Source organism: Acinetobacter sp. YH12131, assembly GCF_013418635.1.
Taxonomy (GTDB): Bacteria; Pseudomonadota; Gammaproteobacteria; order Pseudomonadales; family Moraxellaceae; genus Acinetobacter; species Acinetobacter towneri.
Map to the genome: position 1 here is coordinate 1 of NZ_VPBQ01000015.1, position 57,052 is coordinate 57,052.

Genomic DNA, 57,052 nt, shown 5'->3' on the forward strand with positions numbered 1-57,052 from the left:
TTTTCAACCAAATATAAAAAAATGAAAACAGAATATGGAGCACACATTCCAACCTTGGTTGAATTGTTTGAAGAAGAATATGAGATTGATTAATTTAATTATTCAACCTCATAATGCAAATACCCAAATAATCTAGCTTAGTCACAGCGAATTTGATATTCATTTTTATAGTTGGTGTAAGTTTCATTTAATTCAGCATGTAATTTTTCTCGTTATATTGCCGATCTTCAGGTTTAGAATTTTTAAGTACAATTGGCATATATTCATGTTTGTAAATCTGCGTATATTCTTCACAAATAATATGTTTGCGCTCATCTGCAGAATAGTTATCTAAATCGCGAAGCAAGATTTCATTCATTTTGGTATTGATGAGATCGAGTTCATCAAACATGCTTGGGGCTTGATCTGACGGTTGGGATGGGGAACAGCCGAAAGTGATAAAGCTACATATCAGAACGTAAACCCACTGCTTCACATTGACCCCAATGATAAAAAATCAAATTTATATTATAGCCTTAAAAGCGTAAAATTTAAGTGAATAGTCAGTTTTATTGGCAGTGAAATCAATTGAATGACAGTGTGTCGATTTTGTGTATTTAGACAATATGGCTGACTTGGGAAATGCAGTTTTATGTGTTAGTTTTGATGAAAATGAATGTTTTTCTGCGCTGAATTTCTGCAGATGAGTATCTAAAAAATCACGAAAAATTGAGGCATGAAATGGCTAAACATTATGACTATTTGGTAATTGGGGCAGGAAGTGGTGGTATTGCTTCGGCCAATCGCGCGGCGCAATATGGTAAAAAATGTGCATTAATTGAAGTTGCAGATTTGGGCGGGACTTGTGTCAATGTGGGGTGTGTGCCTAAAAAAGTGATGTGGTATTCTGCGCAAATCGCCGATGCTATTCAAAAATACGGCCCAGATTATGGTTTTAATACTGAATTAAAATCGCATGATTGGAATACGTTAATTCAAAATCGTCAAGCTTATATTCAGCGTATCCATGCATCGTATCAATCAGGTTTAGATAAAAACAATGTTGATGTGATTCAGGGCTTTGCTCGTTTTGTAAATGAAAAAACAGTTGAAGTAAATCAGCAGCAATACACTGCAGATCACATTTTAATAGCCACAGGAACTGAGCCAACACGTCCAGATATTGAAGGGGCAGAGCTAGGAATTGATTCAAACGGTTTCTTTGAATTGCAACAATTACCAAAACGCACGGCAATTGTCGGTTCGGGTTATATTGCCGTAGAGTTAGCAGGTGTTTTAAATGGGTTGGGTTCAGAAGTTGGATTGTTTATTCGTAAACAATTGCCGCTGCGTAGTTTAGATCAATTTTTAGGTGAAACATTACTTGAATGTATGCGTGATGAACATATCCAAGTGCATACGCAAGCCATTCCAAAGAAAGTCACTCGCCAAGCGGATCAGTCTTTGTTATTACATCTTGAAGATGGTTCACAGCATGAGGTCGATTGTCTGATTTGGGCAGTTGGACGTAAACCAAATACACAAGCATTGAACTTGGCTGCTGCAAATGTGCAGATTGATGAAAAAGGATATATCGCAGTAGATCAATTCCAAAATACCAGCCAAGCAGGTATTTATGCGGTGGGCGATATTATTGGAAAAATTGAGCTGACACCCGTTGCTGTTGCCGCAGGACGTAAATTGTCTGAACGTTTATTCAATCACAAACCAAATGAATATTTAGATTATCAAAATGTTGCCACGGTGGTCTTTAGTCATCCGCCTATTGGTACGGTGGGTTTAAGTGAAGCGCAAGCCATTGAACAGTTTGGGCAAGATCAGGTCAAAGTCTATCAATCTTCTTTTACCTCAATGTACACGGCTGTAACTCAGCATCGTCAAGTGTCTAAAATGAAATTGGTCTGCGTTGGTGATGAACAGAAAGTCGTGGGCGTGCATGGTATTGGCTATGGCATGGATGAAATTTTGCAAGGTTTTGCAGTCGCGGTCAAAATGGGCGCGACCAAGCAAGATTTTGACAATACTGTCGCAATTCATCCAACTGCTGCAGAAGAATTTGTGACTATGCGCTAATGGAGTAGCGTAGTCGTACACAAAGAGTATGGGTTAAAAAAATCCATACTCTTTTTTATTTTTGAAATTTGTAGATAAAAAATCAGAAGATAAACGTCAGAAAGATAAAGTTTGTTATCGTTATTTAGTTAGCCTAATAAGAAACCCACCGAAGTGGGCTTGTGCGATCAAACACCATCCATTGTGTCTGGGGTAGATTATCTCACGAAAATGATTAAGGTTTGATTAAGAAATTTTTGTTTTATTAAGTTTATCTTTACAAATTTGTAGCCGATGCTGCAAAGACTTTAAATCTATGTTATAGTGTAACTTATACAATAAAAATATCTCTATTCTCTCGTAGTTATTCATCATCATGCTGTGCTGCATTTATTTTATGCACTGCAAATTAAGTGTGATGAATGTTGTTGTATTAAAAAACTATGCTCAAAATTTTAATTTGAGCTTGATGTGTAAGTTATAAATGAATTGGTGTAAATATTGAAAAAAATGCAAACAATGCTTGCGAAAGCAGTGAATGGTCGTGAAATTATGGTGTCTTTGGTGGCATCAAAGAAAAAGCAAAATACCCGTGATGGTTTTAAATGGGTCGAAGTCGGAAAACATGTGTTGTTGGAATGTGGTCAGGAAATTGAACTGAATTTAGATGGTCGCAGTTTTTATACCGATACGCATGAAATGTTCCGTTTACCACATCGGGTTAATTAAGTTTTAGTCTGATGAATATTCAACTCAACTGGATTGCATAAAATATGTAATTTAGAAAAATTTTAAAAGTTTTATCCAGAAAAATCCCGTTCATTGGCGAACGGGATTTTTTTATTTTGTATTTTCACTGTGGCAAAGCACAGCCAGTATTGAATTAAACCTTAACAATCAAAACAGGAACAGGGGACTGAGTCAGTACGTTTTGGGCAACGCTACCAAGCATCATCTTTTTCACGCCAGTACGGCCATGCGAACCCATAATAATCAGGTCAGCACCAATTTCATTGGCAATTTGCACAATCCCTTCTGAAGCTGCAACACCGCGGATAATTTTGGTATCTACCGAAATACCTTCACGGCTAAAGGATTGCTGAATTTCAGCCAAACGATTTTGTGCATTTTGTTCAGCCTGCATGAAATAATCGGTAATTGCTGGTGCAACTTTGTAGAAGTCCACGCCTACAAAAGGATCAACTGCAATTACACTCATAATAGTAACAGGGCAATTTAGATCTTTTGCCAATGAAAGTGCTTGTTCGGCTGCAGCATAAGACATAGGTGACTCATCTACTGGAACAAGTAAGTGTTTATAAGTTGTCATGGCAAATCCTTATTAAAAATTTATGATGAAAATATGGCTTAAAATAGTGATTAAGCTTTAACTACAAGCACAGGTAATTCTGTATGACGTAATACGTCTGTGGCAAAGCTACCCAATAATAATTTTTGGAAACCTTTACGACCATGTGAACCCATCACAATCACATCGGCATTTAAGTCTTTCGCAGTTTTGATTACACCTTCAGCAGATACCAAACCCTCAACCACGCGAGTTTCTGCATTTACACCCACTGCTTTCGCAATTTCATCTGCTTCTTTTAATGCCTTTTGTGCATTGGCTGTCGCTTGCACAAAGTATTCTTTCATAATGGCAGATGAATAATTATAGTAAAAGTCAGAATCAGTAAATGGGTCTTCCGCAACAAGGCTAATTAAGGTGAGTTTACTGTTAAATACTTTGGCAATTTCAGCTGCATGTTTGACCGCTGAAAAAGAAATTTGTGAACCATCTACAGGGACTAAAATATTTTGGTACGACATGCGGGTAACTCCAGAAATTATGATTATTCGCCTTACACTTTATTGATAGCATATAGTCTATATAGGTTCAATTTAAAATCTGAAAAAAGATTGATAATTCATTTAATTACCCGCCAAATTTGCTGAAAGAAAAGATAAGCTGAAGATGATGAATTTACTCAACTCAACGGCAAAGCTATACGATAAAATAAGATGCTAAATTTGCAAAAATAAATAGACCTTCATAATTTAATTTTAAATTACTTGGGTTTGAATTGGGTGTATGAATCTTGAGGGAAATGTGGTTTGAAAATAATTTGGATGTTGCTGTGTTTTATGTTGTTAAGTGCTTGTCAAACCACGCAGCAGAACAGTCGAATCATTGCTGGTGCATTTAATCTCACCACAGGCTTGCAGCAAAAAATCATGGATCGCTATGCACCCAAAAACATACAAGTGCAACATGATATTGTGTATGCCACGCAGCCCAATTTGAGTTTTGACTTGTATCAAGACAGTCTATTGCAAGATTTAGCTGCACGCCCGACAATTGTCTGGATTCATGGTGGTGGCTGGATTGCAGGTTCAAAAGCCCACGCACGTGGCTATTTTAAATTATTAGCCGCGCAGGGCTTTAATGTAATTGCCGTACAATATCAATTTGCCCCGCATGCAACTTATCCTACTCAGTTGCAACAAATTGATCAGGTTTTAAATTACATCACGCAACATGCAGAAAAATATCAGCTTAATCCACAACAATTATATTTAGCAGGCGATTCTGCAGGGGCGAATTTAGCTAGCCATTATGCCGCATTATTGAGTAATCCTGCATTTGCACAGCAGTCTAATTTACAGCCGACTATTCAGCACAAACAACTTAAAGGGCTGATTTTGCACTGCGGGATTTATGATCTAAAAGCGTTTGTTGAAACTGCGCCAGATGAAATGAATATCGTAGAGTGGGGTGTTTATAATTTGGTGCAGGCTTACACGGGAGATCGGAAACAGGACAGTGAATTTCTGAAGAATATTTCGCCTATTCAACATTTAACGGCAAACTATCCTGCGGTATTTATCAGTGGTGGTAACAAAGACTTTTTAACAGAAACTCAATCTATGCCGATGCTGCATGCATTACAGCAACAGCAGATTCCTGTGACGACAGCATTTTATCCAGATACAAAAGCATGGTTAATTCACGAATATCAATTTTTTATGCACCAAAAAGAAAGCCAACAAACTTTTGCTAAAACAGTGGAATTTATCCGAAGCACAGCGGCCCTTAATGTATCACGCATACAATAAATCAATACGATGCTTCTGAAAAAGTGTTTTAATCGCTTAGTTATTTAGCTTTTGCTTTGTTTAAACTTTGAAACTGCCAAAACCACACAACCAAAAATCAGTCCCCAGAATGCAGAACCAATACCAAAAAACTGCACCCCAGAAGCACTAAATAAAAAGGTCAATAAAGCGGCTTCACGTTCTGAAACGTGCTGAAAGGCGAGGGCAATGTTGTGTCCAATAGTACCGAGCAGTGCAATTCCTGCCAAAGCTGTAATAAAAACAGCAGGGAATGACATCAGTAAACTGGTAAGCGTTGCCGCAAATATCCCCATCAAGATATAAAACAAACCGCAGCTAATCCCCGCAATATAGCGTTTACTTGCATCGGGATGCGATTGATCATCTAAGCTAATCGCAGCACTGATGGATGCGATATTGACACTAAAACATCCAAATGGTGCAAAAATAGCTTGTGCTGTGCCTGTCCAACCAATTAAGTGACGTACATTTGGGTTAAAACCATAGCTTTTGATCATGGCAACACCGGGCAAATATTGCGACGCCATATTAATGACAAACAAAGGCAGGGCTAAACCTAAAATAGCAGACCAACTTAATTCAGGTTGCATCCAAACTGGTTGTGCAATACTCCATTGCACACTCGGCATTTGAAATTGTAAGAAGATTGGGCATAGTGCGACCCCAATCAATACAGTTAAAACAATGCTATAACGTGGGCTAAATCGTTTTGCCAATACATAAGCCGCCAATAAAGACAAAATAAATGCCCATGCTTCTTGCAGACTGGTAAATAGGGCAATTCCAAATTTAAGCAGCACACCTGCCAACATGGCGCTGGTTAAACTCTGTGGAATATAAGTCAGTACCTTTTCAAAAATACCTAAAAAGCCAAGCACTGCTGTGAGTACGCCACAAAATAAAAATGCGCCAATTGCTTCGTGTAAGCTATAACCGCTGCCCGTGGCGATAATCAGTGCCAAGCCTGCGGTAGACCATGAGGTCGCCACAGGATATTTAAATTTCCAAGATAAAATCAGCCCGCTTAGACCAATACCTAAACCCAACGCGCAAAACCAAGAGCTGATTTGCTCAGCACTTGCGCCTAAAATTTGTGCTGCCTGAATGACTAAAACCGCGGAAACACTAATACCGACCAAGAAGGTAATAAAACCTGCAAATACTGCAGGCACAGAGAAGTCATTTAAAAGTTTTCGCATGCTTTCTTAGACATATTTTCTATAATTTATGAACAGATCATATACATTTGAACAAATAGTCAAAAGTGTTTTTTATACTTTTTTTATAGCGTTGAGCTTGCCAGTCTAAAGCCAAAACCGCAGAACAAAATACCAATGCTTGCAACGCAAATGGCTGCAATTTTATAGCGTTGATTGAAATAACTGGCTAATTTGACTCCTGAAAAAATCAAGATAGATAAATAACCCATGCTAATGATTTGTAGGACGATGGCTAAAACAGCAAAGCTCAGCATCGGGTAGGTGTAATCAGGATTGACGAATTGCACAAAAAAAGACAAATAAAACAAAATTGCTTTTGGGTTAATAACGCTAATCATTAAAGCAGTTCGGTAGGGATGAACCCGTTCAGTTGTATTGCTCGTTGCTGTTGTAGAAAGATTGGCGTGCGAAGTTCTGGTTTGTGGAAACCATGTTTTATAGGCTGCAATCAGTAGTTTAATACCTAAATAGCCTAAGTAGAGCGCACCAACTACTTTTAATAAGGTGAATAGCCATGGAAAAGCATGCAGTAATGAGGCTGCCCCTAAAATGGTGCACACAATTAAAATCAGATCACCCGTAAATACACCGAAAGCAGCTGCATAGCCTGTGCGTATCCCAAAGCGTGAAGCCACTGACATGACATAGAGTGAGTTTGGGCCAGGCAAGAGCACAATTAAGGTTGTGCCAATTATAAAAGTGCTGAGGTCACTAATACCAAACACGCAAACTCACCTAAATAAAAACCGATGTTGCAGTATAACAACATCGGTTTTGTGGCTTAGTAAAAATTTTGGAATTTTACTGGGATAGGTTAAAGCTTAAGCTTTAATCTCTGCATCTAAGCCGAAAGACTGGCGTAATAGGGTGGCAAGTTGCTCACGCGCTTTAATAAAGCCATCAATGCCGCCTTGTAACAATTGGAACGCCATCAAATCTGCCTCAAGTTGCGCTTTGAATTGTTCCTTTTCAATTGCTGCCAGTGGTTCAGCTTGAACTTGAATGCCATTGGTCGATAACGCTGCAGCGACTTCTCGTTCATCAGCTTCAAGTTCTGCCAATAAATTTGGTGCAACGGTCAATAAATCACAACCAGCTAAAGCCAAAACCTGATCTATACTACGGAAACTCGCGCCCATAATTTCAGTTTGTACTTGATGCTGTTTATAGAATTGATAAATTTTCTTCACCGAAAGTACACCCGGATCTTTTTCAATAGGGTAGTACATGACATTTTCAGCTTTTTTATACCAATCTAAAATACGACCCACAAATGGTGAAATCAACGTCACTTTGGCATCTGCACAAGCATGTGCCTGATGTAAACCAAACAATAAGGTTAAATTGGTGTGAATGCCTTCGGCTTCCAACACTTTCGCCGCTTGAATGCCTTCCCATGTCGATGCAATCTTAATCAAAATGCGGTCTGAATGAACACCATAAGCTTGGTACAGTGCTAAAAGTTCTTTGGCTTTGGCAATGGTCGCATCAGTGTCATAAGACAAAGAAGCATCCACCTCAGTCGAAACACGACCTTCAATCAGCTTTAAAATTTCTACACCAAATTTGACCGTTAAAATATCAATGCTGCGCTCAACCAATAGATCATTTGTATAACCTTCAGCTTTGGCTTGCTCAAATGCAGCTTCAATCAACGCTTTATTTTCAGGTTGATTTGCAGCCGCCGTAATGAGTGATGGGTTGGTGGTCGCATCCAAAGGACGAAACTTTTCAATCGCAGCCAAGTCACTACTATCTGCAACAATGGTGGTTAAGTTTTTTAGTTGATTTAAGGCTGTCTGTGTCATTCGAGATCTAGTTCTTAGGTTATTGCTTATACATTCAGTTATATCACAAACAGCTTTTAACCCAAGTACCAAGTAAGAGGGTTTGTGGATTATTTACCAGTTTTTCTCAGATTTCGGACGTGATTAATCAAAAAATGAGCAGCAGCGCCCAATTGATGTTCTCGGCTCCAGACCAAATCGACAAAATATTCAAATTTTGGGGTGAAATCTAGCAGCTGTAAAATTTTTAATTCGTGTTGTAGTTCAGGATGTTCATTCAGCATTTCCAAGGGCAAGACACCCCAGCCTAAACCCTGCTTAATCATACTGCAGGCAGAATGATGATTATCGGTACGCCAATAGTGCTTAGAAAATAACAACTCGGGTTTAATCTGCCGATCACGGCTCGCCACTACAATTTGCCGATTTTGTAAAATCTGTTCAAAACTGACTTGATCAGATTCAGCCAGCGGTGAATGTCGGGCAGCGACAGGCACTAAAATTTCACGTTTTAATTCCACAAATTGTTCACTGCTTTGTAATTGTTCGCGTTCAAACATAAAGGCCAAGTCCGCTGCTTGAGTCATGAGTAAATGCAGTGCATCTTCTTGTGGCGCAGAGAAAATATTGATCTGCAATTCAGGAAATTGCTGTTCTAGTAACACAATATAATCTGTCCAGCGAGTGTGTAGTAATTCAGACACCACCACAATATTTAAGTGTGCTTCCAGCCCAGAACTGAGCGCAAAAGCATGTTGTTTCCATTGCTTCATTTCTATGAGCAGTTGTTTGCTTTTTTCGTAAAGACTCTGCGCTAGTGGGGTAGGCAAAGGTTCACGCCCAATCCGTTCAAACAGTTTTAGGTCTAAATCAATTTCTAAATTGGCTATCGACATACTGACTGCAGAAGGTACTTTATTTAATTTACGTGCAGCTGCGGAAAAAGAGCCCATTTCCATGACAGTAATAAAAATAATCAGCTGATCTTGGTTGATATTCATTATTGGTACTTGATTTATCTTTCAATATTATTGATAGATTCTAACTCGAACATTCAAAACTATGAACATAAAATACTCCTCAGTATTTAACGTCATTGAGTGGGATCATGTTAATTTCCAAGAGAAGATTGCTACATGCGCTGAGCTATGAAGTAGTTTTATTAATTATTATTGCTTTGGCACTTAGTTTTGTATTTGAAATGCCCATGCAAGTGACAGGTGGTCTAGGCATTGCGATGGCGGTGACATCGGTGCTGTGGAATATGTTGTTTAATCACTATTTTGAAAAGTTTGAAGCGCAACACCAGCTACACAGAACTTTTAAAATACGCGTTTTACACGCAATTGGTTTTGAAGGTGGCTTAATGCTCGCCACTATTCCCATGGTGGCGTATGCACTAGAAATATCCATGCTGCAGGCAATTTTGATTGATTTATTGATGACGCTCAGTATTTTGCTCTATACCTTTATTTTTCAATATTGTTATGACCATATCGAAGCGAAATTGGGTTATGCTCCGCAACATTCAGTCAGATAAAACGCTAGTGGCTAATTAAAAGTGAGCTGCTATAAATTAAGCGCTATAAAAAAGCCACCTGAGCGAATCAAGTGGCTTTTATTGCTATCTAAATTGGAACTAGGCAGAATTATTTTTCAATAATGGCTGTTACACCTTGACCGCCTGCTGCACAGATTGACACCAATACGCGACCTGAACCTTTTTGATTCAGAAGTTTCGCCGCAGTGGCAATAATACGTCCGCCTGTTGCTGCAAATGGGTGACCTGCTGCCAAAGATGAACCTTTAACGTTTAATTTGCTACGATCAATTGATCCTAAAGGTGCATCTAAACCTAAACGCTCTTTACAGAAGTTTGGATCTTCCCATGCTTTTAAGGTCGACAAGACTTGAGATGCAAACGCTTCGTGAATTTCGTAATAATCGAAGTCTTGTAATGTTAAACCAGCACGTTCAAGCATACGTGGAACAGCGTACGCAGGTGCCATCAACAAACCTTCTTTTTTGCCTACAAAATCAACTGCTGCAGTTTCTTGGAAAGTCAAATATGCCAAGACTTCGTGACCATTGGCTTTTGCCCATTCTTCAGAGGCAAGTAATACGCAAGATGCACCATCGGTTAGTGGAGTCGAGTTACCCGCCGTCATAGTGCGCGCGTCGCCTTTACCAAAAGCAGGTTTTAACTTCGCTAGTTTTTCTACAGTAGAATCTGCACGTAAGTTATTGTCACGTTCTAAACCTAAGAATGGCGTGATGAGATCATCAAAGAAACCTTCGTCATAGGCAGCTGCCATTTTTTGGTGAGATGAAGCTGCTAACTCATCCTGCGCTTCACGAGAGATGCCCCATTCCAACGTAGTAATGGCTTGGTGGTCGCCCATTGATAAACCTGTGCGTGGTTCACCGTTACGTGGCGCATCCATTAAATCTTTAATGTTGATTTTGGTTAATGCTTTTAAGCGGTCTTTACCTGTTTTTGCAATGTTCAATTCAAGCAATGCTTTACGCAAACCATCGCCAAATGCGATTGGCGCGTCAGAAGTCGTATCTACACCGCCTGCAACACCAACCTCGATTTGACCCAGTGCAATTTTATTCGCAACTAAAAAAGCAGCCTGCAAGCCAGTACCACATGCTTGTTGTATATCGTAAGCAGGTGTTTCAGGAGCAAGGGCAGTATTGAGTACGCACTCACGAGTCATGTTAAAGTCACGGCTGTGTTTGAGCACTGCACCTGCAACAACTTCACCCAAACGCTGACCTTGTAAGTTGAATCGTTCAACAAGACCATTTAATGCTGCTGTAAACATATCTGTATTAGATGCAGTAAAGTAAGCGCCATTAGAACGTGCGAATGGAATACGGTTACCACCGATAATAGCAACGCGGCGAACAGTGTTTTGGCTCATAATTTTATCCTGTTGAACAGAGGTATTGGTATTAGATGGTGCTTTTGTTTGCGTTGAAGCAGTTGTTTTAGCACGGCTAGTCGTGCGGGTACGTGTAGTTTTTGTCGTACTCGTGTTGGAACGGGTTGCAGTGTTGCTACTTTTGCTTGTACGTTTAGCAGTTGATGTATTTGACACAGAATCCGTTGCAGAATTTTCCACTGCTGGATTTTCTTGAGTTGTTTTGCTCATAAGGCTTTTCCAAGCATGTTAAGGGTCTACTTGATGCGTACATTAGCACAATAGTATGACAGCTGAATTGACTACAATGACATTGCAGAATGCATTCAGGTCAAGACATCTGATAATTAACTCAAGTATGATTTAGCACAAACGGGTAACGCTATTGAAATGTGGGCATTTGGCATCATATTGATGTTAAAAGATATCGTGTAATCCATCAAAAAATGAATTTATGAGAGATAATAATCATGACTGATCAATACCAAACATTTGCAAAATCTCCTATTGGTAAATTTGTCATTAAAAATTTGGGTTTACCATCCCCAACTTTTTTAGATCGTTTTGAGTCTGCAACACCAGTGGTAAAAGGTGCAGTACTTTTAGGTGCAGCCCCTGCAAGTGATTTGTCTGCATCAATTGCACAAGTTTTAGCTAATGTACATGCCAACAGTTATGCAGGTAACAATGCAGAATTGCAACAAGCTGCGGCAAAAGTGGGCTTAAATTTAGGTGCATTCAATCCAGGCGATAAAGAATCTAAATTTAAAGTGGTGGTGTTTGATGCTTCAGGTATTGAAAACTCTGAACAATTAAAAGCGATTTATGAGTTCTTTAACCCAATCGCACGTCAAATTCAGGCTTCTGGTCGCGTGGTGGTGATTGGTACTACACCAGAAACTGCAGGCAGTGTGAAAAAAGCCATTGCACAACGCGCTTTGGAAGGTTTTGTAAAATCGGTAGGCAAAGAATTTAAAAAAGGCATTGCGGCTAACTTAATTTATGTCGATCAAGGTGCTGCAGCAAACTTAGAATCTACGTTACGTTTTGCCATTTCACCACGTTCAGCTTATGTGTCAGGTCAGGTGATCCGTGTCTCGAATGCTGCAACTGTAGAGGTAGATTGGGCAAAACCATTGGCAGGTAAAACTGCTGTAGTGACAGGTGCAAGCCGTGGTATTGGTGAAGCGATTGCGCATGTGTTGGCACGTGATGGTGCACACGTTATTTGCCTAGACGTTCCACAACAACAAGCAGATTTAGACCGTGTTGCTGCTGAAATTGGTGGTTCAACGCTAGCAATTGACATTACTGCTGCAGATGCAGGCGAGCAAATTAAAACAGCTGCCGCTGCGCAAGGTGGTTTGGATATTATTGTGCATAATGCGGGGATTACCCGTGACAAAACTTTGGCAAATATGAAACCAGAGCTTTGGGATTTAGTCATTAACATCAACTTGTCTGCAATTGAGCGTGTGAACGATTACTTATTGGCAAATGATGGTTTAAATGCCAATGGTCGTATCGTTTGCGTATCTTCAATTTCAGGTATTGCAGGCAACTTGGGTCAAACCAACTATGCAGCATCTAAAGCTGGCGTGATTGGTGTCGTGAAATTTACCGCACCTGTTTTAAACAACGGTATCACCATTAATGCGGTTGCACCAGGCTTTATTGAAACGCAAATGACTGCTGCAATTCCTTTTGCCATTCGTGAAGCAGGTCGTCGTATGAACTCTATGAGTCAGGGTGGTTTACCTGTAGACGTTGCAGAAACCATTGCTTACTTTGCTTCATCGGCATCGACAGGTATTAATGGTAACGTGGTACGTGTTTGTGGTCAAAGCTTGTTAGGGGCTTAACCCATTAAAGTCCTCTCCCTTAGGGAGAGGATTTAGGAGAGGGAGATAAGGGGATAGATTATTAACCCTTCTCTCTAGCTTTCTCCCAGCGGGAGAAAGAACTCCATTAAATAAATTAGAAAAACTTCTCAAAGGTTCAGTATGAATACTCGCCATTTTAGTCAACTTCCAAAACCCTATTTAGCCTATCCAAAAGTGATTCAGGGCTTAATTTTTAAAAAGCCAAAAGGTGAAAAAGTTCTGCCGCAAGTTGAATATGTGGTGGATTCATTCAAGGTCGATCAAAAGCACTTAAAAGCCTATAATGCAGTGACAGGTTTTAAAAATAACGGCTATATTCCTGCAATTTATTTGGCTGTATTGTCACAAAGTCTGCAAATGCACATGATGACCCAAGAAGCATTTCCATTTGCAATTTTGGGCTTGGTGCATATTCGCAACCAAGTCAAACAAAGCCGTAAAGTTGGATTGAATGAACAACTGACCTTGTCGTGTAAATTTGGTGAATTGCAACCACATGATAAAGGCGTACAGTTTGATTTTATTACCACCGTTAAAGTAGGCAATGAGGTGGTGATGGAAGGTTTGACCACGTATTTAGCACGTCAAAAAACCACCACTAAAGCTGCTGCAAAGCCTGCAGAAAGCAAAGCGCTAAACTATGCCGTTCAAGCTGAATGGGATATTTCTGAAAATACGGGTCGCCGTTATGCCTTAACGTCTGGCGATTTTAACTTAATTCATATCCACGCGATTACTGCAAAAGCATTTGGCTTTAAACAAGCGATTGCGCACGGCATGTGGAGCAAAGCCAAAGCCTTATCGAGTTTGACTTTGCCAGATGCCTATGAAGCCGATGTGTGGTTTAAGTTACCTATGTATTTGCCATCTAAAGTTGAGTTTTTAACTGCAACGGACGCTAAAAATACAGATTTTTTAATTCGTAACAGTAAAAACCAAAAACCGCATGTGACAGGTGTTGTCACCGCGCTTTAATTCAGTGATCGAAAGCCCAGATTATTTAAATTTGGGCTTTTTATTTGCGCTAAACTTTTATTAACAAGAAAAACGAGATAAACAGGACGATGCAACATTTAAAGGATTATATTTTTGCTGAAACTGAAAATTATCGTGGATGGGTTGCGCCTGAATTTCATGATTTAGCGATGCAATTTAGCCGTTTGCAAAATGCACGTAGCCAACAGGGCGGGGCTGCTTTAGCGGTGTACTTTCAAGGTCAGAAAGTCGTCGATATTTACACAGGCAAAAAGTCGCCAGATGAAGACTGGCAAGCCGATACGTTATCGGTATGTTATTCCACAGGCAAAGGTGTATTAGCGACACTGGCACATATTTTGGTCAGTCAAGGACTGGTCGATTACGATACTCCCATTTATATATACTGGCCTGAATTCGCCCAAAATGGCAAAGCATTGATGACCTTAAGGCATGTGCTGAGTCATCAAAGTGGTTTATATGACATCCGTAATATCATTGCCGATGCGACTGAAATGGCAGATTGGTCGCACATGCTGGATGTGTTGGCTCAAGCCAAGCCACGTTTTGATGTAGCAAGTGAGGCAGCGTATCAACCTTTAACTTTTGGCTGGCTGGTCGGTGGGATTTTAGAAAAAGCTACAGGTCAAACATTGGCTGAATTGATGCAGCAATACTTGGTTGAATCTTTGGCTTTGGATGGAGCGTATTTTGGTGTGCCTGCATCTGAGCTTTCCCGTGTCGCACGACCATTTAAAACTGCTGTGACATCAGTGCAAACAGATTCATCACCCACAAATAAACAGACAGCTAAAGTTCAAAACCAAGCTAAATCGAGCAAACATCCTGTATCAATATTCGATAAAGTCATTGCATGGAGTGGTCAAAACCCACAAGACTTTCAGGATGGCATGATTCCCAAAGGCATGAAAAATTTTAGTTTTTTTAGTGATACTGGTTTGCAAGCTGTGATTCCTGCTGCCAATGGTGTATTTACTGCCCAAAGTTTGGCACGTATTTATGCCATGTTGGCGCAGGGTGGATCATGGCAGGGTCAGCAATTGGTTCAGCCTGAAGTTTTTCAGCAATTAAGCCAAGTGCAATATGTGCAGCGTGATCGAGTTATGCCTATCCCGATGCATTGGCGATTAGGCTATCACCGTGTATTAAGTTTGGGTAAGCGCTCTCACGGTTTTGGACACATGGGTTTTAATGGTTCAGGCGCGTGGTGTGATCCTGACCGTCAACTCAGTTTTGCCTATACCCATAATTTTGCTGCAGGTTCTTTAATTGGTGATTATCGACTTTGGGGACTGAGTCAGGAAGCCATTCGCTGTGCAGATCGGCAATTGCAAGGGCGTAAAGGCTGGTTTTAGGCGTGATTGTACGTTCACTCTTTGCCAAAAAAACAGTATGCTTAGACCTGTAAAAAGGAGCATTCATGTATCAGGTACTTGCGCGTAAATATCGTCCTCGTAATTTTAATGAATTGGTGGGACAAAACCATGTATCACGGGCATTGACCAGTGCTTTGGAACGTGGGCGTTTGCACCATGCTTATCTTTTTACGGGAACACGTGGTGTAGGTAAAACTACCATTGCGCGTATTTTGGCCAAATGCCTGAACTGTGAAACAGGCGTGACATCTACCCCATGTGAAGTGTGTCCGACCTGTACTGCGGTCAATGAAGGTCGTTTTATTGATTTAATCGAAATTGATGCGGCGTCACGTACTAAGGTTGAAGACACACGTGAGTTGCTTGATAACGTACCTTATGCACCGACTCAGGGACGTTTTAAGGTTTATCTGATTGACGAAGTGCACATGCTGTCTACGCATTCGTTCAATGCTTTGCTAAAAACTTTGGAAGAACCGCCTGAGCATGTGAAGTTTCTGTTTGCGACCACAGACCCACAAAAACTCCCTATTACTGTGATTTCGCGCTGTTTGCAATTTACTTTGCGTCCATTGCAGGTCGATGAAATTACCAGTCATTTAACGGATATTTTAGCCAAAGAACAGATTGTTGCAGAGCAAGATGCAATTTGGCAGATTGCTGAATCTGCGCAAGGTTCTTTGCGTGATGCGATGTCTTTGACAGACCAAGCCATTGCTTATGGTCAGGGTGAAATTCATCATCAAGATGTCAAAGACATGCTGGGCTTGATTGATCGCACCATTATCTATGATTTGATTTTAGCGATTCATCAAAACCAACAGCAGCGTGTGAGTCAGTTGTTATTACAATTTAGACAGCAAGCTTTAGATGTGTCTTTGGTGTTGGATCAGTTAATTTCGACACTGCATGAATTGGCAATCATGCAATATCTGCCAGATTTAAACCTAAAATACAGTGCTGAAATTAATCAAAAAATTCAGCAGCTTGCGGGTCTGATCTCTGCACAAGATTTACAGTTGTATTATCAAATTGCTTGTAAAGGACGCGCCGATTTACAAATTGCCGTAACCCAAGAACAAGGCTTTGAAATGTGTGTACTGCGTTTACTGGCATTTCGACCTTTGCAAGCCAATGAAGTGTTGGTTGCTGCGCCACAAAATACTGCACAAACAGCGGCTTCCCAGCCAGTTGCTCAAATGGAGCAAACTCCACAAGCTGTGGCAACTCAAAATACAGCACAAGCGGAACAGCATGTAACTGAATTAGATGCGGTTGCAACACCTGATCTTGATGGATTTGACTATGAGGATGACGATTATTCAGATCACACCACGACACAAACCAGTGTTGCAGAACCTTCTTCAGATGATTTTTTAGATGAGGATGAGCCTGAAGCTTTAACACATCAAGATCAACAGTCGATTCAAGCGCAACAACCGACTCCGCAAGCGCTACACTCAACAGCTGCGATTTCACCAGAATCTATGTCAGAACCTGCAGTGAATGAAGAAACTGCAATACAGGCTGAGGATAAGCAATCTGAATCTATCGTGTTTGATCCAAATGCAGATGCACAATTGTTTGGTTTAGATGAAGATGCCTCATCGGTAAGCACTACATCTGATGTGCAAAGTCATGATGATTTTTTACTGGAAAGTTTTGATGCCGTTGCACCGTTAGGTGATCTTGCTGCATCAGCCGAAACATCGCTAGTTTCATCTACACTACAATCGAATAATGCTTCACCGTCAATTACACAAAATGTAAGTAATGCAGAAACCGCTTTATTTGATTTAGCAGCGACTGAAGTCGAACCGAATGTTGCCAGTGCGACAGCACAACCGCAGCAAACCATAGCATCTAATGCCGATGATCAATTAATGCCGCAGGATATTCTGCGTTTACAGCCGCAAGTTTTAGAAGGTGAGTGGACTTTAGACAAGTGGGAATATTGGTTTAGACACAGCGAGTTGTCACCTGCCGTGCAAGAATTGGCGCAGCATGGCGTAATGACGGGGCAGATTAATGCTGAATCGGTTTTTCATATTCCTGAGCAATATCAGCAGTTATTGACTCAACTGCAACATGCTTTAGAAAGTGCTTTAAAAGAACAGTGGAGTAAAACTCTGTTTAAAGTGCAATATGAAAATGTGGATGACACGACACCGTACATTTTGCAGCAACAGCGCAAACAACGCGCTTATCAACGGGCTGAAAATTTATTGCATCAAGAACCGATTGTGAAAGATATTTTGCAAAACTTTGATGGCGAATTACATAACATTCAGTTGAAATAACCTGTTGTTAGCTTTTGTTTGCAGAATTTTAAGGCTGGGTCAAACCAGCCTTATTTTTTGCTAAGCGCAAGCTGAATCTGTGCTTTTATATGGCTGTAATGCTTCGCGGATGGAGTCAGGAATCGGGCAGTTTTGGCGTGTAATTCGATCTACAAATACATGCACCACTTGTCCTTGTGCAGCGGCAAGATTTTGATTGTTTTTAAAAATTGCCAAATCATAAATTAAGGATGAGTTTCCAATTTTTTGAATAGCAACACCTACTTCAATCATTTCAGGATAGGACAATTCCTGCAAAAAATGACAGGTGGAATTGACCACTAAACCAATACAGGGTGATCGTTTGGGTTCAAAGCCTGCTTTTTGCATCAGTAGGGCATTGGCTGCGCTGTCAAAATAGCTGTAATAAGTGACATTATTGACATGTCCATACATATCGTTGTCTGCCCAGCGAGTTTGGATGGGAAAGAAAAAAGCGTATTGCTCACGGGTTTTGGTGTCAGGTTTCACAAGTTTACCTATATTTTTATCGACGTGGTGTCATGCTTTAATGGGTGGAAATCATCCCAAATAAATGTAGAAAGTTAAATACAGAACGTTAAGCGTAAATGTTAGGCATAAATGGCTTGGTAAATCTGTAACGCATCCTGCATTTGCATTGCTCTCGGGTTGTTTTGCAATAAACGGCTTTGCAGCATCGCATCTTCTGCCAGTTGTGGTAGCATGTTTTCTGCTATGCCTAGGGCATTGAGTTTTAACACCAAGCCACTTTGATCTAAATGATTTTGTAAATGATCAATAAACAAATCACATAATCCATCTGTGCAGCCTTTACTGCGTGGGTCTAACCAACACATCAGTTCTGCATAATACTGTTTGGCTGCAGGCGCATTAAATTTTAAAACTTCGGTTAGTACCAATGCATTGCTATGCCCATGTGAAATATGGAAATGTCCGCCTAAAGGATAGGCAAGCGCATGTACCGCAGCCACAGGAGCATTGGCAAAGGCTTGTCCTGCCAGCATTGAACCAAACAGCATGTTTTGCCGTGCTTGCATATTGCTGCCATCTTCAAGCACTAATTTTAAGTTTTGATCAAGTAAACGCAGCGCATGTTTTGCCAGAAAATCTGAATACGCATTTTTTTTGATTTTAGAAGTATAGGCTTCAATGGCATGTACCATCGCATCTATACCTGTGGCTGCGGTAATCTGTGCAGGTAGATGACGGGTAAAATTGGCATCTAAAATGGCAACATCGGCATATAAAATAGGAGAAACAATGCCTGTTTTACTGGTTGCACCTGTGGTGACAATGGAAATAGGTGTGACTTCTGAACCTGTGCCTGCTGTAGTGGAAACTAGAATGAGCGGTAAACGTGGTGCTTTCGCATTGCCAACACCGTACAAGTCCGACAGTTGTTGAGTTTGTTCGGAATGACTCAGCACGGCAATAATTTTGGCGACATCCATCGCACTACCCCCACCAAAACCTAATACAACATCAATATTTTGCTGTTTGGCAAAATCAACTGCTTCTAACACAATCTGTTCTGCGGGGTCGGCTTGCACATTCGAGTAAATGGCATAGTCCAGTTGCAGTTGCTTTAAAATTTCTAAAATAGGTTGATGTAATTGTTGTTGTAAAATGCCAGCATCGGTGACCAATAACAAACGCTTATAATTTTTTTCGGTTAAAACCGTTTTTAGTTCAGAAATTGAACCCAATCCAGAAATAATGTTGCCAACTGTTTGAAATTGAAAATGCTGCATCGTCTTTATTCCTAATTTTTATACTTAATTCAACATTATTGTAGGGTCACGATATAGGATTCATATCATAAATAACTTAACATAAGACTCTTAAAAATAAAGTAGCTTTGAGGTTGTTTATGTCATCCAAAACGCCATATAAGGTGTTATGTGTTTGTTTGGGAAATATTTGCCGCTCTCCAACGGCAGAAATTGTACTTCGACATTTTTGTGATGAACAACAACTCAATGTGTTGGTAGATTCTGCTGGAACCAGTAATTATCATCCAGGCAAAGCCCCAGATTTACGCAGCCAAAAACATGCGTTCAAACGTGGTTATGACTTATCTACATTGCGCGCGCGTCAGTTACGTATACAAGACTTTGTCGAGTTTGATTTGATTTTGGCGATGGATTTTGAAAACTTAAGCAATATTCAATCTTTAATGCGCCGTGCTGAAGCTGAACTGGGCAGTTTGCGCGCTGAAATAGCCTTAATGAGCGAACACGATCCGCATTATACGCAGCAAGAATTACCCGATCCATATTATGGCGAAGCCGATGGTTTTGAGCGGGTGCTCGATCAATGCGAGTCGAGTAGTCGCGCATGGGTGAAAGTTTTACAACAACAATTTGAATTGAAGGTTTAAGTCATGCACATTCACTACAACATGCAACTCAAACCTTTCAATACGCTCAATTTAGATGCAACTGCGTCGCATTATGTCAAAATTGAAAATATTCAAGATGTACAGGATGCTTTGGCATTTGCCCAGAAAGAACAATTAAATGTGCTGATTTTATCGGGTGGTAGCAATATGTTATTGCCTGAACATATTCATGCCTTGGTCATGCACATGGATATTCAGGGCATCGAAAAATGCGCTGAAGATGATGCAAGTGTCACCCTAAAAGTTGGGGCAGGACAAGTCTGGCATGAGTTTGTGTTGTGGAGTACGGAACAAAAGTTATATGGTCTGCAAAATCTGGCTTTAATTCCAGGTTTGGTCGGCGCTTCACCTGTGCAAAATATTGGTGCTTATGGCGTTGAAGTCGGTGAGTTTATTGAATCTGTGCAGGTCTATGATCGTGAATGCCAACAATTCAGCTCAATTGTTGCTGCAGATTGTCAGTTTGCCTATCGACACAGTATTTTTAAAGATCATCCCAACCGTTACATCATTACCCATGTGACTTTTAAACTGTTAAAACAGGCTGCGTTAAAATTAAATTATGGCGACTTAAAAGCTGCTGTAGGCGATGAGCAAACTGCTGAAAATCTGCAGCAACAAGTCATTCAAATTCGCCAAAGTAAGCTGCCTAATCCTGCAGAATATCCAAATGTAGGTAGTTTCTTTAAAAATCCTGTGATTTCGATTCAGCAATTTGACCAAATTGCAGCACAATTTCCAAATTTACCCCATTACCCACAGCCGAATGCGCAAGTTAAAATTGCAGCAGGCTGGTTGATTGATCAAGCTGGCTGGAAGGGAAAACAACTGGGTGTGGTGGGTATGTTTCATAAACAAGCGTTGGTTTTAGTCAATTATGCCGATGCCACTTTGGCAGATGTGCAACACACCTATCGTGCTGTGCAGCAAGATGTTTTGAGTCGTTTTGGTATTTCACTCGAACCTGAACCTGTGTTATTTGATGAAACAGGTTTGATTCGTGCACATCAACCGGTAGGTTAAGTGAAGATGAAACAGAATCATTGGATGCTCAGATTGGTACAAATTGCTGCCGTGCTATTTGTATTGTTTGCAGCGTTCATGATTTTTATCTATTCACCTTTTTATTCTACTTTGGTGGTCAAAACGCTGAACACTTTGGTACCTGTAGAAGTGAATCAAGTGGCAGCAAAAAGTCAGCAAATGGCGGCTTTTAGTGATCAAGATAGCTTGGAACCCGGTTCAGATTTATGGATTGCCCGACAAGCTTATTTGAAGCTGATGGAGCAAGAGATTCAATCTGAAAATTCGAAAAATTTAACTTTAATTCAGGCTCGTTATAAAGCCTTACAAGCGCTTATTTTAGAAGAACAAACGCAAAAAAAATTAGCATCTGAGCAAGAGTTGCCGCAAGTCCCATTGTTGGTGTCTAATGCAGCTTCTGAAGCAGTTGTAGAAGACCCATCCGAAAATGTAAAAGCCTTGCTCAATTTGGATAGTCATGAAAATCAGGTACTCATGGAACAATACTTGGAGTTTTTAAGCACTCATAAAATTGCCGAAACCGAAAGTGAGCCTGTAGATGAAGAAATCTTTAAAGATATTGCTTTAATTCAGCAACAAAATATTCCAAAAATACCTGCAAACTCTAAACCTTATGCGATTGTGGTTTTAGGTGGTGGCTTAACTTTAGATGATAATGGCAAAGATATTGTGGTCAATGACTACACACGTTTACGTTTAGAAACGACCCTAGCGGTGGTAAAACAATATCAATTGCCGATTGTACTGAGTGGTGTAGAAGCACCTTATATGCAGCGTTGGTTAAAAAAATATGATGTCGAAGCAAAATTATTAGAAGATCGCAGCATGAATACTTGTGAAAATTCACGTTTTAGTTCTTTATTATTACAAAAAAAAGGGGGGGCGCCGACAGTGATTTTGATTACAGACCGTTATCACATGCCACGCACCCGCCGTTTATTTGCTTTGAATGGAATTGAAACGATTCCAGTCGAGGCTCCCATGCCGACTCAACTGACTGCATGGCGTCCAAGTGAACAAAACTATGATCATAGCCGCCGTGCCAATTATGAAATGCTTGCCACCATTCGGGATGTCTTGATTGGTTCTAGCGCATGTCGCGAGGTGCCATAATGCCTGATATTCCATTTTTAAACCCAAGCGTGTTGAAGCAATTAGATTTGCCAGTGCCGAGTCGGGAAACCACACCACAAATTCTACAACCTTTAAATTTGAATCGTGGTTTTGAACCGAGTGTTGAGTTACAAGCCTATCGACAGCTTTATGGTTTTCATTTGTTGGACTGTGAACATTGGCAAGGCTATGTGCAAATGCCGTTGTTTAAATTGCATGTGCAAATTTTTCAACCCGATTTAAGCAAAACCAAATTTGATCAGGTGCAGGGCACGGTATTTCTACTGCATGGCTATTTGGAACATAGCGGGATTTATCAACCTATCGTCAAAGAATTATTAGAGCAGGGCTTTAGTGTTTTGACTTATGATTTGCCCGGACATGGATTGAGTGATGGTTATCCTGCCAACATCAAAAATTTTGATCATTATCAGCAAGTATTACATGCGGTTTATCAATATGTAAAAAATGCCGATCAATTGCCAAAACCGTGGTTGGGCATTGGGCAAAGTACAGGTGGTGCAATTTGGATGCATCACTTGTTGGAATTTGCTCAGCGCCGTGAAAATCCATTTGTAGAGCGTGTGTTGTTGTTATCGCCTTTGATTCGTCCTGCAAAATCGGCATGGTGGCATAACTCTGTTGGTTTGGGCATTATCCGTCGGATTAAGCGTGAAGTGCCGCGACATTTCCGACGCAATAATCATAATCCTGAATTTTTACGCTTTGTGCGTTTAAAAGACCCGCTGCAACCTAGAATGATGGGCATGGATTGGATTTTAGCCATGTCTAAATGGATGTTGGAGATGGAAGAACGTCCAGCTTGCCGTATTCCTGTTTGGTTGGCACAAGGGGCGCAAGATCAAACCGTAGATTGGCGCTACAACATTGAGTTTATTCGGCGTAAATTCCGCCTGCAAACCTTACTCATGTTAGAAGAAGGCTCGCATCAATTAATCAATGAACGTGCGGATATTCGTGCGGCTTTAACAGGGCTGATTCCTGCATTTTTACATGCACATAGCTCTAAGACTTATTATTAATTTATCAACCATCTTTTAAATACGGCTCTACATTTGCTTTGATGCTGTTCTCGGCATCAAAGCATATTTATGCTGCGCTGCTCATTAAAATGTGAAGCGATTTCTAAAATAAAATAGTACTTCACATTTATTTTTTATTTCATGCTCGAGTTTCATGTTTCAGTGCTATGCTCATGTTTATAAAATAAGCTAAATTTGAAAAACTCCTTAATTCTAGGGATAGTGTTTACATCAAAACGATTGATATATTTACAAACATAATCAAGGGGATGAATGATGGCAGAAATGGAAGCGATATTACCCGTACCGGTTTTAATTGTTGAAGATGAGCCTATTATTCAGTCACGTCTTAGAAAAATTTTGCATGATATTGGCTATCAAGATGACATGCTATTTTTCGTGAGTCATCTTAAAGCTGCAATGACGTGTATAGAAGATCATCCGATTGCTTTAGCTTTAGTCGATTTAGGCTTGCCCGATGGCAATGGTAAAGAACTAATCGAACAATTACATTTTAGAGATCCAAGCGCATTAATTTTGGTGATTTCTGCATGGAGCACCCAAGACAGCTTATTTTCTGCAATTCAAGCAGGTGCAACAGGCTATGTGCTTAAAGAACGTGATGATGCTGAAATTATTATCGCAATACGCAGCATTTTAAGAGGTGGTGCACCGATAGACCCATTTATCGCCCGTGAAATTTTATCGCAAATTTCACATCAAAAAGTACCCGTGCTGACCGAAGATTTATCAGATCGCGCCGATGCTCAAGCATTCAACTCACATTATGAACAGCTCACCAATCGTGAATTAGAAATTTTAAATCTGGTGGCGCAGGGCTTAAGTAACCGTGAAATTGCTGAGCAATTATTTGTGTCGCGTTATACCGTTGAAAGTCATATTAAACATATCTATCGGAAGTTGTCGGTCACTAAACGCACTAAGGCTGTCAGTACCGCTAGAACTTTAGGTCTTTTATGATTCAAAGGCTTTGGCAGTGTGGTTTGGGCGTGTTGTTATTGTTCTGTGCGTGGCAAAGCTATGCGCAGCAAGTGGTGTACCCAATTAATCAGTACTGCAATGTGCATGTACTTTCAATCAGCTCTGCCAAAACAGCATCACATAATAAAAAACCTAAAACGGGTTGGGAAAATGTTCAACTGCCCGACGTTTGGGATGATCGCTGGAAAAATTATAATGGTGGGGCGTGGTACAAAATAGAGTGGGAGTGGTTTTGTGAGCGTGATCATCGTTTAAATCAACCCATCGTTTTTGCACTGAATTTTTTAAATAGTGCAGGGGCAGTTTATCTGAATCAAGATTTACTTTGGGCAAGTCAACATTTAGAAGAGCCTTTGTCAAAAAACTGGAATATGCCACGTTACTGGATTTTACCTATTTCAGGCTTAAAACAAGGTAAAAATCAAATATTGGTCTATGTAAATGGATATGCATTTCAAAATGCGGGTATAGGAAAAATAAGTTTTAATAATGTGCATAACAATATTGAACAGCACCAGCAAAGTATATGGAATAAACGTACTTTATTTGAAATTAATGCGATTTTATCTGCCACTTTAGGCATTTTATGTTTGGTTATTTGGCTGTTTTTACGCCGTGATCAGAGTTTTGGTTGGTTCGCGTTGAGTTGCATGTTCTGGTTATTATTTATTTCTCATTTTTTAACCACAGAAACCTTTCCATACCCAAGTGTATTGGTGGCATCTCAAGCCAATTTAAGCTTTTTTATCCTCTATGTTTTAGCTTTTAGTCTGTATTTAATTAGGTTTGTCAATCAACGCTTGCCAATATTGGAAGAAAGTATTTTTATTCTGAGTTTAGCGGTAATCGTTTGTGTGTTTTTAACACCCTTAGATTATGTCAAACTGGTATTTGGGATTGTCTTTTTAAGTTATGCCAGCTTACTAGTCGTGGTTTATTTTTATTTGGCGTATTTAGCGTATAAATCCCCAAAAACAGAAGTATATCTGCTGCTATTTTGTTTAACCTTGATTGGCTTTTTTGCGGGTGTAGATGTATTTCGTTTAAGTAATGCGGCAACGGCAAGTTTATATCAGCCATTATCACCGTATACCTCGCCAGTAATTACTTTATTTATTGCGATTATTTTAGGCATACGCCTAAAAAGAAATATTCAAAAAATTGAGAAATTTAATCAAGATTTAGAGCTTAAAGTTTTTGAAGTCAGTGATGATTTAAAACGCAGTATGTCAGAAAAGCATTATTTAGAATTGGAAAATGTGCGTTTGCAAGAGCGGATTCATCTATCGCATGATTTGCATGATGGTTTGGGTGCATCTTTGGTACGTTCCATGATTATGGTCGACCAAAGCGAACAGAACATGAGTAATCAGCAGTTCTTATCTATGCTGAAATTACTGCGTGATGATTTACGTCAAATTATTGATAGTGGTTCTTCCATTGGTTCTAAAGTGCCTGAAAATCCTAAAATTTGGGTTGCGCCAGTACGTCATCGTTTTAGTCAATTGATGGATGAAATGGATATTCATTCCAAGTGGGATTTTCCAAATGAATGGGTGATTGAGCCGAATTCGTTACAGTGCTTAACTTTGATGCGGGTATTAGAAGAAAGTTTAACCAATGTGATTAAACACAGCCAAGCCAAGCATGTATCCGTCAGTATGCAATTTGTACCGCCTAAGCAATTGGTACTTAAAATTCAGGATGATGGTGTAGGTTTTGAAGCCAATAGCGTGCTTGAACATGGCATGAGTATTGGGATGCGCAGTATGAAAATGCGTTTAGAACGGGTTGGAGGGCAATTAAAATTAAATTCGACACCTGGCTATACGTTAATTCAGGCAGTTTTAACTTTAGATCCCGCTTATCTAAATTCCCCAAGATGAATTGATCATCTTGAGGGGGCTGAAACGAATATTTTAAGCGTCTTCAGCAGGTAACAACATTAAAATGGATTCATTGAGCAGTTGTACCAAATCTTCCAAAATATTTGCGTCGTAAAGGTTTTCATCGAGCAGCACGCGTTCACCATTGGCAATTTTTTGCAGCGTAGGGATAGATGCTTCTGCGACACAAATCGCTTCACCATTCGCCCAAAATAAAACTTCATCTAGCTGATTTGCATAAAGTAGGCGAGAGGCGGGTTCCAACATGATTTGATAACCCTGATCTAGCGCATCTTCTAAATCGCCTACACCTATTTCATCTACTTCAGGAATATTTTCAGGATATTTCGGTTCAGACATTAAGCTTAAAATCGCATCATCCAACACCGATGAGTTTTGTAAACGCGCCCACAATTCTGCTTTCAGATAATCCAATTCTGTCGCAGTCATTTCGCCAATTTGGGTATTTTTTTTACGAACAAGGTCTTGTAGTGGCGTGCGTAACATTTCATCGGCAGAGAATTTATCGCTCACTCGATCCATCATTTCACTAATATTCGGCATGCGGAAACCGAACGAGAACGTCAGACAATCATCTTCCGCCACGCCATAATGTGCCAAACCCGGTGGCACATAGAGTAAATCGCCAGGTGCAAGAACTTCATCAAAATTGACCTGCATTTCAGGCAATAATTTTAACGGTTGTCCTGCGACAAATTCAGTTTCAGCATCACACATTTGCCCAAGTTGCCAACGACGATGTCCATAGCCTTGTAGCAAAAACACATCGTAGAAATCAAAATGCTGACCTACAGAGCCGCCTTTAGGGGCATAAGACACCATTATGTCATCACGTCGCCATTGCGGAATAAAAGGAAATTTTTTCCAAAGTTCAGCGAGATCAAAAGAGTAATGATCAACGGCTTGTACCAATAGCGTCCACAACTTTGGCATTTTTTGAAAATCAGCCTTAATGAGCGGTGATGATTTCACAGTCCATTGATTTGGATCGCGATCTTTTTGTTTGATTAAACGGGCAGTCACATCTTCTTCAAGTGCCAGTTCCATTACATCACTAGGTTCAAGTAGGTTGGCAATTTCTGGGAGTGCATTGCGTACCAAAAGTGGTTTTTTTTGCCAATATTCACTTAGGAATTGTTCTGCGGTAATTCCGCCCAAAACATCTAAAGGTTGCGACATAAAATAGCCTAAGCAAGTTTTATCAATAATCTCAATATTGTCTGATTTGTCGCTGCAAAGGGCAAGGTGATTTATAGTCTTTATAAATATTCACGGCTGTTAAATTACACAGTTTTAAACTTAAGGAACCTGAATATTCAGCATTCTTAACATGCGGCATAACTGAATCATCGGCAGACCCATCAAGGTAGTTTGGTCATTGCCTTGCATGGCTTCAAACAGACTAATACCTAAACCTTCGCACATAAAACTACCTGCACAGTGTAGCGGTTGTTCCTTTGCAACATATCGTGCAATTTCATTGTCAGTTAAGCTGCGGAATTTAACTGTGTAGTGTTCTACAACCGTTTGTTCAAAGCCTGTAGATTGCTGCTGCACACTCAGCGCAGTGCTGAAATAAACCGTTTGACCTGAATTGGCTTGTAATTGTTGTATAGCTTTTTCTGAAGTGAGCGGTTTACCTATAAAAATATCAGGCTGCTGTTCACGCCATGCCACTTGATCTGAACCAATCACAATTGCATCAGGATATTGCTGCGCAATACAGTGTGCTTTTTCAAAAGCCAAGCGTCGCGCCAAATTATCTGCATGCAATTCACCCTGTGCAGATTCATCAATATCAGGTGAAATTGACTTATACGCCAAATGCAGACGATTCATCAATTGCTGACGAGTTTGACTGCCAGACGCTAAAATAATTTCAGGATGTTGCATCAGATCATCACACCGCATAATCCATCAAAATATCTAAAGGCACATAAGACAATACTGACTGATGACAGGCTTGAATTTTAATTGGTGGTGCTTGACCTGCCTGATAGGCTTCAACCCAACGGGTGACGCAAATACACCAGAAATCACCCGGTTGTAAGCCGTTAAAACCAACTTCTGGTACTGGCGTGATTAAATCATTGCCAATTTTTTGCGAGAAATTTAAAAAATCAGAGGTCATTTGTGCACAAACGGTGTGCTGACCTAAATCGGTTGGGGCGGTATGACAAAAACCGTTACGAAAATATCCAGTAATAGGATCAAAGCAACAACTGGCGAGAGATTCGCCCAAAACATTTAAACGATTGATATTTGGATCAGGATGAATAGACATAAGTGCGAGAAAGATGGTGGCTTTTCTCTATCATAATCAAAACTTTTGCTTTAAACAGCAATTCTACAAAAGTTGCTAACCTTTTTCTGCATAATCATTTAAAATCGTGGCGTTTTGATATCAATAAAGTGAGCTATACATGAACTTTCAGCGTATGACTGACCTCGATTTAGCAGGTAAGCGTGTCCTTATTCGTGAAGATTTAAACGTACCTGTTAAAAATGGTGTGATCACCAGCGATGCACGTTTACGTGCGGCATTGCCAACGATTCAAGCTGCTGTTGCCAAAGGTGCAGCAGTGATGGTGTATTCTCACTTAGGTCGTCCTGTTGAAGGTGAGCCAAAAGCTGAACAATCTTTAGCACCTGTAGCTGCGTATTTAACCCAAGCATTAGGTCAAGATGTTCAACTGATCACTGACTATTTAGATGGTGTAGACGTTGCTCCTGGTCAAGTCGTTTTATTGGAAAACTGCCGTTTTAACCACGGTGAAAAGAAAAACAACCCAGAACTTGCCGCTAAATATGCAGCATTGTGTGATGTATTTGTGATGGATGCATTTGGTACCGCGCACCGTGCAGAAGCCTCTACTGAAGGCGTTGCACGTTTAGCACCAGTGGCAGCAGCAGGCCCATTATTGGCTGCGGAATTAGATGCTTTGGGTCGTGCCTTAAAAACACCTGAAAAACCAATGGTGGCGATTGTTGCAGGTTCTAAAGTATCGACTAAGTTAGATGTATTGACTTCATTGTCTGATATTTGCGATCAATTAATTGTAGGCGGTGGTATTGCCAATACTTTCCTTGCTGCAGCAGGCTATAACGTGGGCAAATCATTATGTGAAAATGATTTGATTGACACTGCCAAAGCAATTGCCGCAAAAGTTTCTGTACCACTGCCAACCGATGTTGTAGTTGCAGATGCCGCTGAAATTAATTTTGAAGATTTCTTGGGTTCATTGGCAGCAGCGAAAGCAACTGTGAAAAAAGTTGAAGATGTTGCAGACAACGATATGATTTTAGACGTAGGCCCAGAAACTGCAAAAGCATTTGCTGAAATTTTAAAAACTTCAAAAACAATTCTTTGGAATGGCCCAGTGGGTGTATTTGAAGTTGATCAATTTGGTGAAGGTACGAAAGCACTTTCATTGGCGATTGCAGAATCTGCAGGTTTCTCTATTGCAGGCGGTGGTGACACTTTAGCTGCAATTGACAAGTATGAAGTTGCAGACAAAATCGGCTATATCTCTACAGGTGGAGGTGCATTCCTTGAATTTGTAGAAGGTAAAACCTTACCTGCAGTTGCGGTATTATTAGAACGCGCTTAAATCTAGAAAATTTATCAATAATTTTTAAAAAGGTTGACTTCGGTCAACTTTTTTATATTTATGTCATGCCGTAGTCATCAAAATGTCATAAATATGCAATAAACTGTAGTAAATGAATGACCTAACTGTAGGAAATGACGATGATTCAAAAACTAACACTTGCTGCTTTAATTGCTGCATCTTTAGCCTTGACTGCTTGTGCAAAAAAAGAAAGCGCACCTGCGACTGAAACTGATGCATCTTCTGCAGTTGTAGATAACGCTCAAGTTACACCAGAACAACAAGCTGCAATCGACGCAATTGACCAACCAATCTTGGATGAAGGCAACACCGATATTCCTGAAGACGTTGCAAATGCACCTGCTGACGTTGCGACTGCAGACACAGAAGTTGCTGCTTCTGAAGCGCAATAAGTGCTGAAAAACGACAAATTGTAGTAATTTGTTTAAAAGTCCCTGCTTTTGCAGGGACTTTTTTTTGAAAAAGGCGATTTGTTGCTGAATTGAAACAAATCACAGGGTAGAATAACCAACATTATTTGGGAGGATATTATGGCTCTTATTTCATTGCGCCAGCTCTTGGATCATGCCGGTGAACATGCTTACGGCGTTCCAGCGTTTAACGTCAACAACTTAGAACAAATGCGCGCAATTATGTTAGCCGCAGATGCAACCAATTCACCTGTAATTGTTCAAGCTTCGGCAGGTGCGCGTAAATATGCAGGTGCGCCATTCTTGCGTCACCTGATTTTGGCTGCAATTGAAGAGTGGCCACATATTCCAGTGGTTATGCACCAAGACCATGGTACAAGCCCTGATGTATGTCAGCGTTCGATCCAACTAGGCTTTTCATCAGTAATGATGGATGGTTCTTTGGGTGAAGATGGTAAAACACCAACGTCGTATGAATACAACGTCGAAGTGACGCGTCGTACTGTGCAAATGGCGCATGCGTGTGGTGTATCGGTTGAAGGTGAGATTGGCTGTTTAGGTAGTCTTGAAACAGGTATGGCAGGTGAAGAAGATGGCGTGGGCGCAGAAGGCGTACTTGACCACTCTCAATTGTTAACATCTGTTGAAGAAGCACGTAGCTTCGTTGCAGATACTAATGTGGATGCTTTAGCGATTGCTGTTGGTACTTCGCACGGTGCATACAAGTTTACTCGTCCACCTACAGGCGATATTCTTGCAATTGACCGTATTAAAGAAATTCATGCTGCGTTGCCAAATACACACCTTGTAATGCACGGCTCTAGCTCTGTACCACAAGAATGGTTGGCGGTGATTAACCAATACGGCGGTGACATCAAAGAAACTTATGGTGTACCTGTTGAGCAATTGGTTGAAGCAATTAAGCATGGTGTGCGTAAAATCAACATCGATACAGATTTACGTTTAGCTTCTACTGGTGCAATGCGTCGTATGATGGCAGAACAACCAAGCGAATTTGACCCACGTAAATTCTTCGCAAAAACTGTAGATGCAATGAAACAAATTTGTATAGACCGTTATGAAGCATTTGGTACTGCAGGTAATGCAGACAAAATTCGCCCAATTTCTTTAGAGAAAATGGTTGAACGTTACAAATAATTCTTAATTTAATTAAGAACTCGAAAGCCCACAGTCCTTGTGGGCTTTTTACTGATGAGTCCACAACTTCCAATCAAGAACAAAAACAATCCTCGAGCGTGTCATGGAACTGATTGTAGCCGCAGCCTTTTGTAGTGTACTGGTCTCTATTTTATTAAAAGTCTGCAAAACGCAGGGTTTTAACCCCATGCAGATGATTACATGGAATTATGTCAGTGCCAGTGTGTTGTGTTTTTACTGGTTTAAACCCAACTTGGGCACGATCTCAATCCAACATACGCCGTGGTGGCTTATTATTAGTTTGGGTGTGTTGTTGCCCAGTGTCTTTTTAGCATTAGCAAAATCGTTGGACAGCGCAGGTATTTTAAAAACTGAAATTGCACAGCGTTTGTCAGTGGTTTTGTCTTTAGCAGCCGCTTATTTTATTTTTCAGGAAAATTTTAGCCAACTGAAAATTGTGGGAATCGCGCTTGGGATTATCGCGGTCTTATGCATTTTGTATTCGCATCGTGCTGCAGTGCAGTCTGCTAAAGCGCAACAAGGCATCTTATATTTGAGCTGTGTTTGGTTGGGTTATGCACTGATTGATGTTTTGCTTAAATACACCACAGGTTTAGGACTGCAATTTGCAGTTGCACTGAATTTGATGTTTGTATGTGCTTTTGTTTTGGCGATGGCTTATATCTTAATCCGCGATAAAAGCATGGGCAGTATGCAAAATATCAGTGCAGGTTTAATTTTGGGTGCACTGAATTTTGCCAATATAGCCTTGTATGTCAAAGCTCACATGCTGCTCAAAGACAGCCCTGCAGTGGTATTTGCAGGGATGAATATTTTAGTGGTGCTATTTGGCGTGATCAGTGGTGTATTGTTCTTTAAAGAAAAGCTGAAAAGCACGACCACTATTGGGCTAGGCTTGGCATTGCTTAGTGTGCTTTGCCTCGCTTATGCCATGACGGTTTAAGATAACTCAACATAAAGCGAAAAGGATGTCGCAATAAATCTGCAGTTTCTGCAAGACCATGCAGCATTGTGGTTCTATCGCAGATCGGGCAGCGCAGGGTTGGATAGCTTGGTTTGGCTTGATATAAATACAGTTTTTTACAACGTCGGCATTCTAGTTTTAGCGGCATTAAATTGAGCATCATACACCTCATTTTTATTTTTGATAGAGATTGAGTACAGATTGCAAATATAGATAAAGCAAAATTCAGACCAAAAAATAGGGACAAATTTTGTCCCTAGTGTTATCGCATGTTTGTTTTACAGTTGCGTGAAAATCTCACGTTTATCAAGGCGTGATTTTGGCAGTTTGGCATTAAAATCTTGTTCACTACGATAGCCTAAACACAATAAAACCGAAGGAATCAGTCCTTGCTCAGTTAGTTGCAGTTCTTGAGTTAAAATTGCTTCATCAAAACCACCAATTGGCGTTGCGTCAATTCCTTCAATGCCTGCAGCCAAAAGCATTTGTCCGAGTGCAATAAAGGTTTGATTTTCTGCCCAACGCTGAATATCGCCTTTTTCATTGCGGTAGTAATCGACATAACCTGTGCGGCTGTCTTTCTGACCTTGTTTAGCGGCTTCATCTTTAAAGCGTCCACTAGCAGCATCCTGATTAAGCAGGTTTTCTAAATGTAATTCGCTAATGTCAGCTTTGGTGCAAAATAAAATGGTATGCGAAGCATCTAAAACTTTAGGGGCGTTATAGGCGTACTTTCCAACTAAAGCTTTAGCAATACGTTGTTTGGCTTCAGGGCGATCTGCAATAAAAAAATGCCACGGCTGAATATTAATGGAAGATGGTGCTAAACGCAGAATTTCTAATAAACGCTCAAATTGTTCTGCAGGAATAGTGCGACTCGCATCATAGGCTTTGGTCGTATAACGAGTTTGTGCAACGTTGAGCAAATCCATGAATCATCTCCATTTAAAGACTATATTTGGGGCAGGTGTGCGCCAAAAGCTTAACATGCCTCGCTATGCTAACGGAATGAATCCATGTGCTATTTATGCGGTTAAGATGAGATGAGCACGACATAAACATCTTTAAACTTAGTGTTAAATTCAATCATGCAAGACGTTTTCACTATTGGTTGTTTATAGCAAATAGGCGTTAAATATAAACTTGAGCATGGTGCATCCCAAAGGTGTATGGATGGAATATATCAATTATTTTAAGCGTAAATTAAAAACTCAGCAGCAAATTGGCTTATGGGTAGGTTTAGCAGATGCGTATGGTACTGAAATTGCTGCCAATGCAGGCTATGACTGGCTTTTAATTGATGGGGAACATGCACCGAGTGATTTAAGAACCACTTTGTCACAATTACAAAGTATTGCGGCTTATCCCTCTCAAGCGGTGGTGCGCCCGCCGATTGGCAGTGTGCAACTCATTAAACAACTGTTGGATATTGGCGTACAAACTTTGCTGATTCCTATGGTTGAAAGCGTTGAACACGCTGAGTTGATGGTCAAAGCGGTACGTTATCCACCTGAAGGTATTCGCGGCGTAGGCGCAGCTTTAGCACGTGCAACTCGCTGGAACAGTATTCCAAATTATTACGCGACAGCGCATGAAAATATTTGTTTGCTCATTCAAATTGAATCGGTCACAGGTTTAGAAAATCTGGATGCTATTTTACAAGTCGATGGGATTGATGGGGTGTTTATTGGTGCGGTGGATTTATCTGCCACGATGGGTTATGAAGGCAATCCGAACCATCCAGAAGTACAAGCCGCTGTGGTCGATGCGATTCAACGGATTCGTGCAGCAGGCAAAGCAGCAGGGATTTTATCGACCCAACATGAAGTGACACAAAAGTATTTGGATTTAGGCACAGAATTTGTGGCAGTTGGGGTAGATACCAGTGTGTTGATGACTTCGCTGCGTGAGTTGTTGGCTAAATATAAAGCTGATGCCGAAGTGATTAAAACGGAAGGTGGGTATTAATCTGCTAGCTGAAGAGATTTTGGCTAAAGAGGTTTTAGTTAGCTATGTTTAGCTAAGTACCTTTAGTGTTGTATCTATTATTTTTATGTAAAGATGTTGCGCTTAATAGTTCCAATGACTCAGTTGCCAAGTTGCTAAGGCTTGATTTGGTTCAACTACTAAAATTTGTGCAGCATCTGCGCGCCAATCGCCTAATACAATTCTAGGTTTGCCGTGTTCATTGTGAATATTTGGACGATGCGTATGCCCATGAATTAACACATCTGCATGCTGCAAGGCTTGTGACACAGCATCTGCATTTACGTCCATGACGTCATAACTTTTGACTTGATTGGCTTGCTGACTTTTTTTGCGGAAACCTTGTGCAAGTTTTTGCCGAAAAGCCAAAGGTGTTTTCTTTAAAATCCCTAAAATGATGGGATTGCGAATAATTTTTCGGAATTTTTGATAGGACACATCATCGGTACACAGCGCATCGCCATGTTCTAAACGCACCTGTTGTGAACCAATGTGCAGCGTGTACACATCGGGCAGGAGTTGTCCTGAAAATTGATCTAGAAATTTCTGACCTAAAGCGAAATCACGATTGCCGACAATAAAGTAAATTTGATTACCTGCTTGGCTAAATTGCTTTAGACGTGTAACAACTTCATCGAGCCACGCTGCGGTGTAATCATCACCAATCCATGCATTAAACCAGTCGCCTAAAATATACAGTTGGGTGTTTTTATTTTGATAAGCATCTAGCAAATCTAAAAACCCCCGAACAAGTCGAGGGTGATTTGGTGACAAGTGTAAATCTGCGATAAACAGATAGGTCACGAATTATTCCTTGGAATCTCCCTCAATCCCTCTTTTAAAAGAGGGAATTCTCCTCCCTAAACGAATTTTAAAGCACAGCTTTAAAATGATGTGTGTAAGGGAGGTCGGGTAGGATTCTTATTCAGCAATGATTTTTGCAGATTCAATCACCACATTTTCTAGTGGAACATCTGCGTGATAACCACGGTTGCCAGTACGCACGCCTTTAATAGCATCTACAACGTCCATACCTTCAACAACTTTACCAAACACGGCATAACCCCAACCTTGTGCAGTTTTGCCTGTGTGGTTCAAGAAAGAGTTATTTTTTACGTTAATGAAGAACTGTGCAGAAGCAGAGTGAGGTGCTTGGGTACGAGCCATTGCAATTGTACCAACATCGTTGCTTAAGCCGTTGTCAGCTTCGTTTTCAATCGCATCACGTGTTGCTTTTTCTTTGAAGTTTTCATCCATGCCACCGCCTTGGATCATGAAACCATCAATAACACGGTGGAAAATTACGCCGTCATAAAAACCATCACGAACGTATTCTAAGAAGTTAGCAACTGTAATTGGTGCTTTTTCAGCGTTCAATTCTAAAACAATACGACCTTTATTGGTGTTTAATTCGACTTGAGGAAAACTCATTGTGTAATCTCCTAAACATGGACACGAATGCCATGGGTTTTTTGGTTGAGAGAAGCATAAGCAAACTGTAAACTACAAGGCAAGTAAAAACGTTATTTTCTTTGTTAAAAACAAGGAAAAGCGTTCTAATGGGTGATGTATGCTTCACTACTGAAGTTTCTGTAACCTAGTTTATCCAATTTTATTTTAGAAGTGATTTTATTGCTATGAAGCCAAATGATGTTGTTGCATCTCTGCCAAACACCCCGACACCAAGTTCAAATGCCTCTGTCGATGCTGTGCAGCAAGAACAACAGCCGGGCTTAGACTTTATACGTCAAGTCATTACCGATGATATTGCGGCGGGTCGCACTCAGCAGGTGGTGACACGTTTTCCACCTGAGCCGAATGGTTATTTGCATATTGGTCACGTGAAAGCAATTTGCTTGAACTTTGGCATCGCACAAGAATATCAAGGGGTGTGTAACTTACGTTTTGATGACACCAACCCAGATGCAGAAGAACAAGAATATGTTGATGGTATTGCCAATGACGTGAAATGGCTGGGTTTTGAGTGGAATGGCGAACCACGCTATGCATCAAGCTATTTCGATCAATTATATACATGGGCAATTCAGCTGATCGAACAAGGCGATGCTTATGTCGATTTGCAAACCCCTGATGAGATTAAGCTCAATCGTGGTTCTTTTGTAGAGCTGGGTAAAAATTCGCCATATCGTGATACGCCAGTAGCAGAAAACTTGGCTTTATTTGAAAAAATGCGCAATGGTGAATTAGGCGAAGGTCAGGCAGTACTCCGTGCCAAAATTGATATGGCTTCACCAAACGTACACATGCGTGATCCGATTTTGTATCGTGTTTTACATTCATCGCATCACCAAACGGGCGATAAATGGAAAATGTACCCAATGTATGATTATGCGCATCCATTATCAGATGCCATTGAAGGCATTACTCATTCACTATGTACTTTAGAATTCCAAGACCATCGTCCATTCTATGATTGGGTGGTGGAAAAGGTGAAATCCGAGGCTGTGCCGCGTCAGTATGAGTCTAGCCGTTTGAATATTGATTACACCATCACATCTAAGCGTAAATTGCGTAAATTGGTTGAAGGCGGTTTTGTGAATGGTTGGGATGACCCACGTATGCCAACAGTGGTAGGTATGCGTCGTCGTGGCTTTACACCAGAAGGTTTGCGTGATTTCTGTAAGCGTGTAGGTGTGTCTAAGTCGGATGGTATTGTGGATGTTGCAATGCTTGAATATTGCATCCGTCAGTCATTGGAAAATACTGCAGCACGTGGCATGGCGGTGTTGAATCCACTTAAAGTGACTTTGACCAATTTGCCTGAAGCACTGGATTTAGTCCATGCACGTCATCCAAATGTAGATATGGGCGAGCGTAGTATTCCACTGACTTCTGAAATTTATATTGACCGTAAAGACTTTGAAGAAGTGCCGCCTAAAGGTTTCAAGCGTTTAGTGCCAGAAGGTGAGGTGCGTCTACGCCATGCTTATGTAATCAAGTGTGATGAAGTGATTAAAGATGCTAACGGCGAAGTCATTGAGCTGAAATGTTCAATTGACCCTGAAACTTTAGGCAAAAACCCAGAAGGTCGTAAAGTCAAAGGCGTGATTCACTGGGTATCTGCAAGTAAAGGCGTTGCGGCAGAAGTTCGTTTATATGATCGCTTATTTACTGAGTCTGATCCAGAAGTGGGTGATGATTTCTTGGCGAATTTAAACCCCGAATCGTTGACTGTGGTACAAGCCATTGTTGAACCTGCATTGGCAACAGCACAACCAGAAGATCGTTTCCAATTTGAACGTGAAGGTTATTTTGTTGCAGATCAGTATGATCACAGTGCGGAAAAACCAGTGTTTAACCGCATTTTAGACTTAAAAGACAGCTTTAAACCTGGCAAGTAACACCTTATTTAAGTTTTAGCTTGCAACTTGAAAGCCCAACTTGATCAATTCAGGTTGGGCTTTTGGTTTTATCTATTTGAGGTTTATAGAATATTTTGTGAGATATACAGTGTCGCTAAAATGACTGCGATTAGCGGTTTTTATGCTGTTCCTGCTTCATCAGGATTTGCGGTAACTGCATTTTGGCTTTATCGCGTAGTTTCTTCTTAATATAGAGCACTAAAGCAAAGCAAGTGGTGGTCAGGGTCAGCATCATACTGTTCATATAACTCATCAATGAACTGACATAACCAATGGTGGTTAAACGATCCATCATCTTAAATACTTGCGGGCTGCTTTCCACACCTGTAATTGCCCAAGTGCATAAATGTTCACAGTTATTCATAATCAGATGATAATTGTTTTCATGCATTCTGGAGCGCATACGGCGTACCACTTTGCGGCCTTTATACTTGGGCGCATGATACGACTGCACAATAATATTTTTGCCGTGACTAAACTTTTCAATACTGGTCATTTCAATCGGGTGTTTTTTAAAAAGATGTGCAAAACCCGAATAGTGAATCACGCGACCACGCCCGGCATAGATACCATGATGGCTATAGCCGAAGTGTTTCACAATTAAATGTGCCCCTAAAGGAAATCGTGTTTTCTGCTTGAGCATCGTACGCTTGACCAATAAAGTAACATGAGTAGAGAAAAGAAATCAGGTTTTATAGTGTACTGCGTCTGAAGCAAATATGCGATAACCCATTCAGTTATATGCACAATTTGTAACATAGCAGGTATGGAGATGATAATGTTTTGTTCTCGGTGGAAGTGCTTATTGCTCTGTTATTTATTCTGCACGCCTACTGCACAAGCGGAAATTCGCGCATGGACGGTTAACAACAGTAAAATCAATGCAGATGTGGTGGAAGTGACACAGTTGTCACAGTTAGGCTTATATCTGAAAGATCGGCAAGGGAAACCATATCTGCAAATTTCACAACTACAAAAAAATCTACAGTCTTGTGAAAACATGCAATTTGCCATGAATGCAGGCATGTTTCATCCAGATTATTCGCCTGTGGGTTTGTATGTGGAACAAGGACGACAACTTAAAAAGCTGAACCGACAGCAACAGGGATGGGGGAATTTTTTAATTCAGCCCAATGGTGTACTGGCGTGGAATCATCAACGGGTGTTTTTAGGAACAACCCAACAATATGCCAATCAAGCGTTCAAAGCGCAGTATGCGACACAGTCTGGCCCAATGTTAGTTATTAATCGCCAGTTAAATTCACGTTTTTTGGCAGACAGTACTTCTTATAAAATTAGAAATGGGGTTGGGTTAAAAGACCAAAGCCTGTACTTTGTGATTAGTAACACGCCTGTGAATTTTCATCAATTTGCCACCTTTTTTAAAGATGAGCTGCAAACGCCAAATGCCTTGTATTTAGATGGTTCGATTTCTACAGCGTATATTCCGCAATTACAACGTCATACTCATCCACATCGCAATTTAGGTCCAATTTTAGCTTATATAGATCATCAAGGCTGTAAACCCTAACATTGGAGTTTGGTTTTGGCTTGGCTGAATTTATTGTCCAATAAAACCTAAGGCTGTGCCTTGCATCCTGCAGATTTTGACTGCTTCTTCGCTTTTCATTTGTTTGACTTCATTTTCAAATTGCTTTTTTTGTTGTTTAAGTTGCTCATCTGAAATACCCATGTTTTTAGCAAAACTTTCCATTTTCTCCCAAGTTTCGGCACATTCTTTCGGCATTGGGCTACAGGCTGTTAAACTTAGGCTGAGTAGGGCAAGACAGCTAAGGCTAGTTTTTTTCATTGTCATTTTCTCTGTTTGAATAATTCGAATTTATTGGTGTAATGATTATGTGTAGAAATATTAGCGCATGATTATGAAGATATGATTGACTGCGTTTGAAAAGATTAGCGTTTTTGTGCAAGCTCAAGCACGTATTAAGATTTATAAAATTTATTGTTTTAAGTGCCAATATATTTGAAGCAATTAAAAAAGGCACTTAGTTCAACTAAATGCCTTTTTTATCATATTCCATTACTGGAATGGTAGATGCTGGAGTTCATTTAACTCTTTGCGGCTATAACCTCGCGAAGCGAGAACCTTCTTAATCCCGATAATGACATCTTCATCTGTGGCTTTGGTTAAAGCTTCGAGAAGTTGTTCATTTGTCTTGCAAGAGCAATCATTTTCAACACAAGCAATTTGATTTTTATGCTCGTTTTGCTGTTCTGTAGAGAACAACTTTTGCCAAAAACTCATAGAGCCTTCATTCACAACCTAACATAGATCGAAATATAGCCAATATAAAAAATAAATCAAGTCGACCTAAGTGATAAAAGCAGCAATCGAGTTGCAGAATTTTCGATGATATTGCATTTTTTTAACGAAATTATGACAGCTAAAGGGCTTGTAATGCTTTAACTGATTCATTTACATCATAATATTTACAAGTGCTCAAAAGCAGAACTTGTAAATATTGAAGAAAAATGCAACAAATTGTTTAAATCTTTTCCAGTAAAACAGCCGATTCAACATGATGGGTGTATGGGAATTGATCAAACAGTGCAAATTTCGTCACTTTATGGCTTTGACACAAGGTTTTTAAATTGTCATGCAAAGTGTCTGGGTTGCACGAAATATAAATAATACGTTTAAAACGCTGTAGGAGTTTTAAGGTGTCATCGTCAATTCCTGCGCGTGGCGGATCGACAAAGACCGTATCAAAATCATAACTTGCAAGATCAATGTTCGCTTCTTGCAAGCGGCGGAATTCACGCTCACCGTTATAGGCTTGAGTAAACTCTTCAGCCGATAAGCGTGCCACTTGAATATTCTCAATCTGGTTTTGTTCAATATTCCACTGCGCTGCATATACCGAAGATTTAGCCAGTTCTGTGGCAAGTACACGACGGAAACGAGTCGATAGCGGCAGGGTAAAGTTACCATTACCACAATAAAGTTCTAATAAATCTTGCTCAGAATGTTCGGCAACCGTACATGCCCATTCCAGCATTTTTTGGCAAACTTGCGCGTTTGGCTGGGTAAAGCTGCTTTCAATTTGCTTATAGGTATAAGTGCGCTCAAAAACCTGTAATTGTTCAACTACATACTCATCGGATAGCACGAATTTTTGCCCACGGCTGCGTCCAATCAGTTTAATGTTTAATGCTTTGCTCAAAGCTTGGGCTGCAGGCTCCCAATCAGATTCAAGTTTGCGGTGATAAAGCAGTGAAACCAACATTTCGCCACTTAAAGTCGCTAAAAAATGCACTTCAAATAAACGAGCCGATAATACGGGATCGGCTTTCAGGGCGGCTAACAGCTTTGGCATTAATAAGTTAATGCTGCGGTCTGCAATCGGAAACTCATCTACACGAATAACTTTTTTCTGCTTATCTTCACTGCGTTCAAACATGGCATAAAACAGATCATCTTCAATATGCCAAATTCGGAACTCTGCCCGCATACGGTAGTTGTGTTCTGGTGAGGCAAATACTTGCAAGGCAGGCGGGTTATATTCGGCAAATTGGGCAGAAATACGGGCAACTTTTGCATCAAGTTGTTGCTGATAAGATGAGGTCATATGCAGTAAACATCACAAACACAGAGAAAGAGCGATGGTAACAAAGTTTTAAAGAGATACCTAAAACTATTATGAAAATGATGCAATCCTGCAAGATGTCAAAATAGCCTAAGCATGTTGATGACATCCTACAAGTGGAAAAATTTAGATACTGTAATTACTTTAAACTTGATGTAATTGATCGAACAATTGCTGCATGCCCTCAGTGGCAGTTTTGGAAATCCGTTGAAATTGAGCAGGAAGTTGGGCTTGCATGGCTTTTGGGTCAATATAATAAGCCTGACAATTTGCAGGAATTTCGTGTACTAATCCAGCAACAGGGTACACCACCAAACTTGTACCAATCACAATAAAAATATCGGCATCTTGAATCAAATCCAGTGCTTCTTCATAGGCAGGAACTGCTTCGCCAAACCAGACCACATGCGGACGTAAAGGATAGCCTTGTGGGCAAAGATCCTGTTGCAAGTTCAGCGAGTCACCTTCAATTGGAAAAAATTCTGTCGTGTATTGTGCATGAGGCCCTGAGCTTTTGGCTAAACGAATATTGCCGTGTAAATGCAAAACTTCTGAACTGCCTGCACGTTCATGCAAATCATCAATATTTTGGGTGATCACTTGTACATCAACATCATCTTCAAGTTCAGCAATTAAGCGATGCGCCAAGTTAGGCTGCGCATTAAGAATGTTTTTACGACGTTCATTATAAAAGCGTTGGACTAATTCAGGATTCCTTGCCCATGCTTCAGGACTTGCGACATCCTCCACGCGATGTTTTTCCCATAAGCCATCACCATCTCTAAAGGTGTTGATTCCACTTTCTGCGCTCATACCTGCACCCGAAAAAACCACTAATTTACGCATGTTTTATTCTCTTGATGGATGGTTAGATTTGAGTATAAGTGCCGAAAATAGAAACACAAATCTACAGCTCATTTTTTCAGAATTTTAAGTATCTAAATATGTGAAAGTTTAGTGCTGTCTATAACTTTGCTGAATAATTGAATCAAAGTTCACTTTTTATTGCTTGTTATTTCATTTTAATGATAGAACATAAAGTAAAGTAGTATGACGCTACAAAATCAAATATTGATGAACCAGAACCTATAATAATGTGCAGAGGATGCCATGTCACAACACAATCCATCGCCAAATCACACGCCTGCAACTCACAGTGAAAAAGTGAAATTTGATTGGAAAGATCCTTTTTTGCTTGAACAGCAATTGACTGAAACCGAACGTATGATTCGTGATAGTGCCTATGCTTATTGTCAGGAAAAATTACTGCCGCGGGTACGTGATCAGTTTAGACATGAAACGGTAGATCGCAGCATCTTCCGTGAAATGGGTGAGCTTGGTTTGTTAGGCTCAACCATACCTGAACAATATGGCGGTGCAGGTTTAAATTATGTGAGTTATGGGCTAATTTCACGTGAAATTGAACGGGTCGATTCAGGCTATCGTTCTATGGCAAGTGTACAAAGCTCATTGGTGATGGTGCCAATTTATGAGTTTGGCAGTGAAGCACAAAAACAGAAATATTTACCCAAACTTGCTTCGGGTGAATGGGTGGGATGTTTCGGTCTGACTGAACCTGATTTTGGCTCCGACCCTGGCAGTATGAACAGCAGAGCACATAAAGTTGCAGGCGGTTATCGTTTACACGGTGCGAAAATGTGGATTACCAATAGTCCAATTGCCGATGTATTTGTGGTGTGGGCAAAAGAAGTTTCAGCAGATGGGCAAGTGGGTGATATTCGCGGTTTTATTTTAGAAAAAGGTTGGGATGGACTTTCTGCACCAATCATTCAAGGCAAGGTTGGTTTACGCGCTTCAATCACAGGTGAAATTGTCATGGACAATGTTTTTGTGCCTGAAGAAAATATGTTACCTGAAGTGCGTGGTTTAAAAGGGCCGTTCACTTGTTTAAATAGTGCACGTTATGGCATTGCTTGGGGTGCTATGGGTGCGGCTGAGTTTTGTTGGCATACTGCGCATCAATATACGATGGATCGGATTCAGTTCGGACGTCCTTTGGCGGCCAATCAGCTCATTCAAAAGAAACTTGCCGATATGCAAACCGAAATCGCGCTGGGTTTACAAATTGCTTTACGTTTTGGTCGTATGAAAGATGAGGGTATTGCTTCACTCGAAGGTACTTCGCTGATTAAACGCAACAACTGTGGCAAGGCCTTAGAGATTGCTCGTATGGCGCGCGATATGCTTGGTGGGAATGGTATCAGTGATGAATATGGCGTGGCGCGGCATTTGGTCAATTTGGAAGTCGTGAATACCTATGAAGGGACGCACGATGTGCATGCGCTAATTTTAGGTCGTGCGCAAACGGGTATCGCGGCTTTTGCCAATTAAATCTAGATCTAAACTAAATCTAGGTCTAATGATGCTACGGTGGAAAATATTGCAAACCACATTTTCCACCGTTTTACTTTAGCTGTTTAGTTTTAAAAATTGGCTAATTTCCTGATTAAATTTCAACGGTTCGGTCAGTAAAGGGGTATGCCCAGATTGGTGAAATATGACTTGTTTCGCATTCGGCATAGCTTCTATCACTTGACGTTGTCCTTCTGCCGCATACAAGGTCGATTGTGCGCCTGTAAAAAAGACTGTCGGACAACCCAGTTGAGTTAAAGCCTCACGATAATCTTCCTGATGGTGTAAATAATTGTCGATATACCAGCGTAAATAATCTAAACGCTGTGTAGGTAAAATATAGCGTTGTAAAACAGGACGTTTGACGGCCAGTTTAAATAAAAACGGACTGATTTTATTGCTGGCTTGTAATTCTATAAATTCTAGCCAAAGTTCGACTAAGTTTTTACGCTGCAACACATCCATTTGTTGAATATCAGTATATTGCGCGTGATCATGTAAAAACTCGGACAGATGAATCAATAACTGTTTAAATTGTTGATGTTGATTGCCAAATAAGCCATAAGGCCAGTTTTCATCTACCCCAATTTTTGGTGCTTGGTCAATTTGTAAATAACTGCTTAAATGCGCAGCCAATTGTCCATATTGCATGCCATGCATGGCAGTGGTTGCCCCCATGGAATAGCCAATCAGTTTAAATTGTTGCAGGTTCTGTTGTTGAAGCAGACTGTTTAAATCTTGCCAATGGCTCGAAATAGCATCCAGTTCTGGAACGGCACACAGGTTTGAACCCCCAAAACCACGCCAGTCTGGAATAATAAAACGATACTGCTTTTTATGTTGATACAGAAATGGCAACCATTGCCAACTGTGCATGCCTAAACCTGAAAGCACAACCACAGGCTCACCTTGACCAAATTCACGTACAAATAGAGCTTCGCCATCGGGCATGCGGTAAAAAGGCATCAGCATTTCCTTGCATGGTTGTAATTAAAGATGCGTTATTCTTTATAGCATAGCCTGATCATTTCTGTATGGTGAGTAATCCTGATTTAGTTTTGATGGGGGGCTTTTACTTAAAAATATACTTTTAAGATGAAGCTTCGGCATCAAACTTTTTTAGTTCAGGAATCACGTTTTCTAGCCATGCAATCCAGCCAATTTCCTGATCTATTCCCAGCTGCAAAATCATTTTATGAATATACAGGGTGCGGTTATTCGCTGGTGCTTGGCTAAAGTCTTTGGCAAAAATCTGTTGATAGGTGTGCAACTTGGCTTTATGGAGCAACAAATGACGTTCCAGTTCTGGCAAGACACTGTTGCCGCCAAGTTGGGCTTCGGCACGTAAACGTACCATAAGCTCTTCGCGTAATTGCGCAGGAGGGCTTTGCTCGACCATCCAGTTTGCCAGTTCATGCCGCCCCAAAGCTTCTACCTGATAGGTTTTGCTACGACTGCTAGAATCTTCATCTTCTAAGGTTGAAATCCAACCTTTTTTCAGCATTGTATTTAGTTCGCGATAAATTTGTTGATGGGTCGCATTCCAGAAAAACCCCATAGAGCGGTCAAAACGGCGTGCCAATTCAATACCGTTACTGGGTTTTTCAATTAAACTGGTCAATAAAACGTGAGCGAGCGACATAAACAGAGCAACTTTATTTTTTTCAGCTTTAATTATGCAACATGTTGCATAAAAATTAAATCTAGAATATAAAAGTATGCAACAAGTTGCATTAAGCATAAAACAGCCAGCATTTTTGCCAGCAGGGAGATTCTATGTCTGACTATCCACATTTACTTGCGCCTTTAGATTTAGGCTTTACCACTTTAAAAAATCGGGTCTTAATGGGTTCAATGCACGTTGGACTAGAAGAAGCACCGGGTGGATACGAACGTATGGCGGCTTTTTATGCAGAGCGTGCCAAAGGTGGCGTTGGGCTGATTGTAACAGGTGGTATTTCACCGAATGATGCAGGCTTAACCTTTGCGGGCGGCAATAAACTTGATACTCGTCAAGAAGCAGAAAAACATAAAGTGGTGACTCAGGCTGTGCATGATGCAGGCGGCAAAATTGCTTTACAGATTTTACATACGGGACGTTATTCCTATCAGCCCGATATTGTCGCACCGTCAGCAATTCAGGCACCGATTAACCCAAGTAAACCACATGCACTAACATCGGCAGAAGTACAGCAAACCATTGCCGACTTTGTGAATTGTGCCAAATTGGCACAATACGCAGGCTATGATGGTGTCGAAATCATGGGTTCGGAAGGCTATTTAATTAATGAGTTTATTGTTGCGCGTACCAACCATCGTGATGATGAATGGGGCGGCAGTTATGAAAACCGTATTCGTTTCCCAATTGAAATTGTTAAACGTACCCGTGCAGAAGTGGGTGAAAACTTTATTATTATTTACCGCTTGTCGATGTTGGATTTAGTCGAAGGCGGTTCGAGTTTTGAAGAAGTGGTGCAATTGGCACAAGCGATTGAAAAAGCAGGTGCAACCATTATCAATACAGGGATTGGCTGGCATGAAGCACGTATCCCAACCATTGCTACCAAAGTCCCTCGCGCAGCTTTTACATGGGTGACAGAGAAATTAAAAGGTTTGGTTAAAGTGCCACTGATCACTTCAAACCGTATTAACACCCCTGAAATGGCTGAGCATGTTTTGGCTGCAGGACATGCCGATATGGTATCGATGGCACGTCCAATGTTGGCAGATGCTTTCTTTGTGCAAAAAGCAGAGCAAGGTCGCAGTGATGAAATCAACACATGTATTGGTTGTAACCAAGCTTGTTTAGACCATATTTTCTCAATGAAGATTGCTTCATGTTTGGTCAATCCACGTGCTTGCCATGAAACAGAACTCATTTTTAAAGAAGCAACACAGACTAAAAAAATTGCGGTGATTGGTGCAGGGCCTGCAGGTTTGAGCTTTGCAACCTATGCTGCAGAACGTGGGCATCAGGTGACGATTTTTGAAGCATCGAATCAAATTGGTGGGCAGTTTAATATTGCTAAAACCATTCCTGGTAAAGAAGAGTTTTACGAAACTTTGCGCTATTTCAAACGCCAAATTGAGCTGCAACCGAATATTAAATTGGTATTGAATCATACGGCTAGTTTTGAACAATTGCTCAATGCTGACTTCGATGATGTGGTTGTGGCAACAGGTGTAACCCCGCGTCAATTGGATATCGCAGGTATTAATCACCCTAAAGTGCTGAGCTATATTGAGGTATTAAAAGAGCGTAAGCCTGTAGGTCAACGTGTTGCGATTATTGGCGCTGGTGGTATTGGTTTTGATACTGCAGAATATTTAAGCCATGAAGGTGAAAGTGGTAGTCTAAATCCTGAAAAATTCTACGATGAATGGGGAATTGATACCAATTATGCGCATGTCGGTGGTTTAAAAGCAGCAAAAGTTGAAGAATCGCCACGTGAAATTTATTTATTGCAACGTAAAGCATCATCCGTGGGTGCTGGCTTGGGTAAAACAACAGGCTGGATTCATCGTACAGGTTTAAAAAACCGTGACGTTAAAATGATTGCAGGGGCAAGTTATGACCTGATTGATGATCAAGGCTTGCACATCACCGTCAATGGTCAAAGTACAGTGCTCGAAGTTGATCATGTGGTGATTTGTGCAGGGCAAGAGTCTTACACCGCCATGTATGAGCAATTACAGGCAGCAGGCAAAAATGTGCATTTAATTGGTGGGGCGAAAGAAGCAGGCGAGTTAGATGCCAAACGTGCAATTCGTCAGGGTGCTGAATTGGCAGCGAAAATTTAATGTAATTCCTTCTCCCTCTCCTTTGGGAGGGGGCTGGGGAGAGAGTTAATAATCGCTTCTGCCCAGTGCAGCAGTGCTTCAGTCTCACTCAGGGACTCTGCATAGAAATGAAATATCAAAACAAAAAAAAGGAACTTAACATGACTTTGGAAACAACAAAATTAGCGGTACAGCGTTGGCATACAATGCTGCAAAACCATGATATGTCTATTTTGAGTGAATTGCTGGCAGATGATGTGGTGTTTCGTTCACCTGTAGCGTACCAACCTTATGCGGGTAAACAAGTGGTATTTTTTATTTTGACCAATGTAATTCAGGTCTTTGAAAACTTTACTTATCACCGTGAGTTTTATACTGAAGATGGTTGCAATGTTGTACTTGAATTTTCCGCCAATGTGGGAGATAAAAAACTTAAAGGAATTGATATGATTCAATTCAATACACAAGGACAAATTGTGGACTTTGAAGTGATGATTCGCCCGAAAAGTGGTTTAGAGGCATTGGCTGTGCAAATGGGACAACGTATGGCTGCCTTTATGCCAACCGAAAAATAAAATACCGCGTGTGTATGGCAATGAAGTTGTTTTATAGAAATCGGTTTCGGGTTGGCATGCTTGAAAGTGCATGTATTGCTTGGGAGTAAAATGATGTCTACATTACAAAAAATAGCGAAAATTACACAAGCGGTTTTAGATCAGGTCACAGGCGCAGATTTACCGACGTTGTATTATCATCCACATGGAGAAATCCGTCGGGTATTGGATTATTTACCACAGCTCAAAGAAAAATACCGTCCAACACCGTGGCTGTCCAATACACATGCGCATCTTTTATATTTTGATTTAATTAAAAAGAAAACCATTCGTCAGCGGTATGATCGGGTTGATCAACTCACTATGCAAGATGGCGGTATCACCGCAGTTGCTTGGGTGGGTTATGACTTACCTGCAGATACTCCCACAATTGTTTTAATGCATACCATTACAGGTTCTTTGGAAAGTATGCGTGAGTTGGTGCGCGATTTACATCAGCAGACACAGTGGCGTATTGCCTTATGTTTACGTCGTGGGCATGGCAATTTACCTATGCCTGTACCACAAATGAATCTGTTTGGTTCGACGCATGATTTGCGTGAACAAATAGTGTTTATTCAGCAACAATTTCCACAATCTGAATTATATGCTGTTGGTTCTTCCGCAGGGACAGGATTATTGGTGCGCTATTTGGGCGAAGAAGGCGAGCAAACCCCAATTAAAGCCGCGTTTGCACTGTGCCCAGGATATAACACTGAACTAGGCTTTCAGCATGTGCATCCTTTTTACAGTAAAGTGATGACCAAAAAATTATTCCAGTTTTTTATTCAGCCCCATCAGGACATTTGGCAAAACGTAAAATCTTTATCGCAAGTGTTAAGTGCGACTACATTGGCAGAGTTTGAAAAGGCGTATTTTGAATTGGCGGGTTTTGAAGATTATGACAGCTACACACAAGCCATTAACCCAATTTATGTGTTTGAGAATGTCAAAATTCCGCTTATGGTTTTAAATGCAGAAGATGACCCAGTGTGCCACATCAAAAACTTTGATCCTTATAAAGAAACCATACGGAAAATGCCAAATATTATGGTAGTGACGACCCGTAAAGGCAGTCATTGTGGTTTTTATGAAGGTGTCGGTTTTACTAAATCTTGGGCATCGCGTTTAATTTCTAATTATTTTAAAGTGCAATCGCAGTTGCTGCAGGCAAGTTAAAGTGAAGCGCACAAACCTATATAGAAATAGGTAGCTGTATTGCAAATGTATTCACGAGTTATCTCAGCGAAGACTCATCCAAATGAATAAAAAACCCAGTACACAATGACTGGGTTTTTTAACGTCAATTCAAATCTAAGATAAGAACTTACACCTTAAAACTGACTTTAACTTAAAGCTTAGTTTTAAGTGAGCACTTAGTTCTCAAGTGCTGGGGTTGCAGCAGCAATCGCAGCGGCAACAGCATCATCTTCAGATTGAGCACCTGTGTTATTGCTTGGACGTGCTTGAGTTGGTTTATCTTCTGCTACAGGAGCTGCCGCTTTCGGCGCAGGCGCAGGTGCAGCAGCAGGTTGTGCAGGTGTTTCACGACGGATTTCAGTTGTGGTGTTCACTGTTTCAGTGCGCTCCACTTCTACCTGTGCAGGCGCTTCTGGTTCAGCATCTTGAATGTTTTCAACAGGTTCTAGTGGTTCAAATTGAGCAGTTTCAGTAGTTTGTTCAGTTTGAACCTCTACTTGTTCTTGCTCATCTTGCTTTGGCTGTTCTTTTTTTACACATGCAGTTAATAACAACGCCGTTGCAATTGCACCACAAATTAAAAGTTTCTTATTCATAATTGCACAAAATAAAAGATCGGATAGACGGACGTATTATAGCAATAAAATGACAGATGAAAATCCTCTCAAGAAGTTCTAATTTTTTATAGGAAATGCTGATAGAATAACCAATTGTTTATTGTTCTATGAATTGATGCGGAATGACTTTGCTTTATTGGTGCAGAGTAAAGTAAAATTGCGCAACATTGCAGGCCGATTTAGGCTCGATTGTACGAGAAACCCAATGACCCATTTTATTTTCGTGACTGGTGGTGTAGTTTCATCACTAGGTAAAGGTATTTCAGCTGCTTCAGTTGCTGCACTTTTAGAAGCCCGTGGTTTAAAAGTAACCATGGTCAAAATGGATCCATACATTAATGTCGATCCAGGGACAATGAGTCCTTTCCAACATGGTGAAGTTTTTGTCACAGAGGATGGTGCCGAAACTGACTTAGATTTGGGTTATTACGAACGTTTCTTGCGTCGTGCGAAAATGACCAAGTTAAATAACTTTACATCTGGTCGCGTGTATCAAGACGTTCTAAACAAAGAGCGCCGTGGTGATTACTTGGGCGGTACTGTTCAGGTGATTCCACACATTACCGATAATATTAAAGAACGTGTACTTCGCGCTGGCGAAGGCTACGATGTCGCAATCGTAGAAATTGGCGGTACAGTAGGCGACATTGAATCTCTCCCATTCATGGAATCTGTACGTCAATTGATGGTGGAATTAGGGCATAAGCGTACTATGCTCATGCACTTAACTTTATTGCCATATATCAAATCTGCGGCAGAGTTAAAAACCAAGCCAACTCAACACTCAGTTAAAGAATTGTTATCTATCGGTATTCAGCCAGATATTCTCATCTGCCGTACTGAACATGATGTTGATGCTGACACTACCCGTAAAATTGCGTTATTTACCAACGTAGAAGCACGTGCGGTTGTGGTATGTAAAGATGCCAAAACCATCTACCAAATTCCGCGTACATTCTATGAACAAGACGTTGATGATTTAATTTGTGAGCGTTTTGGCTTCAATGACCTTCCAGAAGCAGATTTATCTGATTGGGACAACGTAGTTGAAGCATTATTGAACCCAGAGTACAGCGTTCGTGTGGCGATGGTGGGTAAATATGTTGAACTGCCAGATGCTTACAAATCTGTAAACGAAGCATTGCTGCATGCGGGTATCCAAAACCGTGTCAAAGTTGAAATTGACTACGTTAATGCTGAAGAACTAGAAAGCCAAGATGTACGCACTGTACTGAAAGATGCAGATGCGATTTTAGTACCAGGCGGCTTTGGTGAGCGTGGTACTGAAGGTAAAATGCAGGCAATCCAGTATGCGCGTGAAAACGGTGTACCTTTCTTGGGTATCTGTTTAGGTATGCAGTTGGCTGTGATTGAATATGCACGTAACGTGGCCGGTATTGCTGATGCAAGCTCAACAGAATTTAACCGTTCAACCAAGTCACCACTCATTGGTTTGATCACTGAATGGTTAGATGAGCGCGGTGAAGTGCAACAGCGTTCTGTCGATTCTGATTTAGGTGGCACAATGCGTTTAGGTGCACAAAAATCTGAATTGGTAGAAGGCACAAAAACTGCACAAGTGTACGGTTCTAATGAAATTGTTGAGCGTCACCGTCACCGTTATGAGATGAATAACCGTTATATTCCAGTGCTTGAAGAAGCAGGGCTAAAAATTTCGGGTTATTCACCAATTCAGCACTTGGTTGAAACTGTGGAAATTCCGCAACACCCATGGTTTATTGCGGTACAATTCCACCCAGAATTTACCAGTTCGCCACGTGATGGACACCCATTGTTTGCAGGCTTTATTGGTGCAGCGAAGCAACAGCATCAAAAGAACAAATAAGATGGCTTTAGGAATAGACTAGGAAGTTTAAATGTCACTATTAAAACCACAGGAAATTGTACGTTTAGGTGATATACAAATGGCGAATCATTTGCCATTTGTATTGTTTGGCGGCATGAATGTCCTTGAGTCCAAAGACCTTGCTTTTGAAATTGCTGAAACCTATGTGGATATTTGCAAACGCTTAGATATCCCGTATGTGTTCAAAGCCAGTTTTGATAAAGCCAACCGTTCAAGCCTGAACTCGTTTCGTGGCCCAGGCTTGGAAAAAGGCATTGAGTGGCTGGCTGACATTAAAAAGCATTTTAATGTGCCAATTATCACCGATGTGCATGAGCCATATCAGGCTGCACCTGTGGCAGAAGTAGCTGACATTATTCAACTTCCTGCGTTTTTAAGTCGCCAAACCGATTTGGTTGAAGCGATGGCAAAAACTCAAGCCATTATCAACATCAAAAAAGCACAATTCCTTGCGCCGCACGAAATGCGTCATATTTTGCATAAGTGTTTAGAAGCAGGGAATGACAAATTGATTCTTTGTGAGCGTGGTTCAGCATTTGGTTACAACAACTTGGTTGTCGATATGCTGGGCTTTGACATCATGAAAGAAATGAATGTACCTGTGTTCTTTGATGTAACCCATGCTTTGCAAACTCCGGGTGGTCGTGCAGATTCGGCAGGTGGTCGTCGTGCACAAATTACCACCTTGGCACGTGCAGGTATGGCAACTGGCTTGGCAGGTTTATTCCTAGAAGCACATCCTGAACCAGAGCAGGCAAAGTGTGATGGCCCATGTGCATTGCGTCTATCACAACTTGAGCCGTTCTTGGCACAGCTTAAAGAATTGGATACCTTGGTAAAAGGTTTCCAAAAGCTAGATACACACTAAATTAGATCCATATTAAATTATAGACTCATTGATGCCTAAAGCATCACGTTATTAATCAACTGAGGAATTGTTCATGAGCCAAATCGTTGACATTCGTGCACGTGAAATTTTGGACTCTCGTGGTAACCCAACCATCGAAGCAGACGTAATCTTAGCATCTGGCGTAGTTGGCCGTGCATGTGCACCATCAGGTGCTTCAACTGGTTCTCGTGAAGCTCTAGAACTTCGTGATGGCGATAAAGCACGTTACTTGGGTAAAGGCGTTAAAACTGCGGTAAATAACGTCAATACTTTAATTCGTGATGCTTTACTTGGTAAGTCTGTGTTTGAACAAAAAGACATCGACAACACCATGATTGCGCTTGATGGTACTGAAAACAAAGAAAAATTAGGTGCTAACGCAACTTTAGCCGTGTCTTTGGCTGCTGCGCGCGCTGCTGCTGACGAAAAGAAAATTCCTCTTTTCCAATACATCGCAGACCTTCGTAACAACAGCATTTTAACTATGCCTGTACCAATGATGAACATCTTAAATGGTGGTTCACATGCAGACAACAACGTTGATATTCAAGAATTTATGATTGAGCCAGTGGGCTTCACTTCATTTTCTGAAGCATTACGTGCTGGTGCAGAAATTTTCCACTCATTAAAATCTGTATTGAACCAAAAAGGTTTGAACACAGCAGTGGGTGACGAAGGTGGTTTTGCGCCAAACTTACGTTCTAACGAAGAAGCAATCACAGTTATTCTTGAAGCTATTGAGAAGACTGGCTACAAAGCGGGTTCTGACATCATGTTGGCGCTTGACTGTGCATCTTCAGAATTCTACAAAAATGGTCAGTACATTCTTGCAGGTGAAGGCAACAAAGCATTCACAAGCAACCAATTCTCTGACTATTTAGCAGGTCTTGTAAATCAATATCCAATTATCTCAATTGAAGATGGTTTAGATGAGTCTGATTGGGAAGGTTGGTCTTACCTTACTTCGATCTTAGGTGACAAGATTCAATTGGTCGGTGATGACTTGTTCGTTACTAACCCGAAAATCTTGCAACGCGGTATTGATGAAAAAGTAGGTAACTCAATCCTGATCAAGTACAACCAAATTGGTACTTTGACTGAAACGCTTGATGCAATTTACCTTGCGAAAGCCAATGGTTACACAACTGTTATTTCACACCGTTCAGGTGAAACTGAAGATTCTACAATTGCGGATCTTGCAGTAGGTACAGCAGCAGGTCAAATCAAGACTGGTTCACTGTGCCGTTCTGACCGTGTAGCAAAATATAACCAATTACTTCGTATTGAAGAATTGACGAATGCTGCATATCGCGGTAAAGCTGAGTTCAAAGGTTTGAACTAAGCGAAATCAGTAGATGTCATTATTAAATGTATTTGACTCCAAAGCGAGTAAAGCATTGTTGGGCCTTGCGATCTTTTTGATCGCAGGGTTTCAATATTTACACTGGTTTGGTGAAGGTGGTTATCGTGACCATGCTGCACTGACAGAAAAAATCCAACAACAAATAGAATTAAATACAGAGCTGAAGGAGCGCAATCGTGTACTTGCAGCAGAAGTTTATGATTTAAAAAATGGGGTAGAAGCCATTGAAGAGCATGCCCGTTTAGATTTAGGCTTAATTAAGCCACATGAAACCTTTGTGCAAATGAGCACCATCAGCACACAATATAAACCAATTTATATTCAACCGAATTCCACAGTAGATTTACGCACCAATGAATCACAACAACTTGCAGCAGCAACCGCCCCGACACCCTAAACTTTGGGCGGTTATTCCCGCAGCGGGTTCTGGTAGTCGTTTTTCTAGAACTGAACTTAAACAATATCAGTATATTCAAGATCAAACAGTCTTAGCGCACAGCATCGCACGTTTAAATCACTTGCCTTTAGCGGGTTATGTTTTGGCGATTGGTCAAGCAGATGATGTAGCGCAAAACCTAAACTTGGCACAAAAAGAAAAAGCACATTTTTGCGTAGGTGGTGCAGAGCGAGTGGATTCAGTCTTAAATGCACTGCATTATTTATCTGAAATCGCCCATGCAGATGACTGGGTTTTGGTGCATGATGCAGCGCGTCCTTGTGTGACAGCTGCTTGCCTTGAACAGTTGTATCAGACTGCACTGGCAACAGATCAAAGTGCAATTTTGGCTATTCCAGTGCGTGATACTTTAAAAAAGGTAAGCCAAGGCACAAAAATTGAAACCACGGTAAGCCGTGACCAACTTTGGCAAGCGCAAACTCCGCAAATTGCTAAACTTGATGTGCTTAAAACAGCCATTGAATCTGCATTAAAACAGCAATTGACGATTACCGATGAGGCCAGTGCTTTAGAAGCAGCAGGGCAAATTGTAAATGTTGTGCACGGTCGTTCGGATAATATTAAAATCACCTATCCCGATGATTTAGAGCTGGCACGTTTAATTTTAACCTCACAACAACATGGATGATAAAAATCTAGTGTAATTAACACCGCGTTAAACTTGAATCTTCAACGATTAAGCTTTAATGATTCACTCTGTGCCGCTTTGCTTCTATAATTGTCCATCCTGTCTATTTTAAATACCTTTGAGTCGCATGAATCCATCGCAGCAGTATCGTTTTTTACGTCACTCATTACGTGATGGTAGAAGCATTAAAAATGATTCCTCACACTGGACTAAATTACATTTAGATCCATGGTTGCTGTGTTTTCTGATTTTAAATGCGATTCTGGGTTTAATGGTGGTATATAGTGCCACCGCGCAAGATATGGGGATGGTGCTGCGTCAAGCAACCAGTTTTGGCATTGGTTTTATCGCCATGATTATTTTGGCGCAAATTCCGCCTAAGGTATATCAAGCTGCCAGTCCATATTTTTATATCTTTGCAGTCATCATGCTGGCTTTGGTTTTGGTCATTGGTGAAACCCGTATGGGGGCAAAACGCTGGATCAGCTTGCCGGGTATTGGCAGTATGCAACCCAGTGAATTTATGAAATTTGCCATGCCATTGATGATGGCGTGGTATTTTTCGCGTCGTGCTTTCCCGCCTAAATTGATCCATATCATTGTCGCTTTAGTGATTATGATGATTCCTTTTGTCTTGGTGGCATTGCAACCCGATTTAAACATTGGTTTGATTATTCCCGGTGTCTTTGCGCTATTTTTAAGTGGCATGTCATGGCGATTAATATTGGGGGCAATCACCGCATTGGCTGTTGCAGCACCGTTGCTTTGGATGTTCTTTTTGCAGGAATACCAAAAGAAAAGGGTACTCACCTTATTTGACCCAGAGTCGGACGCCTTGGGGGCAGGCTGGAATATTATTCAATCCAAAATTGCCATTGGGTCAGGCGGTTTTACAGGTAAAGGTTATTTAGAAGGAACGCAATCACATTTGGGTTATCTGCCTGAACATCATACTGACTTTATTATGTCGACCTATGCCGAAGAGTTTGGTTTTATTGGCGTGTTTTTACTGTTCAGTTTGTTTGCCGCGATTATTTTACGTTGTTTGATGATTGGGATGAATTGTTTCCATAATTTCGGGCGTTTGTATGCAGGCACGGTTGGTCTTACTTTCTTTTTCTTTGTATTTCTAAACTCAGGGATGGTGAGTGGTATTTTACCTGTAACGGGTGATCCATTGCCACTTATGAGTTATGGTGGAACGGCAGTCATTTCCATGTTGGCGAGCATGGGGATTGTGATGTCTATTCATACCCATCGTTAATTCAGAATCCATGTGAAAGGTGATGTGGATGCAAGTTGCTATCATGATCCTTTTCACATTTTGTGGCTCTAAAATAGCCTAAGCAAAACAGGATAAGCACAAAAAAAATCTCTATAATATCCAATAAATTTACTTTGTTTATTAAGCAATAATTCAAAAAGAACAGCGTAGCAGTAACACATACAGAGCACCCTATGACCCATTTAATTTTTATTGCACTTTTTCCTTTGATTGCCTTAATTGCAATGGGTTATCTGCTTAAGCAATCACGTATGCTGGATGAGCCATTTTGGAAGGGTGCAGAAAAGTTAAATTACTATATTTTGTTCCCCAGCATGTTGTTTTTAAACCTCGCCACAGCAAATATTGAAGCGAAATCAATTGCACAGATTTTGTCGGTCGTAGGGATTGTTGTGGCTTTGGTTGGTTGTCTGTTATATGCTTTTCGCGGCTACTTTAAAACACCCGCAGTCCGTTTTGGGGTGTATATGCAAAGCATGGTACGTTTTAATACGTATATCGGTTTGGCTTTGGTCGCAGCATTGTTTCAGGTGCAGGGCATGGCGCTGTTTGCGATTATTTTGGTGTTCTGCATTCCATTGGTGAATGTTTTATCTGTGCTGGCTTTAAGCGATACTAAGACTTT

At 40.7% G+C, this 57,052-nt stretch carries 57 protein-coding genes (1 of these 57 cut by a window edge); 32 read left to right on the top strand and 25 right to left on the bottom strand.

The window, feature by feature from the left end:
- Positions 1-187: 187 nt before the first annotated feature.
- Positions 188-475: a hypothetical protein gene (locus FTU66_RS10565; RefSeq protein WP_179997369.1), complete on the bottom strand. Its 288-nt coding sequence runs from the start codon at positions 473-475 to the stop codon at positions 188-190.
- A gap of 245 nt (positions 476-720) precedes the next feature.
- Here FTU66_RS10565 and gorA point away from each other — a divergent pair, with 245 nt between their 5' ends.
- Together gorA and FTU66_RS10575 are read left to right on the top strand one after the other, a co-directional pair.
- Positions 721-2,073, top strand: a complete 1,353-nt coding sequence (gene gorA, locus FTU66_RS10570; protein WP_180112776.1) for a glutathione-disulfide reductase — start codon at positions 721-723, stop codon at positions 2,071-2,073.
- A 489-nt stretch (positions 2,074-2,562) separates the two neighbouring features.
- Positions 2,563-2,781 carry a hypothetical protein gene (locus tag FTU66_RS10575; RefSeq protein WP_004973244.1) on the top strand — a complete coding sequence of 73 codons (219 nt, stop codon included), beginning with the start codon at positions 2,563-2,565 and terminating at the stop codon, positions 2,779-2,781.
- Positions 2,782-2,935: 154 nt separating this feature from the next.
- On the opposite strand, the gene FTU66_RS10580 is transcribed toward FTU66_RS10575, so the two are convergent.
- Complete coding sequence (locus FTU66_RS10580; RefSeq protein ID WP_004973247.1) at positions 2,936-3,382, bottom strand: universal stress protein; 447 nt, start codon at positions 3,380-3,382, stop codon at positions 2,936-2,938.
- Positions 3,383-3,432: 50 nt separating this feature from the next.
- Positions 3,433-3,882 (bottom strand): universal stress protein, encoded by a 450-nt coding sequence (locus tag FTU66_RS10585; protein WP_004973248.1) that lies wholly within the window; start codon positions 3,880-3,882, stop codon positions 3,433-3,435.
- A 315-nt stretch (positions 3,883-4,197) separates the two neighbouring features.
- Between FTU66_RS10585 and FTU66_RS10590 the strand changes: the two genes are divergently transcribed.
- On the top strand, positions 4,198-5,169 hold the full coding sequence (locus tag FTU66_RS10590; protein WP_180112793.1) for an alpha/beta hydrolase: 972 nt from the start codon (positions 4,198-4,200) through the stop codon (positions 5,167-5,169).
- A gap of 44 nt (positions 5,170-5,213) precedes the next feature.
- On the opposite strand, the gene FTU66_RS10595 is transcribed toward FTU66_RS10590, so the two are convergent.
- From FTU66_RS10595 to FTU66_RS10610, 4 genes are all read right to left on the bottom strand, one after another.
- Positions 5,214-6,389, bottom strand: coding sequence for a benzoate/H(+) symporter BenE family transporter (locus tag FTU66_RS10595; protein WP_180112777.1), 1,176 nt, complete (start codon positions 6,387-6,389; stop codon positions 5,214-5,216).
- An 83-nt stretch (positions 6,390-6,472) separates the two neighbouring features.
- Complete coding sequence (gene leuE / locus FTU66_RS10600; protein ID WP_004973255.1) at positions 6,473-7,135, bottom strand: leucine efflux protein LeuE; 663 nt, start codon at positions 7,133-7,135, stop codon at positions 6,473-6,475.
- Positions 7,136-7,231: 96 nt separating this feature from the next.
- Positions 7,232-8,218: a transaldolase gene (gene tal / locus FTU66_RS10605; protein WP_136144603.1), complete on the bottom strand. Its 987-nt coding sequence runs from the start codon at positions 8,216-8,218 to the stop codon at positions 7,232-7,234.
- Positions 8,219-8,307: 89 nt separating this feature from the next.
- A complete protein-coding gene (locus FTU66_RS10610) occupies positions 8,308-9,198 on the bottom strand; it encodes a LysR family transcriptional regulator (protein ID WP_180112778.1) in 891 nt (296 codons plus the stop codon).
- A gap of 107 nt (positions 9,199-9,305) precedes the next feature.
- Here FTU66_RS10610 and aceI point away from each other — a divergent pair, with 107 nt between their 5' ends.
- Entirely contained in the window at positions 9,306-9,737 is a 432-nt protein-coding gene (gene aceI, locus FTU66_RS10615; protein WP_179991089.1) for a chlorhexidine efflux PACE transporter AceI, read from the top strand.
- Between the two features lie 109 nt (positions 9,738-9,846).
- On the opposite strand, the gene FTU66_RS10620 is transcribed toward aceI, so the two are convergent.
- The gene (locus FTU66_RS10620; protein WP_104852102.1) at positions 9,847-11,358 is read right to left on the bottom strand and encodes an acetyl-CoA C-acetyltransferase; all 1,512 of its coding nucleotides are present in this window, start codon (positions 11,356-11,358) and stop codon (positions 9,847-9,849) included.
- Between the two features lie 239 nt (positions 11,359-11,597).
- Between FTU66_RS10620 and FTU66_RS10625 the strand changes: the two genes are divergently transcribed.
- The 4 genes from FTU66_RS10625 (at position 11,598) to dnaX (ending at position 17,682) form a co-directional block, all read left to right on the top strand.
- The gene (locus tag FTU66_RS10625; protein ID WP_180112779.1) at positions 11,598-12,989 is read left to right on the top strand and encodes a 3-oxoacyl-ACP reductase; all 1,392 of its coding nucleotides are present in this window, start codon (positions 11,598-11,600) and stop codon (positions 12,987-12,989) included.
- A gap of 141 nt (positions 12,990-13,130) precedes the next feature.
- Positions 13,131-13,985 carry a MaoC/PaaZ C-terminal domain-containing protein gene (locus FTU66_RS10630; protein WP_180050769.1) on the top strand — a complete coding sequence of 285 codons (855 nt, stop codon included), beginning with the start codon at positions 13,131-13,133 and terminating at the stop codon, positions 13,983-13,985.
- A gap of 89 nt (positions 13,986-14,074) precedes the next feature.
- On the top strand, positions 14,075-15,361 hold the full coding sequence (locus tag FTU66_RS10635) for a serine hydrolase (RefSeq protein ID WP_180112780.1): 1,287 nt from the start codon (positions 14,075-14,077) through the stop codon (positions 15,359-15,361).
- 65 nt (positions 15,362-15,426) lie between these two features.
- Positions 15,427-17,682: a DNA polymerase III subunit gamma/tau gene (gene dnaX / locus FTU66_RS10640; RefSeq protein ID WP_004973273.1), complete on the top strand. Its 2,256-nt coding sequence runs from the start codon at positions 15,427-15,429 to the stop codon at positions 17,680-17,682.
- A gap of 60 nt (positions 17,683-17,742) precedes the next feature.
- On the opposite strand, the gene FTU66_RS10645 is transcribed toward dnaX, so the two are convergent.
- Together FTU66_RS10645 and FTU66_RS10650 are read right to left on the bottom strand one after the other, a co-directional pair.
- The gene (locus FTU66_RS10645) at positions 17,743-18,192 is read right to left on the bottom strand and encodes a thioesterase family protein (protein WP_004973275.1); all 450 of its coding nucleotides are present in this window, start codon (positions 18,190-18,192) and stop codon (positions 17,743-17,745) included.
- A gap of 101 nt (positions 18,193-18,293) precedes the next feature.
- Entirely contained in the window at positions 18,294-19,454 is a 1,161-nt protein-coding gene (locus tag FTU66_RS10650; protein WP_180112781.1) for an iron-containing alcohol dehydrogenase, read from the bottom strand.
- 119 nt (positions 19,455-19,573) lie between these two features.
- On the opposite strand from FTU66_RS10650, the gene FTU66_RS10655 reads away from it, so the two are divergent.
- From FTU66_RS10655 to FTU66_RS10680, 6 genes are all read left to right on the top strand, one after another.
- On the top strand, positions 19,574-20,083 hold the full coding sequence (locus FTU66_RS10655) for a low molecular weight protein-tyrosine-phosphatase (RefSeq protein WP_004973278.1): 510 nt from the start codon (positions 19,574-19,576) through the stop codon (positions 20,081-20,083).
- 3 nt (positions 20,084-20,086) lie between these two features.
- Entirely contained in the window at positions 20,087-21,127 is a 1,041-nt protein-coding gene (gene murB / locus FTU66_RS10660; protein WP_180112782.1) for a UDP-N-acetylmuramate dehydrogenase, read from the top strand.
- Between the two features lie 6 nt (positions 21,128-21,133).
- Complete coding sequence (locus FTU66_RS10665; RefSeq protein ID WP_004973281.1) at positions 21,134-22,261, top strand: YdcF family protein; 1,128 nt, start codon at positions 21,134-21,136, stop codon at positions 22,259-22,261.
- Positions 22,261-23,304 carry an alpha/beta hydrolase gene (locus FTU66_RS10670; protein ID WP_096900878.1) on the top strand — a complete coding sequence of 348 codons (1,044 nt, stop codon included), beginning with the start codon at positions 22,261-22,263 and terminating at the stop codon, positions 23,302-23,304. Before FTU66_RS10665 ends, FTU66_RS10670 begins: the two co-directional genes overlap by 1 nt.
- Before the next feature lie 276 nt (positions 23,305-23,580).
- A complete protein-coding gene (locus tag FTU66_RS10675; protein ID WP_004973283.1) occupies positions 23,581-24,285 on the top strand; it encodes a response regulator transcription factor in 705 nt (234 codons plus the stop codon).
- Positions 24,282-26,192 (top strand): ATP-binding protein, encoded by a 1,911-nt coding sequence (locus tag FTU66_RS10680; RefSeq protein WP_180112783.1) that lies wholly within the window; start codon positions 24,282-24,284, stop codon positions 26,190-26,192. The genes FTU66_RS10675 and FTU66_RS10680 overlap by 4 nt, the downstream gene beginning before the upstream one ends.
- A 33-nt stretch (positions 26,193-26,225) precedes the next feature.
- Here the strand turns inward: FTU66_RS10680 and FTU66_RS10685 are convergent, their stop codons facing one another.
- From FTU66_RS10685 to FTU66_RS10695, 3 genes are all read right to left on the bottom strand, one after another.
- Positions 26,226-27,392, bottom strand: coding sequence for a cupin domain-containing protein (locus tag FTU66_RS10685; protein ID WP_154320704.1), 1,167 nt, complete (start codon positions 27,390-27,392; stop codon positions 26,226-26,228).
- 120 nt (positions 27,393-27,512) lie between these two features.
- Positions 27,513-28,106, bottom strand: a complete 594-nt coding sequence (locus tag FTU66_RS10690; RefSeq protein ID WP_026438423.1) for a nucleoside triphosphate pyrophosphatase — start codon at positions 28,104-28,106, stop codon at positions 27,513-27,515.
- A gap of 7 nt (positions 28,107-28,113) precedes the next feature.
- On the bottom strand, positions 28,114-28,497 hold the full coding sequence (locus FTU66_RS10695; RefSeq protein WP_004973294.1) for a DUF2237 family protein: 384 nt from the start codon (positions 28,495-28,497) through the stop codon (positions 28,114-28,116).
- Between the two features lie 139 nt (positions 28,498-28,636).
- On the opposite strand from FTU66_RS10695, the gene FTU66_RS10700 reads away from it, so the two are divergent.
- The 4 genes from FTU66_RS10700 to FTU66_RS10715 all read left to right on the top strand — a co-directional run bounded on the left by FTU66_RS10700 (position 28,637) and on the right by FTU66_RS10715 (position 32,377).
- On the top strand, positions 28,637-29,824 hold the full coding sequence (locus FTU66_RS10700) for a phosphoglycerate kinase (RefSeq protein ID WP_004973295.1): 1,188 nt from the start codon (positions 28,637-28,639) through the stop codon (positions 29,822-29,824).
- Positions 29,825-29,964: 140 nt separating this feature from the next.
- Positions 29,965-30,237, top strand: coding sequence for a hypothetical protein (locus FTU66_RS10705; protein WP_131260911.1), 273 nt, complete (start codon positions 29,965-29,967; stop codon positions 30,235-30,237).
- 138 nt (positions 30,238-30,375) lie between these two features.
- Entirely contained in the window at positions 30,376-31,413 is a 1,038-nt protein-coding gene (gene fba / locus FTU66_RS10710; protein ID WP_004973298.1) for a class II fructose-bisphosphate aldolase, read from the top strand.
- A 103-nt stretch (positions 31,414-31,516) separates the two neighbouring features.
- Entirely contained in the window at positions 31,517-32,377 is an 861-nt protein-coding gene (locus FTU66_RS10715; RefSeq protein ID WP_154320705.1) for a DMT family transporter, read from the top strand.
- Here the strand turns inward: FTU66_RS10715 and FTU66_RS10720 are convergent.
- Entirely contained in the window at positions 32,340-32,561 is a 222-nt protein-coding gene (locus FTU66_RS10720; RefSeq protein ID WP_081402487.1) for a hypothetical protein, read from the bottom strand. The genes FTU66_RS10715 and FTU66_RS10720 overlap by 38 nt on opposite strands.
- Positions 32,562-32,676: 115 nt before the next feature.
- Entirely contained in the window at positions 32,677-33,330 is a 654-nt protein-coding gene (gene nfsB / locus FTU66_RS10725) for an oxygen-insensitive NAD(P)H nitroreductase (RefSeq protein WP_004973304.1), read from the bottom strand.
- A gap of 241 nt (positions 33,331-33,571) precedes the next feature.
- On the opposite strand from nfsB, the gene hpaI reads away from it, so the two are divergent.
- Positions 33,572-34,366, top strand: coding sequence for a 4-hydroxy-2-oxoheptanedioate aldolase (hpaI, locus tag FTU66_RS10730; RefSeq protein ID WP_096900940.1), 795 nt, complete (start codon positions 33,572-33,574; stop codon positions 34,364-34,366).
- Between the two features lie 102 nt (positions 34,367-34,468).
- Here the strand turns inward: hpaI and FTU66_RS10735 are convergent, their stop codons facing one another.
- Positions 34,469-35,188 (bottom strand): UDP-2,3-diacylglucosamine diphosphatase, encoded by a 720-nt coding sequence (locus tag FTU66_RS10735; protein WP_179991095.1) that lies wholly within the window; start codon positions 35,186-35,188, stop codon positions 34,469-34,471.
- A gap of 117 nt (positions 35,189-35,305) precedes the next feature.
- On the bottom strand, positions 35,306-35,815 hold the full coding sequence (locus FTU66_RS10740) for a peptidylprolyl isomerase (RefSeq protein WP_004973310.1): 510 nt from the start codon (positions 35,813-35,815) through the stop codon (positions 35,306-35,308).
- Between the two features lie 206 nt (positions 35,816-36,021).
- On the opposite strand from FTU66_RS10740, the gene FTU66_RS10745 reads away from it, so the two are divergent.
- Positions 36,022-37,746 carry a glutamine--tRNA ligase/YqeY domain fusion protein gene (locus tag FTU66_RS10745; protein WP_180112784.1) on the top strand — a complete coding sequence of 575 codons (1,725 nt, stop codon included), beginning with the start codon at positions 36,022-36,024 and terminating at the stop codon, positions 37,744-37,746.
- Positions 37,747-37,876: 130 nt separating this feature from the next.
- Here FTU66_RS10745 and FTU66_RS10750 read toward each other — a convergent pair whose 3' ends face one another.
- Entirely contained in the window at positions 37,877-38,410 is a 534-nt protein-coding gene (locus FTU66_RS10750) for a lecithin retinol acyltransferase family protein (protein WP_096900868.1), read from the bottom strand.
- 135 nt (positions 38,411-38,545) lie between these two features.
- Here FTU66_RS10750 and FTU66_RS10755 point away from each other — a divergent pair, with 135 nt between their 5' ends.
- A complete protein-coding gene (locus FTU66_RS10755; protein ID WP_228274531.1) occupies positions 38,546-39,298 on the top strand; it encodes a phosphodiester glycosidase family protein in 753 nt (250 codons plus the stop codon).
- Between the two features lie 30 nt (positions 39,299-39,328).
- Here the strand turns inward: FTU66_RS10755 and FTU66_RS10760 are convergent, their stop codons facing one another.
- From FTU66_RS10760 to FTU66_RS10775, 4 genes are all read right to left on the bottom strand, one after another.
- Positions 39,329-39,577 (bottom strand): hypothetical protein, encoded by a 249-nt coding sequence (locus tag FTU66_RS10760; protein WP_004973320.1) that lies wholly within the window; start codon positions 39,575-39,577, stop codon positions 39,329-39,331.
- Between the two features lie 231 nt (positions 39,578-39,808).
- Positions 39,809-40,033: a hypothetical protein gene (locus tag FTU66_RS10765; protein ID WP_004973321.1), complete on the bottom strand. Its 225-nt coding sequence runs from the start codon at positions 40,031-40,033 to the stop codon at positions 39,809-39,811.
- Between the two features lie 241 nt (positions 40,034-40,274).
- Entirely contained in the window at positions 40,275-41,357 is a 1,083-nt protein-coding gene (gene trmA, locus FTU66_RS10770) for a tRNA (uridine(54)-C5)-methyltransferase TrmA (RefSeq protein ID WP_178318681.1), read from the bottom strand.
- A gap of 162 nt (positions 41,358-41,519) precedes the next feature.
- The gene (locus FTU66_RS10775; protein WP_180112785.1) at positions 41,520-42,221 is read right to left on the bottom strand and encodes an NAD-dependent deacylase; all 702 of its coding nucleotides are present in this window, start codon (positions 42,219-42,221) and stop codon (positions 41,520-41,522) included.
- A gap of 264 nt (positions 42,222-42,485) precedes the next feature.
- Between FTU66_RS10775 and FTU66_RS10780 the strand changes: the two genes are divergently transcribed.
- Positions 42,486-43,727 carry an acyl-CoA dehydrogenase gene (locus tag FTU66_RS10780; RefSeq protein WP_131260895.1) on the top strand — a complete coding sequence of 414 codons (1,242 nt, stop codon included), beginning with the start codon at positions 42,486-42,488 and terminating at the stop codon, positions 43,725-43,727.
- A gap of 78 nt (positions 43,728-43,805) precedes the next feature.
- Here the strand turns inward: FTU66_RS10780 and FTU66_RS10785 are convergent, their stop codons facing one another.
- On the bottom strand, positions 43,806-44,714 hold the full coding sequence (locus FTU66_RS10785) for an alpha/beta fold hydrolase (protein ID WP_180112786.1): 909 nt from the start codon (positions 44,712-44,714) through the stop codon (positions 43,806-43,808).
- A gap of 124 nt (positions 44,715-44,838) precedes the next feature.
- Entirely contained in the window at positions 44,839-45,390 is a 552-nt protein-coding gene (locus tag FTU66_RS10790) for a PadR family transcriptional regulator (RefSeq protein WP_180112787.1), read from the bottom strand.
- A gap of 134 nt (positions 45,391-45,524) precedes the next feature.
- On the opposite strand from FTU66_RS10790, the gene FTU66_RS10795 reads away from it, so the two are divergent.
- The 3 genes from FTU66_RS10795 to FTU66_RS10805 all read left to right on the top strand — a co-directional run bounded on the left by FTU66_RS10795 (position 45,525) and on the right by FTU66_RS10805 (position 49,300).
- Positions 45,525-47,549, top strand: coding sequence for an NADPH-dependent 2,4-dienoyl-CoA reductase (locus tag FTU66_RS10795; RefSeq protein ID WP_004973335.1), 2,025 nt, complete (start codon positions 45,525-45,527; stop codon positions 47,547-47,549).
- Positions 47,550-47,689: 140 nt separating this feature from the next.
- A complete protein-coding gene (locus tag FTU66_RS10800; RefSeq protein WP_004973337.1) occupies positions 47,690-48,103 on the top strand; it encodes a nuclear transport factor 2 family protein in 414 nt (137 codons plus the stop codon).
- A gap of 90 nt (positions 48,104-48,193) precedes the next feature.
- Positions 48,194-49,300, top strand: a complete 1,107-nt coding sequence (locus FTU66_RS10805) for a YheT family hydrolase (protein ID WP_180112788.1) — start codon at positions 48,194-48,196, stop codon at positions 49,298-49,300.
- Between the two features lie 197 nt (positions 49,301-49,497).
- On the opposite strand, the gene FTU66_RS10810 is transcribed toward FTU66_RS10805, so the two are convergent.
- Positions 49,498-49,917 (bottom strand): internalin, encoded by a 420-nt coding sequence (locus FTU66_RS10810; RefSeq protein WP_096900861.1) that lies wholly within the window; start codon positions 49,915-49,917, stop codon positions 49,498-49,500.
- A gap of 226 nt (positions 49,918-50,143) precedes the next feature.
- Between FTU66_RS10810 and FTU66_RS10815 the strand changes: the two genes are divergently transcribed.
- From FTU66_RS10815 to FTU66_RS10845, 7 genes are all read left to right on the top strand, one after another.
- Positions 50,144-51,784 (top strand): CTP synthase, encoded by a 1,641-nt coding sequence (locus tag FTU66_RS10815; RefSeq protein ID WP_168417396.1) that lies wholly within the window; start codon positions 50,144-50,146, stop codon positions 51,782-51,784.
- Positions 51,785-51,815: 31 nt separating this feature from the next.
- Entirely contained in the window at positions 51,816-52,673 is an 858-nt protein-coding gene (gene kdsA / locus FTU66_RS10820; protein ID WP_180112789.1) for a 3-deoxy-8-phosphooctulonate synthase, read from the top strand.
- A gap of 73 nt (positions 52,674-52,746) precedes the next feature.
- Positions 52,747-54,036 carry a phosphopyruvate hydratase gene (eno, locus tag FTU66_RS10825; protein ID WP_004973347.1) on the top strand — a complete coding sequence of 430 codons (1,290 nt, stop codon included), beginning with the start codon at positions 52,747-52,749 and terminating at the stop codon, positions 54,034-54,036.
- Positions 54,037-54,049: 13 nt separating this feature from the next.
- On the top strand, positions 54,050-54,454 hold the full coding sequence (locus FTU66_RS10830; RefSeq protein ID WP_004973349.1) for a septum formation initiator family protein: 405 nt from the start codon (positions 54,050-54,052) through the stop codon (positions 54,452-54,454).
- Positions 54,411-55,142 carry a 2-C-methyl-D-erythritol 4-phosphate cytidylyltransferase gene (gene ispD / locus FTU66_RS10835; protein WP_180112790.1) on the top strand — a complete coding sequence of 244 codons (732 nt, stop codon included), beginning with the start codon at positions 54,411-54,413 and terminating at the stop codon, positions 55,140-55,142. The genes FTU66_RS10830 and ispD overlap by 44 nt, the downstream gene beginning before the upstream one ends.
- A 127-nt stretch (positions 55,143-55,269) precedes the next feature.
- Positions 55,270-56,406, top strand: a complete 1,137-nt coding sequence (gene rodA, locus FTU66_RS10840; RefSeq protein WP_180112791.1) for a rod shape-determining protein RodA — start codon at positions 55,270-55,272, stop codon at positions 56,404-56,406.
- Between the two features lie 194 nt (positions 56,407-56,600).
- Positions 56,601-57,052, top strand: the 5' portion of a protein-coding gene (locus tag FTU66_RS10845; RefSeq protein WP_180112792.1) for an AEC family transporter. Its footprint extends 457 nt past the window's final position; only the first 452 of its 909 coding nucleotides appear in the window; the start codon lies at positions 56,601-56,603; its stop codon lies beyond the right edge, outside the window.

What these genes read in the sequence shown, in the direction of transcription:
- gorA (WP_180112776.1), top strand. Translation starts at nt 721, where the DNA reads ATGGCTAAACATTATGACTATTTGGTAATTGGGGCAGGAAGTGGTGGT.
- FTU66_RS10575 (WP_004973244.1), top strand. Translation starts at nt 2,563, where the DNA reads ATGCAAACAATGCTTGCGAAAGCAGTGAATGGTCGTGAAATTATGGTG.
- FTU66_RS10580 (WP_004973247.1), bottom strand. Translation starts at nt 3,382, where the DNA reads ATGACAACTTATAAACACTTACTTGTTCCAGTAGATGAGTCACCTATG.
- FTU66_RS10585 (WP_004973248.1), bottom strand. Translation starts at nt 3,882, where the DNA reads ATGTCGTACCAAAATATTTTAGTCCCTGTAGATGGTTCACAAATTTCT.
- FTU66_RS10590 (WP_180112793.1), top strand. Translation starts at nt 4,198, where the DNA reads ATGTTGTTAAGTGCTTGTCAAACCACGCAGCAGAACAGTCGAATCATT.
- FTU66_RS10595 (WP_180112777.1), bottom strand. Translation starts at nt 6,389, where the DNA reads ATGCGAAAACTTTTAAATGACTTCTCTGTGCCTGCAGTATTTGCAGGT.
- tal (WP_136144603.1), bottom strand. Translation starts at nt 8,218, where the DNA reads ATGACACAGACAGCCTTAAATCAACTAAAAAACTTAACCACCATTGTT.
- FTU66_RS10610 (WP_180112778.1), bottom strand. Translation starts at nt 9,198, where the DNA reads ATGAATATCAACCAAGATCAGCTGATTATTTTTATTACTGTCATGGAA.
- aceI (WP_179991089.1), top strand. Translation starts at nt 9,306, where the DNA reads ATGTTAATTTCCAAGAGAAGATTGCTACATGCGCTGAGCTATGAAGTA.
- FTU66_RS10620 (WP_104852102.1), bottom strand. Translation starts at nt 11,358, where the DNA reads ATGAGCAAAACAACTCAAGAAAATCCAGCAGTGGAAAATTCTGCAACG.
- FTU66_RS10625 (WP_180112779.1), top strand. Translation starts at nt 11,598, where the DNA reads ATGACTGATCAATACCAAACATTTGCAAAATCTCCTATTGGTAAATTT.
- FTU66_RS10630 (WP_180050769.1), top strand. Translation starts at nt 13,131, where the DNA reads ATGAATACTCGCCATTTTAGTCAACTTCCAAAACCCTATTTAGCCTAT.
- FTU66_RS10635 (WP_180112780.1), top strand. Translation starts at nt 14,075, where the DNA reads ATGCAACATTTAAAGGATTATATTTTTGCTGAAACTGAAAATTATCGT.
- dnaX (WP_004973273.1), top strand. Translation starts at nt 15,427, where the DNA reads ATGTATCAGGTACTTGCGCGTAAATATCGTCCTCGTAATTTTAATGAA.
- FTU66_RS10650 (WP_180112781.1), bottom strand. Translation starts at nt 19,454, where the DNA reads ATGCAGCATTTTCAATTTCAAACAGTTGGCAACATTATTTCTGGATTG.
- FTU66_RS10655 (WP_004973278.1), top strand. Translation starts at nt 19,574, where the DNA reads ATGTCATCCAAAACGCCATATAAGGTGTTATGTGTTTGTTTGGGAAAT.
- murB (WP_180112782.1), top strand. Translation starts at nt 20,087, where the DNA reads ATGCACATTCACTACAACATGCAACTCAAACCTTTCAATACGCTCAAT.
- FTU66_RS10665 (WP_004973281.1), top strand. Translation starts at nt 21,134, where the DNA reads ATGAAACAGAATCATTGGATGCTCAGATTGGTACAAATTGCTGCCGTG.
- FTU66_RS10670 (WP_096900878.1), top strand. Translation starts at nt 22,261, where the DNA reads ATGCCTGATATTCCATTTTTAAACCCAAGCGTGTTGAAGCAATTAGAT.
- FTU66_RS10675 (WP_004973283.1), top strand. Translation starts at nt 23,581, where the DNA reads ATGGCAGAAATGGAAGCGATATTACCCGTACCGGTTTTAATTGTTGAA.
- FTU66_RS10680 (WP_180112783.1), top strand. Translation starts at nt 24,282, where the DNA reads ATGATTCAAAGGCTTTGGCAGTGTGGTTTGGGCGTGTTGTTATTGTTC.
- FTU66_RS10685 (WP_154320704.1), bottom strand. Translation starts at nt 27,392, where the DNA reads ATGTCGCAACCTTTAGATGTTTTGGGCGGAATTACCGCAGAACAATTC.
- FTU66_RS10690 (WP_026438423.1), bottom strand. Translation starts at nt 28,106, where the DNA reads ATGCAACATCCTGAAATTATTTTAGCGTCTGGCAGTCAAACTCGTCAG.
- FTU66_RS10695 (WP_004973294.1), bottom strand. Translation starts at nt 28,497, where the DNA reads ATGTCTATTCATCCTGATCCAAATATCAATCGTTTAAATGTTTTGGGC.
- FTU66_RS10700 (WP_004973295.1), top strand. Translation starts at nt 28,637, where the DNA reads ATGAACTTTCAGCGTATGACTGACCTCGATTTAGCAGGTAAGCGTGTC.
- FTU66_RS10705 (WP_131260911.1), top strand. Translation starts at nt 29,965, where the DNA reads ATGATTCAAAAACTAACACTTGCTGCTTTAATTGCTGCATCTTTAGCC.
- fba (WP_004973298.1), top strand. Translation starts at nt 30,376, where the DNA reads ATGGCTCTTATTTCATTGCGCCAGCTCTTGGATCATGCCGGTGAACAT.
- FTU66_RS10715 (WP_154320705.1), top strand. Translation starts at nt 31,517, where the DNA reads ATGGAACTGATTGTAGCCGCAGCCTTTTGTAGTGTACTGGTCTCTATT.
- FTU66_RS10720 (WP_081402487.1), bottom strand. Translation starts at nt 32,561, where the DNA reads ATGATGCTCAATTTAATGCCGCTAAAACTAGAATGCCGACGTTGTAAA.
- nfsB (WP_004973304.1), bottom strand. Translation starts at nt 33,330, where the DNA reads ATGGATTTGCTCAACGTTGCACAAACTCGTTATACGACCAAAGCCTAT.
- hpaI (WP_096900940.1), top strand. Translation starts at nt 33,572, where the DNA reads ATGGAATATATCAATTATTTTAAGCGTAAATTAAAAACTCAGCAGCAA.
- FTU66_RS10740 (WP_004973310.1), bottom strand. Translation starts at nt 35,815, where the DNA reads ATGAGTTTTCCTCAAGTCGAATTAAACACCAATAAAGGTCGTATTGTT.
- FTU66_RS10745 (WP_180112784.1), top strand. Translation starts at nt 36,022, where the DNA reads ATGAAGCCAAATGATGTTGTTGCATCTCTGCCAAACACCCCGACACCA.
- FTU66_RS10750 (WP_096900868.1), bottom strand. Translation starts at nt 38,410, where the DNA reads ATGCTCAAGCAGAAAACACGATTTCCTTTAGGGGCACATTTAATTGTG.
- FTU66_RS10755 (WP_228274531.1), top strand. Translation starts at nt 38,546, where the DNA reads ATGTTTTGTTCTCGGTGGAAGTGCTTATTGCTCTGTTATTTATTCTGC.
- FTU66_RS10760 (WP_004973320.1), bottom strand. Translation starts at nt 39,577, where the DNA reads ATGAAAAAAACTAGCCTTAGCTGTCTTGCCCTACTCAGCCTAAGTTTA.
- FTU66_RS10765 (WP_004973321.1), bottom strand. Translation starts at nt 40,033, where the DNA reads ATGAGTTTTTGGCAAAAGTTGTTCTCTACAGAACAGCAAAACGAGCAT.
- trmA (WP_178318681.1), bottom strand. Translation starts at nt 41,357, where the DNA reads ATGACCTCATCTTATCAGCAACAACTTGATGCAAAAGTTGCCCGTATT.
- FTU66_RS10775 (WP_180112785.1), bottom strand. Translation starts at nt 42,221, where the DNA reads ATGCGTAAATTAGTGGTTTTTTCGGGTGCAGGTATGAGCGCAGAAAGT.
- FTU66_RS10780 (WP_131260895.1), top strand. Translation starts at nt 42,486, where the DNA reads ATGTCACAACACAATCCATCGCCAAATCACACGCCTGCAACTCACAGT.
- FTU66_RS10785 (WP_180112786.1), bottom strand. Translation starts at nt 44,714, where the DNA reads ATGCCTTTTTACCGCATGCCCGATGGCGAAGCTCTATTTGTACGTGAA.
- FTU66_RS10790 (WP_180112787.1), bottom strand. Translation starts at nt 45,390, where the DNA reads ATGTCGCTCGCTCACGTTTTATTGACCAGTTTAATTGAAAAACCCAGT.
- FTU66_RS10795 (WP_004973335.1), top strand. Translation starts at nt 45,525, where the DNA reads ATGTCTGACTATCCACATTTACTTGCGCCTTTAGATTTAGGCTTTACC.
- FTU66_RS10800 (WP_004973337.1), top strand. Translation starts at nt 47,690, where the DNA reads ATGACTTTGGAAACAACAAAATTAGCGGTACAGCGTTGGCATACAATG.
- FTU66_RS10805 (WP_180112788.1), top strand. Translation starts at nt 48,194, where the DNA reads ATGATGTCTACATTACAAAAAATAGCGAAAATTACACAAGCGGTTTTA.
- FTU66_RS10810 (WP_096900861.1), bottom strand. Translation starts at nt 49,917, where the DNA reads ATGAATAAGAAACTTTTAATTTGTGGTGCAATTGCAACGGCGTTGTTA.
- FTU66_RS10815 (WP_168417396.1), top strand. Translation starts at nt 50,144, where the DNA reads ATGACCCATTTTATTTTCGTGACTGGTGGTGTAGTTTCATCACTAGGT.
- kdsA (WP_180112789.1), top strand. Translation starts at nt 51,816, where the DNA reads ATGTCACTATTAAAACCACAGGAAATTGTACGTTTAGGTGATATACAA.
- eno (WP_004973347.1), top strand. Translation starts at nt 52,747, where the DNA reads ATGAGCCAAATCGTTGACATTCGTGCACGTGAAATTTTGGACTCTCGT.
- FTU66_RS10830 (WP_004973349.1), top strand. Translation starts at nt 54,050, where the DNA reads ATGTCATTATTAAATGTATTTGACTCCAAAGCGAGTAAAGCATTGTTG.
- ispD (WP_180112790.1), top strand. Translation starts at nt 54,411, where the DNA reads ATGAATCACAACAACTTGCAGCAGCAACCGCCCCGACACCCTAAACTT.
- rodA (WP_180112791.1), top strand. Translation starts at nt 55,270, where the DNA reads ATGAATCCATCGCAGCAGTATCGTTTTTTACGTCACTCATTACGTGAT.